Origin of the sequence: Streptomyces sp. NPDC052043 (genome assembly GCF_044548235.1) — a bacterium.
Taxonomy (GTDB): domain Bacteria; phylum Actinomycetota; class Actinomycetes; order Streptomycetales; family Streptomycetaceae; genus Streptomyces.
On record NZ_JBIUBT010000006.1, the window covers coordinates 393594 to 448499 of the forward strand.

General features: G+C 71.6%; 54 protein-coding genes, 5 tRNA genes, 1 other RNA gene and 2 pseudogenes (1 of these 62 cut by a window edge). 33 read left to right on the plus strand and 29 right to left on the minus strand.

Going from position 1 to position 54906, the window contains the following annotated elements; translation table 11 throughout:
• The 3 genes and pseudogenes from ACIHCX_RS18660 to ACIHCX_RS18670 form a co-directional block, all read left to right on the plus strand.
• Positions 1-282, plus strand: a pseudogene (locus ACIHCX_RS18660) (hypothetical protein); the annotation flags it as partial.
• A 72-nt stretch (positions 283-354) separates the two neighbouring features.
• Complete coding sequence (locus ACIHCX_RS18665; protein WP_400030638.1) at positions 355-885, plus strand: STM3941 family protein; 531 nt, start codon at positions 355-357, stop codon at positions 883-885.
• A 206-nt stretch (positions 886-1091) separates the two neighbouring features.
• On the plus strand, positions 1092-1391 hold the full coding sequence (locus ACIHCX_RS18670) for a hypothetical protein (RefSeq protein ID WP_400030641.1): 300 nt from the start codon (positions 1092-1094) through the stop codon (positions 1389-1391).
• 54 nt (positions 1392-1445) lie between these two features.
• On the opposite strand, the gene ACIHCX_RS18675 is transcribed toward ACIHCX_RS18670, so the two are convergent.
• Positions 1446-1763: a hypothetical protein gene (locus ACIHCX_RS18675; protein WP_400030643.1), complete on the minus strand. Its 318-nt coding sequence runs from the start codon at positions 1761-1763 to the stop codon at positions 1446-1448.
• A gap of 299 nt (positions 1764-2062) precedes the next feature.
• Here ACIHCX_RS18675 and ACIHCX_RS18680 point away from each other — a divergent pair, with 299 nt between their 5' ends.
• The 3 genes from ACIHCX_RS18680 to ACIHCX_RS18690 all read left to right on the plus strand — a co-directional run bounded on the left by ACIHCX_RS18680 (position 2063) and on the right by ACIHCX_RS18690 (position 3991).
• The gene (locus tag ACIHCX_RS18680) at positions 2063-2749 is read left to right on the plus strand and encodes a TNT domain-containing protein (protein WP_400030645.1); all 687 of its coding nucleotides are present in this window, start codon (positions 2063-2065) and stop codon (positions 2747-2749) included.
• Positions 2750-2768: 19 nt separating this feature from the next.
• Positions 2769-3122 (plus strand): hypothetical protein, encoded by a 354-nt coding sequence (locus ACIHCX_RS18685; RefSeq protein ID WP_400030647.1) that lies wholly within the window; start codon positions 2769-2771, stop codon positions 3120-3122.
• A 191-nt stretch (positions 3123-3313) separates the two neighbouring features.
• Positions 3314-3991 carry a hypothetical protein gene (locus ACIHCX_RS18690; RefSeq protein ID WP_400030649.1) on the plus strand — a complete coding sequence of 226 codons (678 nt, stop codon included), beginning with the start codon at positions 3314-3316 and terminating at the stop codon, positions 3989-3991.
• A 137-nt stretch (positions 3992-4128) separates the two neighbouring features.
• On the opposite strand, the gene ACIHCX_RS18695 is transcribed toward ACIHCX_RS18690, so the two are convergent.
• Entirely contained in the window at positions 4129-5439 is a 1311-nt protein-coding gene (locus tag ACIHCX_RS18695; protein ID WP_400030651.1) for an LAETG motif-containing sortase-dependent surface protein, read from the minus strand.
• A 396-nt stretch (positions 5440-5835) separates the two neighbouring features.
• On the opposite strand from ACIHCX_RS18695, the gene ACIHCX_RS18700 reads away from it, so the two are divergent.
• The 4 genes from ACIHCX_RS18700 to ACIHCX_RS18715 all read left to right on the plus strand — a co-directional run bounded on the left by ACIHCX_RS18700 (position 5836) and on the right by ACIHCX_RS18715 (position 10131).
• On the plus strand, positions 5836-6720 hold the full coding sequence (locus ACIHCX_RS18700; protein WP_400030653.1) for a DUF2797 domain-containing protein: 885 nt from the start codon (positions 5836-5838) through the stop codon (positions 6718-6720).
• A gap of 159 nt (positions 6721-6879) precedes the next feature.
• Positions 6880-7617 (plus strand): response regulator transcription factor, encoded by a 738-nt coding sequence (locus tag ACIHCX_RS18705; protein ID WP_400030655.1) that lies wholly within the window; start codon positions 6880-6882, stop codon positions 7615-7617.
• Positions 7618-7735: 118 nt separating this feature from the next.
• Positions 7736-9226 carry an MFS transporter gene (locus ACIHCX_RS18710; RefSeq protein ID WP_400030657.1) on the plus strand — a complete coding sequence of 497 codons (1491 nt, stop codon included), beginning with the start codon at positions 7736-7738 and terminating at the stop codon, positions 9224-9226.
• A 140-nt stretch (positions 9227-9366) separates the two neighbouring features.
• The gene (locus ACIHCX_RS18715; protein ID WP_400030659.1) at positions 9367-10131 is read left to right on the plus strand and encodes a TetR/AcrR family transcriptional regulator; all 765 of its coding nucleotides are present in this window, start codon (positions 9367-9369) and stop codon (positions 10129-10131) included.
• Here the strand turns inward: ACIHCX_RS18715 and ACIHCX_RS18720 are convergent, their stop codons facing one another.
• From ACIHCX_RS18720 to ACIHCX_RS18735, 4 genes are all read right to left on the minus strand, one after another.
• A complete protein-coding gene (locus ACIHCX_RS18720; protein WP_400030661.1) occupies positions 10132-10605 on the minus strand; it encodes a PPOX class F420-dependent oxidoreductase in 474 nt (157 codons plus the stop codon).
• A 59-nt stretch (positions 10606-10664) separates the two neighbouring features.
• Positions 10665-11486 carry a YceI family protein gene (locus ACIHCX_RS18725; protein WP_400030663.1) on the minus strand — a complete coding sequence of 274 codons (822 nt, stop codon included), beginning with the start codon at positions 11484-11486 and terminating at the stop codon, positions 10665-10667.
• Between the two features lie 145 nt (positions 11487-11631).
• On the minus strand, positions 11632-14196 hold the full coding sequence (locus ACIHCX_RS18730) for an MFS transporter (RefSeq protein ID WP_400030665.1): 2565 nt from the start codon (positions 14194-14196) through the stop codon (positions 11632-11634).
• A 14-nt stretch (positions 14197-14210) separates the two neighbouring features.
• Complete coding sequence (locus ACIHCX_RS18735; protein ID WP_400030668.1) at positions 14211-14705, minus strand: MarR family winged helix-turn-helix transcriptional regulator; 495 nt, start codon at positions 14703-14705, stop codon at positions 14211-14213.
• Between the two features lie 283 nt (positions 14706-14988).
• Between ACIHCX_RS18735 and ACIHCX_RS18740 the strand changes: the two genes are divergently transcribed.
• Positions 14989-15183, plus strand: coding sequence for a hypothetical protein (locus ACIHCX_RS18740; RefSeq protein WP_400030670.1), 195 nt, complete (start codon positions 14989-14991; stop codon positions 15181-15183).
• Positions 15184-15481: 298 nt separating this feature from the next.
• Here the strand turns inward: ACIHCX_RS18740 and ACIHCX_RS18745 are convergent, their stop codons facing one another.
• The 8 genes from ACIHCX_RS18745 to ACIHCX_RS18780 form a co-directional block, all read right to left on the minus strand.
• Positions 15482-16393: an RNA polymerase sigma factor SigF gene (locus tag ACIHCX_RS18745; RefSeq protein WP_400030672.1), complete on the minus strand. Its 912-nt coding sequence runs from the start codon at positions 16391-16393 to the stop codon at positions 15482-15484.
• A gap of 246 nt (positions 16394-16639) precedes the next feature.
• On the minus strand, positions 16640-17584 hold the full coding sequence (locus tag ACIHCX_RS18750) for an RNA polymerase sigma factor SigF (RefSeq protein ID WP_400030674.1): 945 nt from the start codon (positions 17582-17584) through the stop codon (positions 16640-16642).
• 201 nt (positions 17585-17785) lie between these two features.
• Positions 17786-18079, minus strand: coding sequence for a Dabb family protein (locus ACIHCX_RS18755; protein ID WP_400030831.1), 294 nt, complete (start codon positions 18077-18079; stop codon positions 17786-17788).
• Positions 18079-18249 carry a hypothetical protein gene (locus tag ACIHCX_RS18760; protein WP_400030845.1) on the minus strand — a complete coding sequence of 57 codons (171 nt, stop codon included), beginning with the start codon at positions 18247-18249 and terminating at the stop codon, positions 18079-18081. The genes ACIHCX_RS18755 and ACIHCX_RS18760 overlap by 1 nt, the downstream gene beginning before the upstream one ends.
• A gap of 129 nt (positions 18250-18378) precedes the next feature.
• A tRNA-Ser gene (locus ACIHCX_RS18765) sits at positions 18379-18463 on the minus strand.
• Positions 18464-18531: 68 nt separating this feature from the next.
• The gene (tadA, locus tag ACIHCX_RS18770) at positions 18532-18963 is read right to left on the minus strand and encodes a tRNA adenosine(34) deaminase TadA (RefSeq protein ID WP_400030676.1); all 432 of its coding nucleotides are present in this window, start codon (positions 18961-18963) and stop codon (positions 18532-18534) included.
• A gap of 83 nt (positions 18964-19046) precedes the next feature.
• Complete coding sequence (locus ACIHCX_RS18775) at positions 19047-19580, minus strand: hypothetical protein (RefSeq protein ID WP_400030833.1); 534 nt, start codon at positions 19578-19580, stop codon at positions 19047-19049.
• 280 nt (positions 19581-19860) lie between these two features.
• The gene (locus ACIHCX_RS18780; protein ID WP_400030678.1) at positions 19861-20097 is read right to left on the minus strand and encodes a hypothetical protein; all 237 of its coding nucleotides are present in this window, start codon (positions 20095-20097) and stop codon (positions 19861-19863) included.
• A gap of 150 nt (positions 20098-20247) precedes the next feature.
• Here ACIHCX_RS18780 and upp point away from each other — a divergent pair, with 150 nt between their 5' ends.
• Positions 20248-20883 carry a uracil phosphoribosyltransferase gene (gene upp, locus ACIHCX_RS18785; RefSeq protein ID WP_400030680.1) on the plus strand — a complete coding sequence of 212 codons (636 nt, stop codon included), beginning with the start codon at positions 20248-20250 and terminating at the stop codon, positions 20881-20883.
• Between the two features lie 66 nt (positions 20884-20949).
• On the opposite strand, the gene ACIHCX_RS18790 is transcribed toward upp, so the two are convergent.
• The 3 genes from ACIHCX_RS18790 to ACIHCX_RS18800 form a co-directional block, all read right to left on the minus strand.
• A complete protein-coding gene (locus ACIHCX_RS18790) occupies positions 20950-21573 on the minus strand; it encodes a LytR C-terminal domain-containing protein (RefSeq protein WP_400030835.1) in 624 nt (207 codons plus the stop codon).
• Between the two features lie 235 nt (positions 21574-21808).
• Positions 21809-22105, minus strand: a complete 297-nt coding sequence (locus ACIHCX_RS18795) for a type II toxin-antitoxin system VapB family antitoxin (protein WP_004943146.1) — start codon at positions 22103-22105, stop codon at positions 21809-21811.
• 206 nt (positions 22106-22311) lie between these two features.
• Positions 22312-22995 carry an HdeD family acid-resistance protein gene (locus ACIHCX_RS18800; protein ID WP_400030682.1) on the minus strand — a complete coding sequence of 228 codons (684 nt, stop codon included), beginning with the start codon at positions 22993-22995 and terminating at the stop codon, positions 22312-22314.
• Positions 22996-23269: 274 nt separating this feature from the next.
• On the opposite strand from ACIHCX_RS18800, the gene ACIHCX_RS18805 reads away from it, so the two are divergent.
• The 6 genes from ACIHCX_RS18805 (at position 23270) to ACIHCX_RS18830 (ending at position 29272) form a co-directional block, all read left to right on the plus strand.
• Entirely contained in the window at positions 23270-25180 is a 1911-nt protein-coding gene (locus tag ACIHCX_RS18805) for a copper resistance protein CopC (protein ID WP_400030684.1), read from the plus strand.
• A 140-nt stretch (positions 25181-25320) separates the two neighbouring features.
• Complete coding sequence (locus ACIHCX_RS18810; protein WP_400030686.1) at positions 25321-25611, plus strand: hypothetical protein; 291 nt, start codon at positions 25321-25323, stop codon at positions 25609-25611.
• An 11-nt stretch (positions 25612-25622) separates the two neighbouring features.
• On the plus strand, positions 25623-26507 hold the full coding sequence (locus ACIHCX_RS18815) for a DUF2637 domain-containing protein (protein ID WP_400030688.1): 885 nt from the start codon (positions 25623-25625) through the stop codon (positions 26505-26507).
• Positions 26508-26597: 90 nt separating this feature from the next.
• Positions 26598-26972: an STAS domain-containing protein gene (locus ACIHCX_RS18820; RefSeq protein ID WP_400030690.1), complete on the plus strand. Its 375-nt coding sequence runs from the start codon at positions 26598-26600 to the stop codon at positions 26970-26972.
• 148 nt (positions 26973-27120) lie between these two features.
• Positions 27121-28539 carry an MFS transporter gene (locus ACIHCX_RS18825; RefSeq protein ID WP_400030837.1) on the plus strand — a complete coding sequence of 473 codons (1419 nt, stop codon included), beginning with the start codon at positions 27121-27123 and terminating at the stop codon, positions 28537-28539.
• 226 nt (positions 28540-28765) lie between these two features.
• Positions 28766-29272: a MarR family winged helix-turn-helix transcriptional regulator gene (locus ACIHCX_RS18830; protein ID WP_400030692.1), complete on the plus strand. Its 507-nt coding sequence runs from the start codon at positions 28766-28768 to the stop codon at positions 29270-29272.
• Between the two features lie 82 nt (positions 29273-29354).
• Here the strand turns inward: ACIHCX_RS18830 and ACIHCX_RS18835 are convergent, their stop codons facing one another.
• The gene (locus ACIHCX_RS18835; RefSeq protein ID WP_400030694.1) at positions 29355-29774 is read right to left on the minus strand and encodes a CBS domain-containing protein; all 420 of its coding nucleotides are present in this window, start codon (positions 29772-29774) and stop codon (positions 29355-29357) included.
• 238 nt (positions 29775-30012) lie between these two features.
• Here ACIHCX_RS18835 and ACIHCX_RS18840 point away from each other — a divergent pair, with 238 nt between their 5' ends.
• The 5 genes from ACIHCX_RS18840 (at position 30013) to ACIHCX_RS18860 (ending at position 35781) form a co-directional block, all read left to right on the plus strand.
• Complete coding sequence (locus ACIHCX_RS18840) at positions 30013-31377, plus strand: magnesium transporter MgtE N-terminal domain-containing protein (RefSeq protein ID WP_400030696.1); 1365 nt, start codon at positions 30013-30015, stop codon at positions 31375-31377.
• A complete protein-coding gene (locus ACIHCX_RS18845; RefSeq protein ID WP_400030698.1) occupies positions 31374-33356 on the plus strand; it encodes an NRAMP family divalent metal transporter in 1983 nt (660 codons plus the stop codon). The genes ACIHCX_RS18840 and ACIHCX_RS18845 overlap by 4 nt, the downstream gene beginning before the upstream one ends.
• Before the next feature lie 80 nt (positions 33357-33436).
• On the plus strand, positions 33437-33904 hold the full coding sequence (locus tag ACIHCX_RS18850) for a hypothetical protein (RefSeq protein ID WP_400030701.1): 468 nt from the start codon (positions 33437-33439) through the stop codon (positions 33902-33904).
• 253 nt (positions 33905-34157) lie between these two features.
• Complete coding sequence (locus ACIHCX_RS18855; protein WP_400030703.1) at positions 34158-35270, plus strand: LAETG motif-containing sortase-dependent surface protein; 1113 nt, start codon at positions 34158-34160, stop codon at positions 35268-35270.
• A 163-nt stretch (positions 35271-35433) separates the two neighbouring features.
• Positions 35434-35781: a hypothetical protein gene (locus ACIHCX_RS18860; RefSeq protein ID WP_400030705.1), complete on the plus strand. Its 348-nt coding sequence runs from the start codon at positions 35434-35436 to the stop codon at positions 35779-35781.
• Positions 35782-35854: 73 nt separating this feature from the next.
• Here the strand turns inward: ACIHCX_RS18860 and ACIHCX_RS18865 are convergent, their stop codons facing one another.
• The gene (locus ACIHCX_RS18865) at positions 35855-36763 is read right to left on the minus strand and encodes a class I SAM-dependent methyltransferase (RefSeq protein WP_400030707.1); all 909 of its coding nucleotides are present in this window, start codon (positions 36761-36763) and stop codon (positions 35855-35857) included.
• Positions 36764-36834: 71 nt separating this feature from the next.
• On the opposite strand from ACIHCX_RS18865, the pseudogene ACIHCX_RS18870 reads away from it, so the two are divergent.
• Positions 36835-36936, plus strand: a pseudogene (locus ACIHCX_RS18870) (integrase); the annotation flags it as partial.
• A 67-nt stretch (positions 36937-37003) separates the two neighbouring features.
• On the opposite strand, the gene ACIHCX_RS18875 reads toward ACIHCX_RS18870, so the two are convergent.
• A tRNA-Ser gene (locus ACIHCX_RS18875) sits at positions 37004-37091 on the minus strand.
• A gap of 72 nt (positions 37092-37163) precedes the next feature.
• On the opposite strand from ACIHCX_RS18875, the gene ffs reads away from it, so the two are divergent.
• The 6 genes from ffs to ACIHCX_RS18905 all read left to right on the plus strand — a co-directional run bounded on the left by ffs (position 37164) and on the right by ACIHCX_RS18905 (position 46013).
• An RNA gene (gene ffs / locus ACIHCX_RS18880) (signal recognition particle sRNA small type) lies at positions 37164-37262 on the plus strand.
• 46 nt (positions 37263-37308) lie between these two features.
• On the plus strand, positions 37309-39621 hold the full coding sequence (locus ACIHCX_RS18885) for a DNA polymerase III subunit gamma and tau (protein WP_400030709.1): 2313 nt from the start codon (positions 37309-37311) through the stop codon (positions 39619-39621).
• A 215-nt stretch (positions 39622-39836) separates the two neighbouring features.
• The gene (gene purD, locus ACIHCX_RS18890; protein WP_400030711.1) at positions 39837-41090 is read left to right on the plus strand and encodes a phosphoribosylamine--glycine ligase; all 1254 of its coding nucleotides are present in this window, start codon (positions 39837-39839) and stop codon (positions 41088-41090) included.
• Positions 41091-41382: 292 nt separating this feature from the next.
• Positions 41383-43305 (plus strand): hypothetical protein, encoded by a 1923-nt coding sequence (locus ACIHCX_RS18895; RefSeq protein ID WP_400030839.1) that lies wholly within the window; start codon positions 41383-41385, stop codon positions 43303-43305.
• Positions 43306-43550: 245 nt separating this feature from the next.
• Positions 43551-45044 (plus strand): N,N-dimethylformamidase beta subunit family domain-containing protein, encoded by a 1494-nt coding sequence (locus ACIHCX_RS18900; protein ID WP_400030713.1) that lies wholly within the window; start codon positions 43551-43553, stop codon positions 45042-45044.
• 69 nt (positions 45045-45113) lie between these two features.
• A complete protein-coding gene (locus ACIHCX_RS18905; protein ID WP_400030715.1) occupies positions 45114-46013 on the plus strand; it encodes a phosphoribosylaminoimidazolesuccinocarboxamide synthase in 900 nt (299 codons plus the stop codon).
• Positions 46014-46071: 58 nt separating this feature from the next.
• On the opposite strand, the gene ACIHCX_RS18910 is transcribed toward ACIHCX_RS18905, so the two are convergent.
• The 8 genes from ACIHCX_RS18910 to ACIHCX_RS18945 all read right to left on the minus strand — a co-directional run bounded on the left by ACIHCX_RS18910 (position 46072) and on the right by ACIHCX_RS18945 (position 50664).
• A tRNA-Gly gene (locus ACIHCX_RS18910) sits at positions 46072-46144 on the minus strand.
• A gap of 23 nt (positions 46145-46167) precedes the next feature.
• Positions 46168-46791, minus strand: coding sequence for a response regulator (locus tag ACIHCX_RS18915; RefSeq protein ID WP_400030717.1), 624 nt, complete (start codon positions 46789-46791; stop codon positions 46168-46170).
• Positions 46788-48038, minus strand: coding sequence for a sensor histidine kinase (locus tag ACIHCX_RS18920; RefSeq protein ID WP_400030719.1), 1251 nt, complete (start codon positions 48036-48038; stop codon positions 46788-46790). The genes ACIHCX_RS18915 and ACIHCX_RS18920 overlap by 4 nt, the downstream gene beginning before the upstream one ends.
• Positions 48039-48065: 27 nt before the next feature.
• The gene (locus ACIHCX_RS18925; RefSeq protein ID WP_400030721.1) at positions 48066-48842 is read right to left on the minus strand and encodes an ABC transporter permease; all 777 of its coding nucleotides are present in this window, start codon (positions 48840-48842) and stop codon (positions 48066-48068) included.
• The gene (locus tag ACIHCX_RS18930) at positions 48839-49789 is read right to left on the minus strand and encodes an ABC transporter ATP-binding protein (RefSeq protein ID WP_400030723.1); all 951 of its coding nucleotides are present in this window, start codon (positions 49787-49789) and stop codon (positions 48839-48841) included. The genes ACIHCX_RS18925 and ACIHCX_RS18930 overlap by 4 nt, the downstream gene beginning before the upstream one ends.
• 183 nt (positions 49790-49972) lie before the next feature.
• A tRNA-Gly gene (locus tag ACIHCX_RS18935) sits at positions 49973-50045 on the minus strand.
• Between the two features lie 81 nt (positions 50046-50126).
• Positions 50127-50198: transfer RNA gene (locus ACIHCX_RS18940), tRNA-Gly, on the minus strand.
• Between the two features lie 148 nt (positions 50199-50346).
• A complete protein-coding gene (locus ACIHCX_RS18945) occupies positions 50347-50664 on the minus strand; it encodes an Lsr2 family protein (RefSeq protein ID WP_100570386.1) in 318 nt (105 codons plus the stop codon).
• 363 nt (positions 50665-51027) lie between these two features.
• Here ACIHCX_RS18945 and purS point away from each other — a divergent pair, with 363 nt between their 5' ends.
• The 3 genes from purS to purL are packed head-to-tail and all read left to right on the plus strand — an operon-like array spanning position 51028 to position 54232.
• Positions 51028-51300, plus strand: coding sequence for a phosphoribosylformylglycinamidine synthase subunit PurS (gene purS, locus ACIHCX_RS18950; protein ID WP_356938180.1), 273 nt, complete (start codon positions 51028-51030; stop codon positions 51298-51300).
• Complete coding sequence (gene purQ, locus ACIHCX_RS18955) at positions 51297-51977, plus strand: phosphoribosylformylglycinamidine synthase subunit PurQ (protein ID WP_400030726.1); 681 nt, start codon at positions 51297-51299, stop codon at positions 51975-51977. Before purS ends, purQ begins: the two co-directional genes overlap by 4 nt.
• Positions 51974-54232, plus strand: coding sequence for a phosphoribosylformylglycinamidine synthase subunit PurL (gene purL, locus ACIHCX_RS18960; protein WP_400030728.1), 2259 nt, complete (start codon positions 51974-51976; stop codon positions 54230-54232). Before purQ ends, purL begins: the two co-directional genes overlap by 4 nt.
• Positions 54233-54329: 97 nt before the next feature.
• Here the strand turns inward: purL and ACIHCX_RS18965 are convergent, their stop codons facing one another.
• Positions 54330-54906, minus strand: partial view of an MFS transporter gene (locus tag ACIHCX_RS18965; RefSeq protein WP_400030730.1) — the 3' portion only. 905 nt of this gene lie beyond the right edge of the window; the window shows 577 of its 1482 coding nt (coding positions 906-1482); its start codon lies beyond the right edge, outside the window — the gene reads right to left on this strand; it ends in the stop codon at positions 54330-54332.

The following is a 54906-nucleotide window of genomic DNA, read 5'->3' on the forward strand; positions in this document are numbered from 1 at the left end:
CGGACAGCCCCTTGCTCCCGATTCCTCACCCACGTACGCACCATCACCGCAGGCGGACGGGACAGCCTGGCACTGGGCAAGGACGACACCGCCCTCACCTGGGGAGACAACACTTTCGGCCAGCTGGGTGACGGCACCACCACCAATCGGAACACGCCGGTGCGGGTGTGCGCGCCCGGCCAGGCAGCCCCTTGCTCCCGATTCCTCACCCACGTACGCAGCATCGCCGCAGGCGGACAGCACAGCCTGGCCCTGGTCGACGATCAGCGAGCCCGCCACTAGTCAGACCACGGCACCAGACGGTCCGCGAAAAGGCTTCCGCTGACGATGGCTCTGGTCCTATCGTCTGAGCCCGTGATCAGAAACGGCGATCCACTGCCCCCGACGGTCTACCCTCTCGCCAAGGGACGCGTGTGGGCCATGCTGGCCGGCTCTCTGGTCTTCGTCGCTCTGGGCATTGTTTTCCTGGTCGTCCACAGCACCGTGGCGATGATGGTGGCAGGGGGGCTGAGCGTGCCCTTCTTCGGGCTCTGCGCGGTGTTCATCATCCAGCGCCTGCTCCACCAAGGCCGACCGGAGTTGGTGCTGGACGACGCGGGAGTGGACCACGCGAGGCTGGGCCGGTTCGGCTGGGACGAGATAGCCGCCGTCCGGATACGAGAGCAGCCGGTAGGTAAAACCTCGCAGTTGTTCCTTGAGCTGGTACTGCACGATCCGGACGCCTATCTGGCTCGAGCACCCAAGCTCGTCCGCAGCACTGCGTCCATGAACGCACGACTCGGCTTTGGTCCGGCCAGCGTGTCCACAAACACCTTGCCGGTGCCGCCTGAGGAGGTTCTGGACGCGATGCGACGTCACTGTCCCGGACTCGCAATACAACAATGAGCGCGCCCGTTGGCCGACCCTAGCCGCCCGTCAACACCCACCATGAGGGAGACCGGGCCGGGCGGGATGGGGGCCGCCCTTGGCGTTGCTGGGGCTGTCCGGCCGATCAGGAGGGGCGTGGGCTACGGAAGCGCGTGGACGCGGTGTGCGGCGGGTGCCATGATCACGGCGGCGTCCGGCGTGGGTCCGGCGTGCGGGGAGGGATCATGGAGCGCTATCTCGTCCTACCTCTTGTTCTGCTGGCGTTGCTGTTTGCCGCCTCGGGTATAGCGACGATCACCCGTGGCTGGGTGCTCCCCATGAATCGGCATCGGGTTTACCGCGTTCGCCTCTACGGCTGGGGTCAGTTGGTGGCCGGCTTCGCCCTGTGCTGGCAGGTGGTCTTCGGGCTGGTGCTCAGCGACATCGGCATCCGGCAGTGGGGGACCCTGTTCGGCAGCGCGCTTTTGCTGACCGGCATCATCCTGATGGGGGTGAGCCAGCGCGCGGGCGGTCATCGGCGATGAGAGGCCCCGGGTGATCCGGGGCCTCTCGCGTTTCAGAGGTCCCGGTCCTGCCCCTCACGGGTGCAGCGGAGGCAACTTTCGGCGTTTTCGGCCGCCGCGGCTGTTTCGGAAGAGATCGCGGTCGCGGTTGCGCAGCACCAGGATGTAGCCGGTAGTGCTGAATGCCGTAAAGCAGGCAGCCAGGGCAAAGCCGAGTGGCTGGCGGCTTCCGGCCAGGAAGCCGGCTGCGCGAAACAACAGCCCCACTCCGATCGCCATGGCGCCCCAGCCCGCACGGGTGCCCGCGTGCCGACGGTGCTGCCGCCCGACGAACCAGACGCCGAACGCCATGCAGATGACACCCAACGCGCCCAGGAACGCCACAGTGAACATCCGCACCTCCGCGGGAAGCGTACCGGTCGCGGGGTGACGAGGATCCGATGAGATGACGGCGGTGTCGACGGCCTCAGGAGTCCCTCGAGGACCGGGCGATCCGATGGTCCCCAGGGGTCGGCCATCCGAGGGCTTGTGCTCATCGGTTCGGGTGACTATCTGCGCGGCCTTCGCCCGGGGAGGCACAGGCCGCGCATGAAATGAGTCCCGTACCACGACGAAGCCCGCGGCCGGTCACCGAAACCGGCCGCCTGCTCTCACGCGGCGCCTGGTCGGTGCCGGAAGAGAAGGGACACCGCATGCGCGTACTGCGTGCTTTCGTGGGGAGCGCCCTCGCAACGCTCCTCCTGCTGATCGGCATCTCCCCGGCCACCGCCCAGGCCGACCAGCTCCGTGCGAGGGACGCAGCGCACTGTCCGACCACGCATCGCAGCCGCGGGTCCAACACTGCCCCGCAAACGGAATACCAGCGCTACTACCTCAACGACTGGCGCCTGGGACCGAGGTATCTCCCCCAAAGAGGGGCCCTCGGAAAGATGCTGAAGGGGTATCAACGCACGGACCACACCTCGGCGTACTGGCTCCTCGGGTGCTACTGGCAGACGGATCCCCAGACGGGGAAGTCGGGTTGGTGGTATCCCGACAACAACGGTTTCGTGTTGAAGAACGGCAAGCCGGTCGAGCGTCCGGTGACCCTTCGCAGGGGCCAGCTCGTCGACCTCTTCGGCAGCGGTTTCGGCAACTTCCTCGCACCCGCGGGCACGCCGTTCGCCAAGCGCGCGATTCCGCCGAGCAATCTCGACGCCTACGTCAAGGACTTTCCGTACAGTTACCACCTCTACCGGGTCCTCAAGCCGTTCACCGTCGAGGCCGGCCCGATCAGGCCCTGGTTCGGCCAGCCCGGCCGCGGACTCCAGTACCTGACGAAGTCGTCGGTCTCCGATCTCGTCAACGCGAAGTACCTGGGCGCGTTGTCGGTGACCTGACCCCCCACGGCCCGGGTCGATGGACAGCGCAGAACTCGTCGAAAGACTCCGCGAAGCGGACGTGCCCGAGGCGTTCTACGACATCGCAGGCGTCCACGACGTCCCCGTCCAGCCGGACGCCTACTACTTCCTGCGCCGTGAGGCGGATGCCTGGACCGTCGGCTTGCGTCAACGGTCCCAGGACGGCGTCCTGCGGCGTTTCGGCACCGAGGCCGAAGCCTGCGAGTACCTCTACGACACGCTCACGCGGATGCCCCCTCCCCCTTCAGGGGCCGCGGAACCCCTGGAGCAGCTCCTCGCGAACGCCGAGGAGATCCAGCGGCAGGCGTGGGAGGACTTCCACGGCCGCTGTGGGGAGGTCGACGATGGTTGACCACGGACGGTTCGTCGCGACACCTGCGCATCACCTGAGCTGTCCGTGATCATGTCACTGGTCTGTGACAGCGCCGTCCTGGAACGAAGGCATCGGTATCCCTTCGGCCCGCGGCCCCCTCATAGTGATCAGGCGACCACCGGGAGCCGACGCGGCTTCGGCCGCAACCACTGATCACCAAGGGGGATTTCATGTCCGGCAACCGTCTCAGGGCCTTCCTCGTCTCCGCAGCCGTCGTGGGTGGCGCCATGCTGATGACTGCGTGTCAGGACGCGAACGCGGACGCGGACAGCGGCGCCGCGCAGGGTTCCTCGTCCGCCACGCCCGCCGGCGACGCGGCCGCGCCGTCCGGCTCGTCGGCCGCGGGCAGCGGCCAGGGCGCGGGCAAGGACTCCGACGCGACGGGCGGAGGAACCGAGGACGCGGCCGGCTCCGGCGCCGACACCGGCGACGGCAAGCGGGAGCAGGTCGAGCAGAGCTGCGGCGCCAACGACATCTCCTGGAGCACCAGGTCCGAGACCCAGGCCGGCGGATACGTCCTGATCATGGCCAAGGCGAAGCCGGGGATCACCTGCTACCTGCCCGCCGCGCTTCCGACCGTGGCGTTCGGATCCGACGGCACCCAGGCGGGTCCCGCGGAGCAGAGCGTCGGCAAGCAGATCAAGCTGAGCGGGAGCACCACCGCCTACGCCGGGGTGAACCCGAAGACCACCAACGGAAACGGTGGCAAGGAACTGGACTTCATCATCGTCGGCGTCGGTGACGACGACCCCAACCCGGTTTCCCTGCCGGTCGGCACCATCACGGTCGAAGACCCGATCGTCACCAACTGGCACACCGCCCCGGCGGACGCCGTTCCCTTCAGCTGAACGAACCCGGGTCGGGCAACAGAGCCGGGCAACAGAGCAGAGGCCCTGTGGAGCACTCCACAGGGCCTCTGTCCTTCCTCCCGGCAGCAGCCGTCCCACCGGGCGCCCGACCGCCAAGGGGCCGGGCGCCCCCGCGGTCAGACGTTGCCCGCGGCCTTGCGGCGGCGGGCGACGAGAACCGCTCCGGCGCCGAGTGCGACGGTGACCGCGCTCGCGAGAGCGAGCGGTGCGGTCGCGGAGGACGCACCGGTCGCGGCGAGGTTGCCGTCGGGGTCGGTTTCGGTGGGCACGGTCTGCGGCGCCTGCTTGGACACGCCGCCCTGCGCCGAGGGGCCCGTACCCGTACCACCGGGCTTCACAGCGCCGGGCCGCTTGTCGTCGTTCTCGCCGGGCCGGCCGGGCTCGGCGTCGTCGGCCGGGCCGGTCTTGCTGCCGGCGGGCAGAAGCTCGAAGTCGTAGCGCTTCATCGGGCCGAGGACGCAGGGGTTGTACGTGTCGGAGGCGTCACTGGCGAACAGGGCCAGGGCGTCGGCGGCCTGGGCCCCGGAGTCGACCTTCATCCGCAGCTTCACATCGTTCTGCTCGCCCGGCTTCAGGACGTCGATGTGCGCGATGTGCTCGGGCTCGTTGCCGTTGAGGGCCTGCCAGCCCGAGCCGTTGGACCACTCCACCTCCAGGTGGCTCTTCTCACGGGCCGGTTCGCCGTTCACGTGGAAGAACGTCAGGGGGTCCACTGTCAGCGTGCGCTCGGTTCCGTTGGTCACGCGCAGGGTGAAATCGACGGTGGTCCCGGCAACGACCTCGGCCGGAAGGCCCACCGCGAGCGAGGTCAGCCCGTCCTCGCGGACGCACTCCTTGGCGGTGGCGAGTGCTGCGTCGGCGGCCTTCTTGGCCTCCAGGGCCTTCTGGGGGCCGTCCTGGACCAGGCTGTACTCGCGGAGGGCCGCCACCCTGGCGTCGTCCAGCGCGGTGTGGGCCTCCGCGGCCGCGGCGTCGGCCTTCTGCTTGGCCTCGGCCGCCGTCGCCAGATCGGTCTCGGCGGCTTCGAGGGCCTGTCGCGCCTCGGCCTTCTCGGTGTCACTCTGGGCCGCTTCCAGCGTGGCCTTGGCGTCCGCAACGGCCTTCTCGGCCGCGTCCTTGGCGCCGGCCGCCTCCTTGGCCGACTTGTCCGCGGCGATCGTGGCCGCCTTGAGCGGGTGCGTGTCGGAGTCCAGGGCGTCCAGGGTGGCCTTGACCTTCTTCTGCCCTTCCTCCTTGGCGATGACGGCTTCCTCGTACGCCTTCTGCGCGTCGGCGGCAGTCTTGACCAGCTCCGCGTACGTCGGCTGATCCTGCACCTGTGCCGCGGACGTCCCGGCGGCGAGTGCCGGTGCGGAGGCGGTGAACAGCACGACGGGCGTGGTCACCGCGACGGCGGCGGCCACAGCGAGAGGACGGGGAAATTTCATGGGCGACCTTTCCTGATCGAAGGCAAAGGAGAACGGTCACTGATAAACGCATGGGGGGCAGCTTGGACGCCGGCGAGTGTATAGCCCAAGTAAAGAATGTGCTGATGGTTCTCCGGCCCTGCGTTTCCCTCCGTGGAAATTCGCTGAGATGAAAAAGGGCGGATCGGGATGGTTGTTCAGGATGCCTATATTTCTCTGTGATGTATGTCACTTGATCCCCGGAGGGAGGCCTCGTGGGCAGGTCGGGAGGCTTGGCTCTCCTGGAACAGGCTTTTTCCAAGGAATTTCCACGGCTGTCACTCGGAGGACTTCCGCGTGCGGCGCGCGGCTCTTCACCCCGCGACGAGTCGCACCGCCGTATATCCATGTCAGTGGTGACCCGTACTCTCGCAAGGGATGACGCGCGTGTGGAAGTGCTCAGGGCTGCGGTGGTCGCCGGACGGTCCCGTGCTGGTGTGGGACGGCGGGCGGTCGAGCGCGCTGCCGTGGGGAAAGCGGGTGGCCTTCGAGATCGCGGAAGGGGAAGCGCGGACCTGCGTGGGAGCGCGGGGGCACGCGTGCCCGCTGCGGGCGGTGGTGCCGGGGCGGAGCGCGGGGGCGCGGTGCGAGGAGTGCGCGCGGCTGGAGCGGGCGCACTCCGTGGCCGCGGACACGATCGCGGACGACCCGCGGCCCTACCACGTGTATCTGGCCTGGTTCGGGCCCGGCATGCTCAAGGTCGGGATCACCGCCGTGGAGCGGGGCTCCGCGCGGCTGCTTGAGCAGGGTGCCGTCTGCTTCAGCTGGCTGGGCGCGGGCCCGCTCATGGCGGCGCGCCGCACCGAGGAGTTGCTGCGCGCCGCGCTCGGGGTCCCGGACCGGATTCCGTACGCCGAGAAGCGGGCCGTACGGTCCGCGCTTCCGGCGACCGAGCAAGAGCGGGCCGCCGAGGTCGAAGAGTTGCACGCGCGGGCGAGCGCGCTCGGCGGCTGGCCGGAGTCGCTGGAGCGGAAGCCGTTCCGGCCCGTCGATCACGCCGGGATCTTCGGGCTGGCCGGTCTGCCGACCGCCGTGGGCGAGGTGACCGAACTCGTCGCGGGCGGGGTGCTGAGCGGTGAGCTGGTCGCGGCCGCCGGGCCCGATCTGCACCTGGCGGCCGGTGGCGGGGTCGTCGTGCTGGACACGCGGCTGATGGCGGGCTGGGGGCTGCGGCCTCCCCGAAGCGTGGGATTCACCGTGCCGGTACGGGAGTTGCGGGATCCGGCGGGCGTACGGGAGGGACAGCAGGACGGGTTGTTCTGAAGCCTGCCGGACGTCGGGTGAAGTCCCGGACCGCAGGCCGCGGGTGGGGACTCGGACCGCAGGGGGAGTCCGTTTCCTGAGAGTCGCCTGTGGGGTTTCTCAGTGAAATCACAGACAGGTGAAAGCCTGCTCTCAGAGGCCCCCTGAAGGGTGTCCCCCATGACCACGACCTCGCCCCAGGGGCGCACCGAACTGCTGAGGCCGGACGGGAACCCCGTCCGGGTACTCGTGGTGGACGACGAGCCGCCGATCACCGATCTGCTGTCCATGGCCCTGCGCTACGAGGGCTGGCAGATCCGCAGCGCGCAGGACGGGCAGGGAGCCGTACGGACCGCGCGCGAGTTCCGGCCCGACGCCGTCGTCCTGGACATGCTGCTGCCCGACATGGACGGACTCGCCGTCCTGGGCCGGCTGCGCTGCGAACTGCCCGGGGTGCCCGTCCTCTTCCTGACCGCCAAGGACGCCGCGGAGGACCGTGTCGCCGGGCTGACCGCGGGCGGGGACGACTGCGTCACCAAGCCGTTCGGCGTGGAGGAGGTCGTGGCGCGGCTGCGGGGGCTGATCCGGCGCTCCGGTGCCACCGACCGGCGTTCCGAATCCGTGCTCGTGGTCGGCGACCTCCGCCTGGACGAGGACAGCCACGAGGTGTCGCGGGGAGGGCAGGACATCCACCTCACCGCCACCGAGTTCGAGTTGCTGCGCTTCCTGATGCGCAACCCGCGGCGCGTGCTCAGCAAGGCGCAGATCCTCGACCGCGTCTGGTCGTACGACTTCGGCGGGCAGGCCAACGTCGTCGAGCTGTACATCTCCTACCTGCGGCGGAAGATCGACGCCGGCCGGGAACCGATGATCCATACCCGGCGGGGCGCCGGTTATCTGATCAAGCCCGTCGTGTGAGGCGGAGGCGGCGCCCTCCGCGCCGTCCGCGCCCGGTCGCCACCCTCCGCGCTGCCGCGCCCAGCCGCCACCGCCTGTGCCGCCGTGCGCCGTACGGCACTCCTATACGGTGTATAGCATGTCGACGACCTCGCCGGAGCAGACCTCCTCCCAGGCCGCCCAGGGGCACCCCCGGCGCTGGCTGATCCTCGGCGTGATCTGCCTCGCCCAGCTCACCGTGCTGCTGGACAACACCGTTCTGAACGTCGCGATCCCGTCCCTCACCCGTGAACTGCGCGCGGCCACCTCCGACATCCAGTGGATGATCAACGCGTACTCGCTCGTGCAGTCCGGGCTGCTGCTGACCGCGGGCAGCGCCGCCGACCGGTACGGCCGCAAGAAGATGCTGGTGGCCGGGCTGGCCCTGTTCGGCATCGGTTCGCTGGTCGCCGCACTCGCCGACTCCACCGGGCAGTTGATCGCCGCCCGCGCGGGCATGGGCGTCGGCGGCGCGCTGCTGCTGACCACCACGCTCGCCGTGGCGATGCAGATCTTCGCCCCGGCCGAGCACCCCAAGGCCATCGGGATCTGGAGCGCCGTCAACGCCCTGGGCTTCGCGATCGGCCCGCTGATCGGCGGCTTCATGCTGAACCACTTCTGGTGGGGCGCGATCTTCCTGATCAACCTGCCGGTCGCCGTGCTGGGCCTGGTCGCGGTCCTCGCCCTCGTCCCGGAGTCCAAGAACCCCCGAGGGGACCGGCCCGACCTGCTCGGCGCGCTGCTGTCCACGATCGGGATGACCTCGCTGGTGTACGCGATCATCTCGGGCCCCGCGCACGGCTGGACGTCGCCGCGGGTGCTGGTCACGGCGACGGCGGCGGTGGTGGTACTGGCCCTCTTCGCGTTCTACGAGAGCCGGATCCCGTACCCCATGCTCGACATGCACTTCTTCCGCGACCGCCGCTTCACGGGCGCGGTCGCCGGCGCGGTGCTGATCACCTTCGGCATGGGCGGCGCGCTGTTCCTGCTCACCCAGCACCTTCAGTTCGTCCTCGGCTACGGCCCCCTGGAGGCCGGACTGCGCACCGCGCCGCTCGCCCTGTCGGTGGTGGCGCTGAACTTCACCGGACTCGCGGCCCGCTGGACGACGCGGCTGGGCACCCCGGCGGCGATCGGGCTGGGCATGGTGTTGATGTCCGGCGGGCTGGTGGCGATCGCCACGCTCGCCTCCGGCGGGTACGGCGGCACGCTCCTTGGCCTGCTGCTCATCGGGGCCGGCTGCGCGATCGCCAACCCGGCCATGGCCCACGCCATCATGAGCGCGATCCCGCCGGCCAAGGCGGGCGTCGGGGCGGGCATCAACGGGACGCTGGCGGAGTTCGGCAACGGACTGGGGGTGGCCGTCCTGGGGGCGGTGCTCACCTCCCGGTTCGCGGCGGTGTCCCTGCCGGTGGCCCTGGCCGCGGCGGGGTCGGCCGCGGAGAAGAAGCAGGTGACCGACGCGTTCTCCGCCGGGCTCGAGACCAGTCAGCTGGTGGGAGCGGTGGCCGTGCTGCTCGGTGGCCTGCTGCCCGCCGCGTTGCTCCGCAGGGCGGAGCGGGCAGACTCGGGGATGGTGGTGACCCACTAGCTCGGGCGGTACGGCCGTTGTGCGGCCGCGCGCTCGTCGTGGCCGGTCGCGCGCTGCGGCGGGGCGCCTGCCGGGCACCGCCCCGCGCGCCTTCGGGCGCCCGGTACGACCGGCGGTTCAGGAGTCGAGGAAGGTGCGCCATGGTGAAGGCAGCCCAAGGGGCCAAGGGCGCGGCACGGACCAGCGTCTGGCTGGAGGGCAAGGCGCGCCGCGGCGGGCGCGGCGGGCAGCCGTCCGGTCTCGACCGGGAGCGGATCACCGAGGTCACCGTGCGGCTGCTGGACGCGGAGGGGCTCGCGAAGTTCTCCATGCGCCGGCTCGCCGCCGAGCTGAACGTGACGGCGATGTCCCTGTACTGGTACGTCGACACCAAGGACGACCTGCTCGAACTCGCCCTCGACGCCGCCTTCGGCGAGCTGCGGCTGCCCGAACCGGACGTGGCGACGGACTGGCGCGAGCAGTTGCGCCGGCTCGCCACCGAGTACCGGGCGCTGCTGGTGCGCCACCCCTGGCTGTCGCCGCTCGCCGGGACGTTCCTCAACATCGGCCCGAACTCGCTCGCCTTCTCGGGCACGGTGCAGCGGGTCATCCGCCGTACCGGGCTGTCCGAGCAGCGGCTGACCGGGGCGATCTCCGCCGTCTTCCAGTTCGTGTACGGCTACGGCACGATCGAGGGCCACTTCGTGGCGCGCTGCGCCGAGGCGGGCATGGCCCCGGACGACTACTTCCGGCACGCGATGAGCGCGGCCACCCGGGCCCCGGACGCCACCGAGGTGCTCCGGGAGTCCGCGACCCTCATGGCGGCCCGCGGCGGTGACACGGTCGCGGAAATGCTGGACCGCGACTTCGCCTTCGCCCTGGACCTGCTGGTCGCCGGCATCGAGGCGATGGTCGCCCGCGGCTGACTACGCGTCGTGCGGCGCGAGCCGTGCGGGGAACCCGCCGGTCGCCACCGGTCCCCAGCGCCGCGGAGTGATCCGGATGATCGACTTGCCCTGCCTGACCATGGCCTCCCGGTACTCGTCCCAGTCCGGGTGCTCGCCCGCGATGGTGCGGTAGTACTCCACCAAGGGCTCCACGGAGTCCGGCGCGTCGATCACCTCGGCCGTGCCGTCGATCTGCACCCACGGCCCGTTCCAGTCGTCGCTCAGCACGACGATGCCGACCCGTTCGTCCCTCTTGGCGTTGCGGGTCTTGGCCCGCTCCGGGTAGGTGGAGACCACGATCCGCCCGGAGTCGTCGACTCCGCAGGTCAGCGGCGAGGCCTGCGGGCTGCCGTCGCTCCTGCGGGTCAGCAGCAGGGCGCGGTGGCGGGGCCGTACGAAGTCGAGCAGCTCGTCCAGCGAGACGCGGGTGTTGGTCGCGATGTTCGGGGCCATGCCCGCCAGCCTAGGGTCTGTTCCGGTCGGGCGCCCGCATGTGGCGCGGGTCCGGTGGACTACGCCGTCGGGAGCACGGTGCCCTGGACCGCCTGGATGTCCAGTTCGACCCTCAGCGTGGTGCCGATGGCCGCGATGCCGGCCTGGAGGACCTGGTTGTAGTTCATGGCGAAGTCCTCGCGGCGCAGTTCGGTCGTCGCGCGGAAGGCGGCGCGGGTGCCGCCCCACGGGTCGGCGCCGGTGCCGAGGTAGGCCAGGTCGAGGTCGACCGGGCGGACCACGCCGCGCATGCCCAGCTCGCCGTGGACGGTCCAGCGGTCGGGGCCGGCGGCGGTCACCCCGGTGGAGCGGTAGGTGATCCGCGGGTGCCGCTCGACGTCCAGGAAGTCCGCGGACTTCAGGTGGCCGTCGCGCATGCCGTTGCCGGTGTCGATGGAGTCGGCGCGGATGACCGCCTCCACACGGGACTTGGTGACGTCGTCGGGGGCGATCTCGACGGTGCCGGCGAAGTCCGTGAACCGGCCGTGCACGCTGGAGATCCCCAGGTGTTGGGCGACCGCGGCGACCGAGGAGTGCGCCGGGTCGATGGTCCACGGCCCCGGCGGGGGCAGCTCGGCGCCGCCCTGCCGGGTCAGCGTCACCGTGCCGATCTCGGCCCGGCCGCTCGCGGTGACGATCGCGCTGGAGGCGGTGGGCGCGTACCCGACCGCCGTGACGATCACCGTGTACGCACCCGGTGCCAGCGCCGCGGTGTCCCGTACGGCGCCCTCCGCGTCGGCCTCGGCCCGCAGCACCTGCGCGCCCGTCATGTCGGTCATCGTGACGACCGCGTGCGACACGGCCCATCCGTCCCGGGTGCGGATCCTCGCAGTCAGTCCCATCCCGTTTTCTCCCTGCACAGCCTTGCAAAATGGTCGGAAAGCGACCGGCCCGTGGCGCGGCGCGGCTCCCTCGGAGCGCGCCCCGCCACGGGCCGGACCGTGACCCGGGATGCCGCCCGGGCCTCATGGGCACCCTGGCCCGGGGTTACTCGCCGGGGTGGGCGAGCTCGATGTCGTGGCCGTCGACACCGGGGCCCGTGACCGTCAGGGCGGTCGCCATGGGCGGGTAGCCGGTCGCGATGACGGTGTAGTCACCGCCGCTCAGGTCGGTGAAGGCGTACGCCCCGTCCGCGCCGGTGGTGGACGTGCCGACCACGTTGCCCGCCGCGTCGACCAGGGTCACCCTGGCGTCCGCGAGGGGACCGTGCGGGGCGCGGACGACGCCCTGGAGCCGCGCTCCGGCCTCCAGGTCGATCTCGACCCCGGTCACCCCGGTGCCGCCCACCTCGACCGGCAGCGCCCGCGGCCGGAACCCGGCGGCGTTCACCGCGACGGTCACCGCGCCCGGCACCAGCTCCACGAAGGAGAACTCGCCGCTCTCCCCGGTGGTCCCGGTGGCCAGCAGGTCGCCGCGCACATCGGTGACGATCACCATCGCGTCCTTCACCGGCAGCCCGGACCCGGCGGCCCGGACCACACCGCCCAGCCCGCTGGTGCCGCTGAGCAGGATGTCGTACGCGACCGGTTCGCCGCCCACGACCACGGTGGACGCCTGCGGCTGGAAGCCGTCGGCGGAGGCGATCAGGACGTACGAGCCCGCGCCCGGCGCGTCCACGGTGTAGGAGCCGTCGGCCTGCGCGACCGACCGGCCCAGCTGGCGGCCCGCCAGCGAGATCAGCGTGACCGCGGCCTGCGGCACCGGCGCGCTCTCGGCGCCCCGGACGAAGCCGTGCACCGGGATCCCGCCGCCGGCACCGGCGCCCGGCCCACCGGGCGCCACCGTGGCGACCGCGGTCGGCCGCAGCGTGCCCTCGGTACCGTTCCCGGCGCCCTCGGCGGGAGAGGCGGCCGTCGCCCAGCTCGGCACCCGCTCCCCGGCGGAGCCGGCCGCGGCCTCGGGAGACCGGGACTCGGCGACGACGGGGGCGGCGGCCGGGTCCACCGGCGCGGACTCGGCCTCGCCGGCCTGCGCCAGCGCGCCCTTGGTCCGCAGCGGGACCTCCTTGATGAACAGCGTGATCAGGAAGGCCACCGCCGCCAGCGCGGCGGCGATCAGGAAGATGTCGGCGATACCGTGCCCGTAGGCGCTCTCCATGACCGTGCGCAGCGGCTTGGGCAGCGCGTTCATGTCCGGGATGGAGTCGCTCGCGCCGGAGGAGGACAGGGCAGCCGCGTACTTCGGGCTGAGGTCGGACAGGCCGTCCTTGACGTAGTCGGTGATCCGGTGGGCCATCACCGCGCCGAGCGCGGAGACGCCGACCGCACCGCCGAGGGAGCGGAAGAAGGTGACCGTGGAGCTGGCCGAGCCGAGGTCGGCCGGTGACACCTGGTTCTGCGTGCACAGCACCAGGTTCTGCATCATCATGCCGATGCCGAGACCCAGCAGGGCCATGAAGACGGCCGTCTTCCAGTACTCCGTGTCGTAGCGGATGGTGCCGAGCAGGCCGAGACCCGCGGTCACCAGGACGCCACCGCTGACCAGCCAGCCCTTCCACCGTCCTGTCCGGGTGATGAACTGCCCGGAGACGGTGGAGGAGACGAACAGACCGCCGATCATCGGGATGGTCATGACGCCCGACATCGTCGGGGACTTGTCCCGGGCCAGCTGGAAGTACTGGCTGAAGAACACGGTGCCGCTGAACATCGCGATACCGACGAACAGGGACGCCAGCGACGCCAGCGTGATGGTGCGGTTGCGGAACAGCCGCAACGGGATGATCGGCTGGCTCGCCCTGGACTCGACGAGCACGAAGAGCAGGCCGAGGACGATCGCACCGGCGACCATCGCGTACGTCTGCCAGGACACCCAGTCGTACTTGTCACCGGCGAAGGTGACCCAGATCAGCAGCAGCGACACGGCGGCGGAGATCAGGAACGCGCCGCCCCAGTCGACCTTGACCTCCCGCTTCACCACGGGCAGGTGCAGGGTCTTCTGGAGGACGATCAGCGCGATGACCGCGAAGGGCACGCCGACGTAGAAGCACCAGCGCCAGCCCAGCCAGGAGGTGTCGGTGATGACACCGCCGAGCAGCGGGCCGCCGACGGTGGCCACGGCGAAGGTGGCGCCGAGGTAGCCGGAGTAACGGCCGCGCTCGCGGGGCGAGATCATCGCGGCCATGACGATCTGGGCGAGGGCGGACAGACCGCCGGTGCCTATGCCCTGCACCACACGGCAGGCGATCAGCATGGCCGGGTTCTGCGACAGCCCCGCGCAGGCCGAGGCCAGGACGAAGATGACGAGCGCTATCTGGACGAGCGCCTTCTTGCTGTAGAGGTCGGCGAGCTTGCCCCACAGGGGAGTGGCCGCGGTCATCGACAGCAGGGCGGCCGTGACCACCCAGGTGTAGGCGGACTGGCCGCCGCCGAGGTCACCGATGATGTGCGGCAGCGCGTTGGAGACGATCGTGGACGACAGGATCGCCACGAACATGCCGAGCAGCAGCCCGGAGAGCGCCTCCATGATCTGCCGGTGCGTCATCGGAGTGCTGCCGGGGGAGCCTCCTCCATGCTTGGCGTGGGCCCGCACACCGGCTGGTGTGGTCGTTGCCATGGGCTTCCTTTTTCTTACGTGCTTGCGGGTGTACGGGTGGTCTTGGGTGCAACGGGCGCGGGGATCCGGGCCGGAGCGGAACGGCAGTCGCCGAAGCTGGCGCGCAGGCGGGTCATCAGCCGGATCAGCTGGCCGACCTCGTCGTCGGTCCAGTCGCTCAGCCGCTCGCTGAGCAGGCGGGTGCTCCGCCGGGTCAGCTCGTCGAGCTCGTCCAGCCCGGCCGGTGTCAGGCGCAGGATGCGCGAACGCTTGTCCCCGGGGTCCTGGAGCCGCTCGATCCAGCCGCGCGCGGCGATGTGCGCGACGTGCCGGCTGGTCACCGACAGGTCCACGGCGAGCAGCTCGGCGAGCTTGCTCATGCGCATGTCCCCGTGGCGGCCGAGCAGGGTCAGCACGGCGGCCGAGCCGGCCGGGCAGTCGGGCGGCAGGATCCGCCCCATGTCCCGCTTCACAGCTCCGACGGCACTGAGCTGGCGCGCAAGCTCTTCGTACTGCGCCTGCTCGGCCATCGCACCTCCCGAATTCGTTGCTCTGGGCAACCGTAAAGGTCGTTGGTTGCCACAGGCAAACAAATCGGCCGACGAGGGCGCAAAAACTTGGCAAAGGCAAGTATTGGCGAATGTAAACCCGCAGGTGAGGTGCTGTCTGCCGGAGCGCCACGGCCGATGCGAGCCGACCGGCGTTCAGCCGCCCGTCGAGGTTCCCGCCGGGCGAGGTGCAAAGTGAGGTGCCAAGTGGGCTGCGGGGCCCCGAGCTTGGGCGGTGGCAGCGTTTTCGCTAGGGTCTCGGGCCATGGCTAACACCCAGGGCCCGCAGGGCAACCACGACCCCGCCGGCAGCACTCAGATGTTCCGCGCGTTCGTTGACGACGCGCCTCCCCAGAGCGCGCAGCAGCAGACCTCCTCCGGCCCGCGCATCGGCCTGATCGTCGGTGTCGTCGTCCTGGTGGCGGTCGTCGCGGCCGTCGCCTGGCTCGCGCTCAAGTAGGCGAACCACTCCTCAGCAAGGCGATCGGCAGGGCGCTCCGCTCTTTCCGGCCCCTTCCCTCTTTTCCGGTCCCTCCGGCTGTCCCGTCTCCGTCCACCGGCGCCCGCGCCCCCTCCTCCCCGTCGGCCTCCTTCTTCGCCGGCCCCGACGCCCCCGCGCGTGGCCGGGAAACGGCCCCCAGACAGACGACGGCCGCCGACGCGCCCGAACGGCGCCTCGGCGGCCGGAGCCGACGTCACCACGGCAGCGCGCCGTGGTGTCCGGCGCCCCGTCGTACGGAAGGCGCCGGACCCTGCGATCAGTCGTTGATGAGCCCCTCGCGCAGCTGTGACAGCGTCCGGGTGAGCAGCCGGGAGACGTGCATCTGCGAGATGCCGACCTCCTCGCCGATCTGCGACTGGGTCATGTTGGCGAAGAAGCGCAGCATGATGATCCGCCGCTCCCGGGGCGGCAGCTTGGCCAGCAGCGGCTTGAGCGACTCGCGGTACTCCACGCCCTCCAGCGCCGTGTCCTCGTAGCCGAGGCGGTCGGCCAGGGAGCCCTCGCCGCCGTCGTCCTCGGGAGTCGGGGAGTCCAGCGAGGAGGCGGTGTAGGCGTTGCCGACCGCGAGGCCGTCGACCACGTCCTCCTCCGACACGCCCAGCACGGTGGCCAGTTCCGTGACGGTCGGGGAGCGGTCGAGCTTCTGGGACAGCTCGTCGCTGGCCTTGGTGAGGGCCAGGCGTAGCTCCTGGAGGCGCCTGGGCACCCGCACCGACCACGAGGTGTCGCGGAAGAAGCGCTTGATCTCGCCCACGACCGTCGGCATCGCGAAGGTCGGGAACTCCACGCCCCGCTCGCAGTCGAAGCGGTCGATCGCCTTGATCAGGCCGATGGTGCCGACCTGGACGATGTCCTCCATCGGCTCGTTGCGCGAGCGGAAGCGGGCCGCGGCGTAACGGACCAGCGGGAGGTTGAGCTCGATCAGGGTGTCCCGGACGTAGACACGCTCGGGGCTGTCCTCGTCGAGTGCGGCGAGCCGCAGGAACAGGGAGCGGGACAGGGTGCGGGTGTCGATGGTCTCCGAGGCCGACGCGGCCGGAACAGCCGGGGCGGGAGCGGCCTCGAGGGCCGCCACGTCGTCGAGGGCGTCGAGCGGCTCGAGCGCCGGGGAGGGCGTCTCGCTCTTCGTGAGCGTCAGCACCTTGGAGCTGCCCTGGTCTGCGGACATGCCACCCCCTCTGGGTCGCGGGACGGTCGCGGCCACATTCTCTGACGAGGAGAACGCAGCCCTCACCTGAATACCGGAGCCGGAGCCACGGCAAACGCGCTTCCCGCAGAATGTCACATGTCGGCAACGCGCTGTAGGGACTTGTCGACAAGTCAGAACCGAATCGACCCTGGAAAGAAGGGGTCTGACGGCTTTTCAGCCCGAAGGTGTCGGGAACAGCCCTGGTGGGCGGTTCGCTCGTTCCGGTTATGCGTCGATCCTGTTTGCGGATCGCAATCGCTGGAAGCTACGCGCGAGTAGCCGGGACACGTGCATCTGGGAGACGCCGAGTTCCGCACTGATCTGCGACTGGGTCAGATTGCTGTAGTAGCGCAGCAGCAGGATCCGCTGTTCCCGTTCGGGAAGCTGGACGAGGAGGTGGCGGACCAGGTCGCGGTGCTCGACGCCGTCCAGGGCCGGGTCCTCGTAGCCGAGCCGGTCGAGGAGTCCGGGCAGCCCGTCGCCCTCCTGGGCCGCCTCCAGGGAGGTCGCGTGGTACGAGCGGCCGGCCTCGATGCAGGACAGCACCTCCTCCTCGGTGATGCGCAGCCGCTCGGCGATCTCGGCGGTCGTGGGGGAGCGGCCGAAGGCGGTCGTCAGGTCCTCGGTCGCGCTGTTGACCTGCACCCACAACTCGTGCAGCCGGCGCGGGACGTGGACCGTGCGGACGTTGTCGCGGAAGTAGCGCTTGATCTCGCCGACGACCGTCGGCATGGCGAAGGTCGGGAACTGCACGCCCCGGTCCGGGTCGAAGCGGTCGATGGCGTTGATGAGCCCGATGGTGCCGACCTGGACGACGTCCTCCATCGGCTCGTTGCGGGAGCGGAAGCGGGCGGCCGCGTAGCGCACGAGCGGCAGGTTCGCCTCGATGAGTGCCCCGCGCACGCGGGCGTGCTCGGACGTGCCGGGTTCAAGCTCCTTCAACTGGGTGAACAGCACCGCCGTGAGGGCCCGGGTGTCGGCACCGCGCCGCTTCTCCGGGGCCGGCGCCGGGGCCGGGGTCGTGGCCGGGTCTGTGGTCGCGTCTGTGGTCGGGGTCGGGGTCGGGGCCGTGGTTGTGGCCGGGGCGGCCGAAGTCGGGGCCGTGCCCGTGGTTGTGGCCGGGGCCGGAGCCGAGACGGGATCCTGGGGCGGCGCAGTCCTGGCCGACACGGTCAACGCCACCTCTTCGTCGATCAACTCATCCGTCAAAAGCGGTCATAGCATCACAAGACAGGTGCATCGTGTTCAAGCACCGCATATGCACGTGTTGAGGGATGAATTAGGGCATAAGAGACGGAAAAGCCCCGCACCGTTCCGATGCGGGGCTGAGCATGCAGCCGTACGGCCGTACGGCTGAGAGGTGACCGGCCGTCAGAACTCGTAGTCGGCGATCACCCAGGTGGCGAACTCGCGCCACCGGGCCACGCCCGCCTGGTGGGCCGGGTGCTCCAGGTACCGGCGCAGCGCGTCGGCGTCCTCGACGGCCGAGTTGATCGCGAAGTCGTAGGCGATGGGCCGGTCGCTTACGTTCCAGCCGCACTCCCAGAAGCGCAGGTCCTCGATCTGCCCGCCGAGGGCGCGGAAGGCCTCGGCTCCGGCGGTGACGCGCGGGTCGTCCCGCTCGACGCCTTCGTTCAGCTTGAAGAGGACCAGGTGGCGGATCATCATTCTCCTCCGTTGGCGGCCCACGTCATGAAGTCGCCTATCGCCTTGGCGGCGTCCGAGATGCCCTCGAACCCTATCTGGACGTAGCTCGCCGCCTTGGCGGGATCCGTGATGATCACATACAGCACGAAGACCACGAGTACATAGACGGCGATCTTCTTGGCGTTCATCGCCAACGCGGCCTCCCCCTGTAGGTGATGTCCCTGTCGCTGAGTTGCCTGTAGTCGGTACCGTCCGGGCCGAGCGTTGTCGATGATCGCACGAAGGGCCCCGTCCTGACGGACGGGGCCCTTCTCGAGCGGTAGCGGAGGGATTTGAACCCTCGGTGACTTGCGCCACACTCGCTTTCGAGGCGAGCTCCTTCGGCCGCTCGGACACGCTACCGAGGGAGACCTTACAGCAACCGGGCCGTGGTCCGAAATCCGTTTCCGTCCCGCCCCGGCGGCCGGGGCTCAGCGGCCGCGGAAGAAGTCGGTCAGCAGCGCGGCGCACTCCGTCGCGAGCACGCCCTCGATCACCTCGGGCCGGTGGTTGAGCCGCCGGTCCCGTACGACGTCCCACAGGGAGCCGGCGGCGCCCGCCTTCTCGTCGCGGGCCCCGTAGACCACCCGGTCCACCCGGGACAGCACGATCGCTCCGGCGCACATCGTGCACGGCTCCAGCGTGACCACCAGCGTGCAGCCCGACAGCCGCCACTGCCCGGTCCTCGCGGCGGCCCGCCGGATGGCGAGCACCTCCGCGTGGGCGGTCGGGTCGCCGGTGGCCTCCCGCTCGTTGTGGCCGACGCCGAGCACGGTCGTACCGTCGCCGGACAGCACGACCGCGCCGACGGGCACGTCCCCGCCCGGCAGGGCCTGCCCGGCCTCGTCCAGGGCGAGTCGCATGGCGGCCCGCCAGCGGTCGCGCACCGGGTCCGGGACGCCGGCCGGGTCCGGCGTCCCACCCGGGTCGGGCGCGTTCGGCCCGGTCAGCGGACGGTCTCCAGCACCTCCGAGGCGCCCAGGGCCTCGGCGATGGAGTTCAGCGCGTCCTCCGGGTCCAGGGTGCGCAGCTCCTTAGCGTCGACCCCGAGGTCGTCGAGGATCTCGCCGTCGCCCAGCGGGCTGTGCGTGATGGCTTCGGCGGACGACGACTCCTCGTCGTCGTCGGTGGACTCCGGTTCACCGTCCTCCGTGCCGTCGAGGTCGAGGGAGTCCAGGTCGGGGCCGTCGTCGCCGGGCTCCCGGCCGAGCAGTTCGTCGGTGAGCAGGATCTCGCCGTACGAACTACGGGCGGCGGCGGCCGCGTCGGAGACGTAGATACGAGGGTCGTCCTCGCCGTCCAGGCGGACCACGCCGAACCACGCGCCCTCCTGCTCGATCAGGACAAGCACCGTGTCGTCGTCGGTCGAGGCCTCCCGGGCCAGGTCGGCCAGGTCGGCCAGCGTCTCCACATCGTCGAGCTCTGTGTCGCTCGCTTCCCACCCGTCTTCGGTGCGCGCGAGCAGTGCGGCGAAGTACACCGTGACTCTCCCACTGGTCATAGGCGTGCCGGTTGGGGGTCCCCCCGGCGGAGGTTCTGGGCGGGGGAGCTGGGCTCCGAGCCCCACCCACTCGGAATCGTGGCAGAAACAAGGCCGTCAGGGGACGTCTTCGGCACCCTGTGTCCGGCGGTTTTGGTCGCACACCGGTAAAGGACTCACCAGCGCGCACGTTGCCGCCACCAGCGGATCGTACGCGGCTTTACCCCGGCGGCCACGTACACCCACCGGCTGTGGCGTCCGTGCGGGTGGAGGTGGCGTCCTACCAGCGGAACGTGCGCATGCGCATGGCGTGCCGCAGTCGGGCGGTCCTGGCGCGGCGGGGCTGGACGCGGTCGCGCAGGGCCCGGGCCTCGGCGAGGTCGCGCAGGAACCGGGCCCGGCGGCGGCGCCGCTCGGCGTCGGCATCCGCCGCGCCGGCCGTCTCGGGAAGGTCTGCCGTCTCGCGCCGCGCGCGCGGCGACGGGTCCTGGTCGGGTTCCCGTTCGCGATCAGGCATCGACTCACCACCCCGGTCCGTCCTTCCCACTTTCCCCCCGACGGCGGGTTTGACGCCACAGCAGCGCACGGTGGCGGGGGCGCGGCCCGGTCCGTCGGCCAGAGGGCGGCGGGCGGGCGGGCCGGATCGGGGCCCGATTACTCTTGGCCCATGCGTCTCCACGTCGTCGACCACCCGCTGGTCGCTCACAAGCTCACCACGCTGCGCGACCGCCGCACCGACTCCCCGACCTTCCGGCGGCTCGCCGACGAACTGGTCACCCTGCTCGCCTACGAGGCGACCCGCGACGTGCGCACCGAACAGGTCGACATCAACACGCCGGTCGCCCGGACCACCGGCGTCAAGCTCTCCCACCCGCGGCCCCTGGTGGTGCCGATCCTGCGGGCCGGGCTCGGCATGCTGGACGGCATGGTGCGGCTGCTGCCGACCGCCGAAGTGGGCTTCCTCGGCATGATCCGCAACGAGGAGACGCTTCAGGCCTCGACCTACGCCACGCGCATGCCGGAGGACCTCTCCGGCCGTCAGGTCTACGTCCTGGACCCGATGCTGGCCACCGGCGGCACGCTGGTCGCGGCCATCCAGGAGCTGATCAAGCGCGGCGCCGACGACGTGACCGCGGTCGTCCTGCTGGCCGCCCCCGAGGGCGTGGCCGTCATGGAACGCGACCTGGCGGGCACCCCGGTGACCGTGGTGACGGCCTCGGTCGACGAACGCCTCAACGAGCACGGCTACATCGTTCCGGGCCTCGGAGACGCGGGCGACCGGATGTACGGCGCCGCCGAGTAACCCGGTCCGTCGTCCGGCCCTCCGGCCGCCCCGCGGGACCACCCGCCACTGACCGGCCGCGGAACCTCAGCAGCCCTTCTTCGGGGCGGTCGCCGAGGGCTGCGGGGCGGTCAGGGCGGTCAGCGCCTCGGTGGCGGCCGCCTGCTGGGTCAGCGCCGTGAAGCCGGTGCCGATGATCAGGTCCACGTCGGTGCCCTTGCGGGTGTCCGTGCGACGCTCCGCCCCGGCGAGCTGGGTGCCGAGGACAGGCAGCGAGGTGTTCAGCGAGGAGGCCGGGCCGAGGAGCAGTCCGGCGCCCTTGATCTTCTTGTCGAACTCCTTGGTCGCGTTGCCCACCTGACCGATGCGGAAGCCGCGCTTCTTCAGTTCGTCCGCGGTCTGCTTGGCCAGGCCGCCGCGGGGCGTGGCGTTCAGGACGTTCACCGTGATCCGGCCCGGCTCGGGCAGCGCCCGGGCCGGGCTCGTCGCCGACGGGCTCGCCGCGGGCGACGCCTTGGCCGGGCAGTCTCCCCCGCCGGCCGCCGAGGCGGTCCCGCCGCCGGTGAAGACGTCGATGAGCTGCCACGTGCCCCAGCCGATCACGCCCAGCACCGCGACGGAGGCGACGGCGAGGAACACGAGCCTGCCGCGCCGCCGGGGCTTGCGCATCCGCGGGTATCTGTTCCCCGTGATCCGGTACTTCCCGCCCATGCCGGGGGGAGTCAGCATGCTCATGAGCGCAGCGTAGTGCGCGTGAGCGGTGATTCCTACTAGATGATCATTGGAGCGGCCCAGCAGAACCCGAAAGGTCCAAGCCGTTACCGATCGGGGGTCCGCACCGTGCACCGGACGGCGCACATCCGGGCGTGGATCCGGGCGCACGCGCCGGCTCAGGGGATCGGTTCACGGTCCCGGTTCACAGGCGTGGGCCTCGGCGCCCGGATGCTCAGTCCAGTTCCAGCACGCGCGCGTGCAGCACCTGGCGCTGCTGGAGCGCCGCGCGCACCGCGCGGTGGAGGCCGTCCTCCAGATACAGGTCGCCCTGCCACTTCACGACGTGCGCGAAGAGGTCGCCGTAGAACGTCGAGTCCTCCGCGAGGAGGGTCTCCAGGTCGAGCTGCTGCTTGGTGGTCACGAGCTGATCGAGGCGGACCGGGCGCGGCGCGACGTCCGCCCACTGCCGGGTGCTCTCCCGGCCGTGGTCGGGGTACGGCCGGCCGTTTCCGATGCGCTTGAAGATCACACGGAGAGCCTACCGGCCCAGACCTTGCGGGCGCAGCCCGGCCGCCGGAGTGCGGCGCTGGACATGCTGCAGCAAAACCGGGCGAACCGGGAACGGGGGGTGGAGGCGGCGGGGGCTTGAGGTGACGGGCGGTGGAACCGCACCCGGGCCGCGTGGCGCGGGAGTTCCCGCCGCCGGATGGTTGTGCACAGGCTGTGGACAGCGGGTCACACGGTACGGGGGACGCGTCGGGCGTGCTCGCGGACGCGGAAGGCGGTGACGATCTCGAAGATGCCGACCACCACCAGCCACCAGCCGCCGAGCACGATGAGCACCGCGGCCGACCGGAGCGGAGAGTCGATCAGCACGATCCCGGCGATGAAGGTGAGCACGCCGAGGAAGATCTGCCAGCCGCGCGCCGGCACGGTGCGGTCGTGGACGGCGGCGATCGTCAGGGTGATGCCGCGGATCAGCCAGCCGATGCCGATCCACAGCGCGAGCAGCAGGATCGACTGCGTGGCGCCGCGGAAGCACAGCAGGCCCAGCAGGATCGACAGGGCGCCGCTGACGAAGGCCAGCACGCGCAACGAGGTCGTCTTGTGGGTGCCGAACGCGGAGACCAACTGGAGCACGCCGCTGACCAGCAGGTAGATCCCGAAGAGGACTCCGGCGGCCAGCAGGGAGGCGCCCGGCCAGAGCAGTACCAGGATGCCGAGGACCAGGGCGGCCACACCGGTGGCGAGGACCGCCTGCCAGGCGGCGTGGGACAGGAAGTGCAGGGGCCCTTCCAGCGCCGGTTCGTGCTGTGGGGGCTGCGCTGCCCGCGGGTCCCGTGGGTCACGCGTGGCGTGGACGCGACGATCGTCGTATCCCGGGCCTTCGAGGCCGCTGGTCGGTGGTGGCTCGCTCATGGTCCATGCTGAAACCGGGCGTCCACGTACCGCCACCCGGGACCGGCCACTCGGCTGACGTGTTCGGATGGTCGCCCGCCGGTCGCCGGCTCCTCGCTCCGTGCCCGCCCCGCCCCCCGCCCCCGCGCCCAACTGGCCTTTTCTGCCGCGGAGGACGGCCTTCCCGCGGGATCCTCGGTGAGCAAAGCGCCGTCTTCGTCCGTACCCATCCAGAAGCCGGCGAGTTCCGTGGTTCCGAGGCAGTTCCAAGACAGTTCCAAGACGGGGAAGTGACGTGACCGGACGGCGACGATTTGGGGAGTTGGCGCTGCTCGGCGCGGTGCTGGTCCTGTTCCTCCTCGGCGGCGCCGGACCCGCCTCGGCCCACGCCGTCCTGCGGGGCGCGGACCCTGCCGACGGAACCGTGCTCAGGACGGCGCCCGGCACGATCACGCTGGCGTTCACCGAGTCCGTCAGCCTGCTCGACGACTCCTTCCGCCTGTTCGACCCCGAGGGGCGGCGGGTGCGCACGGGCGAGCCGCAGCACGCGCCGGGACGCCCGGACACGGCCCGGGTGGCGTTCCCGAACGGGCTGGGCGAAGGCACGTTCACCGTGGCGTGGCGGGTGGTGTCGGCGGACAGCCACCCCGTCTCGGGCGCCTTCACCTTCTCGGTGGGAAAGCCCTCCCCGACGACGGCCGCGATCAACACCGGCCCGGCCGAGAACCCCACGACCCGCGGCCTCCACGACCTCGCGCGCTACACCGCCTACGGCGCCGCGGCCCTGCTCGTCGGTACGGCGGCCTTCGTGCTGCTGTGCCGCCCGCCGGACGCGGGCCCGCTGCGCAAGCCGCTGGTGGCGGGCTGGTGGGCCCTGCTGGTCTCCACGCTGGCCCTACTGGTGCTGCGGGCGCCCTACGAGACCGGGACCGGTCCGGCGTCGGCCTTCGACCCCGCGGCTCTCTTCCGCACCCTGACCGGCCGCCCCGGTCTGGTGCTGCTGGCCCGCCTGGCCCTGCTCGCACCGGCGGCCGCCCTCCTGGTACGGCTGTTCCGGCGCCGGCCGTGGGAGAGGCCTTCGCACGCGACCCTGGCGGCGGGCGCCGCGCTGGCCCTCGCCCTGGCGCTGACGTGGGCGGGGTCCGAGCACGCCTCGGCCGGCATCCAGGTTCCGGTGGCGATGGCGTCGTCGGTGCTCCATCTGCTGGCGATGGCGGTCTGGCTGGGCGGCCTGACGGCCCTCCTGACCACGCTTCAGCACGCCACGACGGACGAGCCGGAGGCTCCACGCGGCGCGCCGGCGGCCCCGGACGGTGCCGGGGGGCTCGGTTCGTCGGACGGTGCTGGGGGCCCTGGTCCCGCTGTCGCCGACGCGGCCGCGACCGCCCAGGTCGATGGCCCGCGTCCCGCGGCGGCTGGTGTGGCGGCCGGGACGGCGGCCGGAGCCACGGCGCCATCCGCCGACGGTGCCGCGCTGACCGCGGCGGTGGCGCGCTTCTCCCGGATCGCCTTCGGCGCCGTCACCGTCCTCGTGGTCACCGGCGTCTACCAGTCCTGGCGCGGCCTCGGCTCCTGGACCGCCCTCACCGGCACGGCGTACGGCAGGCTGCTGCTGGTCAAACTCGTGCTGGTGGCACTGCTGCTGGCCGTGGCGGCCCGTTCCCGGCGCTGGACGGCACGGCTGGTGACGGCGGACGCGGAGCCGGCCGCACCCGAGGCCTGCCGCCGCGCTCTGCGCCGCTCGGTGCTGGCCGAAGTCGCCGTGGGCATCGCGGTCCTGGTCTTCACCACGGTGCTGACCGGCACCCTGCCCGGTCGCGCGGCCGCCGAGGCGGCCGAGGCCACGCCCGAGGGCGGGGTTCCGGGCGCCTCCGTCACGGTCATCCCGTTCGACGTCGGCACCCCGGGCGGCCACGGCAAGGTGCAGATCACCCTGGAACCGGGCCGCGTCGGCCAGAACGCGGTGGAGGCCGTGGTCTACGGCCCGGACGGCGGCCTGGCCGTCGTCCCCGAACTGCGCCTGTCCCTGTCCCTGCCCGCACAGAGGATCGGCCCCATCGACGCCGGGCTCACCAAAAGGGGCGGCTACTGGGGCACCGACTCCCTCAACCTCCCGATCCCCGGCACCTGGACCATGAAGGCGACGGTACGGGTGTCGGAAATCGACCAGGTGAGCGAGGAGCGGAAGGTCCAGATTCTGCGCTAGTGCCCACGGGACGCCCACCGGCGCGTCGTGTCTCTTCATTTGTACGGATGAGACATCCGATCGCACATATAGAGCTAATCAGGGAATTCCTTCACCCGTTTGCCGCGCATCCGGGGAAGTCGGACGGCGTTAGTCGGGATATGACTAAGGCAGCCAGGGAAGGATACTGGGGTCTGTTCGGGGGTCAGGAGCGAGAGGACCCGGTCGCCGCGCACGCGGTCGCACTGGGACCCTACACCTACCTTCCCGCCCCGGTGCATTCGTCGACCACCGTCAACGGCACCCTGACCAGGGGCGGTTTTCCGGTCGCACTCAAGGTGACGGAGCCCCTGCTGCGGGATTTCCTGGACGCGATGAGCACACTGGAAGCCGACCTCGCCCGCCGCTGGCTCGGTGCGGAGGGCCGGTCCCGTTTCTCCGCGGCGAAATAGCCGGCCGCGTAATGTACGACGAGCGTATCGATCATCTTTCCGGCCGTTCGGCTGACTATTCGAGTTATCCCGGTTACCCGACCCATCCTGACGGATACGAGGGGGCCGGCACCGGCCGGCACCGGGGTCCGGCGGAGTTCTTCACGTCTCCCCTGGAACCGCCGGACGCGGCGTGGGATCCCGCCGAGGAACTGGCCTTCATGCTCCAGGACGCGATGGAGGCGCACCGGGCGGACACGCCTCTCGCCCAGGACGAGGAACCGGTCCCCGAGCCCGCTCCGAACACGCCCCTGGAGAACCTCCAGGCGATCACGGCGGAACTGCCCCCCTTGAAGGAGGTCGCCCGAAGCCATCGAAAGGTCCGGGAACGCAAGCGTCCGAACGTCCTGCGGACCACCAGTCACCTCATCGCCGCGCTGGCCGCGGTGATCGCTTCTTCGGTGAGTTTCTTCGGCGGAATGGTTGCCTACGATCCCCTCCACGTCGTGGCCGTGGCCCGGATGCAGGACGGCATCGCGTCCTGGTGGCCGCTGCTGGTCTACGGTCCCTGGCTGGTGGCCTCGCTGTCCGTGCTGCGGGCCGCGCTGCACCAGCGCCGCGCCGTCCACTCCTGGAGCGTGGTGCTGATCTTCTCGTCCATCGCGATGCTCCTGTGCGTGTTGCAGGCACCGAGGACGATCGCGGACATCGCCGCGGCGGCCCTGCCGGCGCTGGCCTCCCTGGCCTGCTTCCAGCAGTTCGTACGCCAGATCACCCTGACCCGGCCGCCCCGGCGCACCACGCCCCGCCACCGCCATCCCCGCACCGAGACCCCGCCCATGTCCACCGCCCGCGACACCCGCCGCATCACGACGGCGGCGCGACCGGCCGGAGGCGTGGCACGCAAGAGGATCTGAGCCGATCGGCGCCCGGACCGGGCCCCACGGACGTGGTGCCGGGGTCACCATGGAGGTGGACGGAGTGTGGCGGACGCGAAGGAGGCCGCCATGGCAGCCGCGCACCTACCGGTGTCGCCCCTTGTGGTCAGGGCGACCGACGGCCGACGGGCCGAGCTGATACTCACCGGGGACATCGGGGCGAAAGCCCTGCGGCCACTGGAGGAAGGGCTCGCGGCCCCGCCGCTGAACGAGGCCGACGAGTGGGTCGTCGACGTGAGCGGGGCCACCCATCTCGACCTCGCGTGCGCCTACGCCCTGCTGCGGGTCGTCACGCGGTGGCCGGCGGCCGCGCTCACCATTCGCGGAGCCCGGGGCACCGTGCACCGGACCCTGCACCACGCCGGGCTCGACAGGGCCGCGGTGATGGAGGACTTAGGGGCGGCAGAAGGCTCAGGTGACTCAGGGGGGTCAGGGGCGATGTAGGGCTCCGGGGCCACGGGGCCAGGAGGGTTTCGTTCGCCGGCGGCGGGACCCCTGATCGGACGGATCCCGAATAGTTCGGTGACCGATGTAATCTGGGGGCATGGCTCCGGATACGACGCACACCCCGTCCCGCCCGCGCTGGCCCGCCGTGCTCACCGTGGAGCGGGCCCGCCCGGAGGGGATCCGGTCGCGGCCGAACGCCTGGCGGCTGGCCGTGGCCACGGTGTGCTTCGGGGCCTTCATGGGTCAGCTGGACGCGAGCATCGTGACGCTGACCTACGGCAGTCTGCGCACGGAGTTCGACGCCTCGCTCGCCGCGGTGGAATGGGTGTCGCTGGCGTATCTGCTGGCCCTGGTGGCGCTGCTGGTGCCGGCCGGGCGGCTCGCGGACGCCCACGGCCGCAAGCTGCTGTACCTGTACGGGTTCGCCGTCTTCACGCTGGCGTCCGCCGCCTGCGGACTGGCGCCCTCCCTGGCCGCGCTGGTGGGTTTCCGGGTGGCGCAGGCGGCCGGGGCGGCGCTGATGCAGGCCAACAGCGTCGCGCTGGTGACCACCAGCGCACCCCGCGGGCGGATGCGCAGCGCGCTCGGGGTGCAGGCCGCCGCACAGGCGCTGGGACTCGCCCTGGGACCGACGGTGGGTGGCGCGCTGGTGTCCACCATGGGCTGGCGCTGGGTGTTCTGGGTGAACGTGCCGGTCGGGGTGATCGCGCTGGTGAGCGGCCACTATCTGCTGCCGCGCACCAGGGCCCGTACGAAGGTCGTCCGCTTCGACTGGGCCGGGCTGGTACTGCTGGCCGTGGCGACGACGTGCGCGCTGCTCGGCGTGTCCGCGGCCTCCGGTCTGCCGGTGCCCGGCTGGAGCGTGGTCCTGCTGTTCGGCGTGGCGGCGTCGGCCGGCTGGGGCTTCGTCCGCCGTCAGCGGCGTACCGCCACGCCGCTGCTCGATCTCGCTCTGCTGCGGGTGCGCGCGGTCGCGTGGGGGCTGGTCGGAGCGCTCAGTGGTTACCTGGTGCTGTTCGGCCCGCTGGTGCTGGTGCCGGTCGTGCTGACCGCGCGGGGGGTCTCGGAGCTGACCGCGGGAGTGGTGCTGACCGCCCTGCCCGCCGGGTTCGCCCTCGGCGCCACCGGCGGTGACCGGCTGCTGCCACGCTCCTTCAGCGACCGTGGGCGGTGCCTGACCGGAACCGGCGTGTTCCTCCTCGCCACGGGCGGGCTCCTGGCCGTTCCCCTGACCATCGCCTGGCTGGTGCCGCTGCTGGCCCTGGTCGGCGTGGGGCTGGGGATGTTCACCCCGGCCAACAACGCCCTGATCATGGGCGCGATCCCGGCCCGTTCCTCCGGCACCGGGGGCGGCCTGGTCAACATGACCCGCGGTCTGGGCACCGCCCTGGGAGTGGCCCTGGTGACCCTTGCCCTGCATCTGGCGGCCGGCGGCGGGATCGAGGCCGGTGCCCGGTGGTCCGCGGCGATTCTGGTGGCGATGTCGGTCGTCGCCGTCGTCTCGGCCTGGCTGGGGCCGGACCGGGGCGAGTCCCGGCCGACCCGCCCTGGACTCGGGGCGTGAAACGGTGCGCCAGCCGACGGACAACCCGCGTGAGCCGGTGAACGGCCCGGAGGCCGAACCGACTGGAGGGCGTGGACGGGTGGAAGGGCGTGCGCGGTTGGGCGGGCGCGTACGGGCGGAAGGGCGTGCGCGGTCCGGAGGGCGCGTAGGGGCAGAAGGGCGGGCACGGTCAGGCGGGCGCGCATCGGCAGAAGGGTGGGTGCGGGGACCCGGCTACCCTTGCCGCATGTCCGAGCAGCCCCGTTCCGAGTTCCCCCTGCCCGGCCCCGCCGCCGAGGCGCCGGACGCCCGACTGCTCACCGAGGCTGTCACCCGCCTGCGCCGCGCCCTGCGGGCCTCGATCCGTACCGACTATCCGTGGGAGAAGCTGCCCATGGCCCAGGTCGAGCTGCTCCAGGTGCTCGGTGAGCACTCGCCCGCCCGGATCAGCGATCTCGCCGCCCGCCAGCGGCTCGCGCCGAGCACCGTCAGCGGACTGATCGGCCAGATGATCACCACGGGCCTGGTCGCGCGCGAGGTCGACTCCGCCGACCGCCGCGCCTCCGTCGTCACCCTCACCGACGCCGGACGCGACCAGCTCGCCGCGTGGACCGCCGCGCACGAACGCCGGATGGACGCCGCACTGGCCTCCCTGGGCGACTCCGATCGGGCCGCCATCGCCACAGCTCTGCCAGCCCTTTTCCAACTCGCCGAACAACTCGGTCAGTTGGAAGACGGCACGGCTGCGGGCTGACACGGCGAGGGCTCCCACCGGAATCCGGTCGGAGCCCCCTCATCGTGCTGGGTGCTCTTTCGTCCCGCCGGGTGCTTCGGTGTCAGGCGGTCGCGCAGACGGTCTCGATGAAGTGGCCCACCTGCGTCTCCGGCAGGCTGCGTGAGAGGTCCGACTCGCTGATCATGCCGACCAGGCGGTGGTTCTCGATGACGGGCAGCCTGCGGATCCGGTGTTCCTCCATGGTCCGCAGGACAGTGCCGCTGTCGGCGTTCGCGTCGATCGTGATCGGCTTGCCCTGCTCCAGCTCACCCGCGGTCATGGTCCGGGGGTCCTTCCGCATGGCGAGGCACTGCACCACGATGTCGCGGTCCGTGATGATCCCGTGGAGGCGGTCGTCGGGCCCGCAGATCGGCAGGGCTCCGACGTCCAGCTCCTTCATCCGGCGCGCCGCGTCCTCCAGCGTCTCGCTCTCCTGGACGCATGTGGCACCGGTGTGCATGATCTCCCGTGCAGTGGTCATGGCCGTCTCCTTCGAGCTTCGATGGCCGGCACGGAGAGAGCCAAGAGCCTGGCCCGCCCCGGCCAGTTCGGCATACCACCAGTGTCGGTTCTCCGGGTGCCCGCCGCATGCCGTGGAGTCCCGGCTGCCGCCTGAGACAGCACCTCACTCCAGGTGAGGAGTTTGCGCGTGTTTGTGGTAGTTCAATACCGTTGGTCGCGAGGTCAACCGACGTTTCGGGCAGGGCAGAGCGATGACCGTGAGTCCGTCTTCGCCACGGCCGGCCGCGCACCGGGCGCGGTCGCCCGTCCATCTGTCGTCGCTGGTGAAGCGCCCTGTGGTGGACCCGGGCGACCGGTCGCTCGGCCGGCTCTCCGACGTGATCGTCCGGTTGCGCGGGGCCGACTATCCGGTGGTGACCGGGCTCGTGGTCGGCGTGGGTGGCCGTGAGCTGTTCGTCCCGGTCGAGCAGGTGGCCGCTCTCGACGCCGAGGGCCTGGTGGAGCTCGAGAGCGCACGGCTGGACCTGCGGTCGTTCGAGCGGCGTGAGGGCGAGGTGCTGCTGCGGGCGGACGTGCTGGGCCACCGGCTGATCGATGTCGGCGAGGCACGCCTGGTGCGCGCGCAGGACGTGGAACTGGCCGAACGGGAAGGCCAGTGGCTGCTGTCGGGCGTGGACACGCACCGCCCGCACCGGCTGCTGGGGATCTTCGGGGACCGCTCGACGGGGCACGCGTGCCGCGACTGGAAGGCGTTCGAGCCGCTGATCGGCCACAGCCGCAGCGCGCTGGTCCGACGTCCCACGACCCGGATCCGGCGCCTTCGCCCGGCGGAGATCGCCGACCTGCTCGAGGACGCCTCCCGGGACGAGGAACGCGAGATCCTCGGCGACGTCCGGCAGGACCCGGAACTGGAGGCGGACGTCTTCGAGGAGTTGGAGGAGGACCGGGCCTCCCGCCTGCTCAACGCCCGCACCGACGAGGAGGTCGCCGCCGTCCTGGCGCGGATGCGGGCGGACGACGCGGCCGACGCCATCGACGATCTGCGGCAGGGCCGTCGCCGTACCGTGCTGGAGCTGCTGCCCGCCGGACAGCGCGCCAAGGTGCTGACCCTGATGGGGTTCAACCCCGACAGCGCCGGCGGTCTGATGGGGATGGACTTTCTGGCCCTGCCTCCGGACACCCCGGTGAGTGAGGCCGAGGCGGCGGTCAGGCGGGCGAGCCGGCTCCAACCGGAGGCGCTGACCAGCGTCTACACCGCCGACGAGGACGGACGGCTGCTCGGCTGGGTCCGGCTGGTCACCATTCTGCAGAGCGATCCAGGACTCCTGCTGGCCGAGGTGAGCGAGGCCGATCCCGTGCGCGTCGGCCCGGACACGGACCTGGTGGACGTCGCTCTGCTGATGACGGACTACAACCTCATCACCCTGCCGGTCGTGGACGACGAAGGCGTCCTGCTCGGCGTGATCACGGTCGACGACGTGCTGGAGGCGACGCTGCCGGAGGACTGGCGGCGCCGGGACGTGGCTCCGCCCCCCGACGCCCACCGCACCACCGAGGTCGGCAGCGCCGTGGTGGCCGGCGGTGCCACGGACCTGGACGAGCCCGAGGAGCCCTCACCATGAGGGAGCCCCGTCCCGAGCGTCGCCCACCGCAGCAGCCGCGGCCCGGCTCCCGCCCGGAGGACCGTCCGCCCGGGGGCGGTGGTCCTCCGGACGGTGGTCGGTCCGGGACCGGTGGTCCTCCGGAAGGCGGCCGGTCCGGATCCGGTGCCCGCCCCTCGGATCACCCCGGTGCGTCCGGTCCGCTCCCGGACGGGGCCCGGCCCGCGCCCGGCCCGCGCCCACAGGCGCAGGGCGGTGCGCACCCCGCAGCCCCGGGCGGGCCACCGGGCGTCGGCCCCGGCACCCCGGAACGCGCCACGACGCCTGAGCGTGCCACGCCGCCGGAACGCGACGGCGCCCCCCGGCCTTACGCCCGCCCCCGACCTCACCCCCGCCCTACAGCGGTACTGGACGAGGCCCACCTCGGCGACATCGAGGGAGCCCTGGGGCGTATCCGGCTGGAGGAGGCGGACTCCAGCCGGAGCCTGAAGCGGCGGCTGCTGACGTTCCTGGCGATCGTCGGCCCCGGCCTGATCGTGATGGTCGGCGACAACGACGCCGGCGGGATCTCCACGTACGCCCAGGCGGGCCAGAACTACGGCTACAGCCTGCTGTGGGTGCTCCTGCTCCTCATCCCCGTCCTCATCGTCAACCAGGAGATGGTGGTCCGGCTCGGCGCCGTCACCGGTGTCGGGCACGCCCGGCTGATCAACGAGCGCTTCGGCAGGTTCTGGGGCTGGTTCAGCGTCGGCGACCTGTTCGTGCTGAACTTCCTGACGATCGTCACCGAGTTCATCGGAGTCTCGCTCGCCCTGAGCTACCTCGGCGTCGACAAGTACATCGCCGTGCCCGTCGCCGCCCTCGCCCTGGTCGCGATCACCGCCACGGGCAGCTTCCGGCGCTGGGAACGCGCGATGCTCGCCTTCATCGCCGTCAGCCTGCTGCTGGTGCCGCTGGCGCTGATGAGCCACCCGCGCTACGGGGCGGCCGTCCACCACCTGGTCGTCCCCGGTGTGCAGGGCGGGGTCACCTCGGAGGCGGTCCTGCTGATCATCGCGATCGTCGGGACGACCGTCGCCCCCTGGCAGCTGTTCTTCCAGCAGTCCAACATCATCGACAAACGCATCACACCGCGGTTCGTCGGCCATGAGCGCGCGGACACCGTGCTGGGCTCCCTCGTCGTGATCGCAGGCGCCGTCGCCGTCGTCGTCGTGGCCGACTACGCGGTGAGCGGCACGAGCGCGGCCGGGCACTTCACCGACGCGCTGGGCGTCGCCGAGGCCCTGGGCGGGCACAGCCGCGTGCTGGGGGTGATGTTCGCCGTCGTGCTCCTGGACGCGTCGATCATCGGAGCCGCGGCGGTGACCCTGGCCACCAGCTACGCCTTCGGCGACGTCTTCCACCTGCGCCACTCCCTGCACCGCAGCTTCCGCGAGGCCAAGGCGTTCTACGGGACCTACGCCGGGATGGTCCTGGTCGCGGCCGCCGTCGTGCTGATCCCCGACGCGCCCCTCGGGCTGATCACGACCGCCGTCCAGGCCCTGGCGGGACTGCTGCTCCCCTCCGCGTCGGTCTTCCTGCTGCTGCTCTGCAACGACCGGTCGGTCCTCGGCCCCTGGGTCAATCCGCCCTGGCTCAACATGGTCGCGTCGACGATCATCGCGGTGCTCCTGACGCTGTCCGGAATCCTCGTCGCGACGACCCTGTTCCCGTCGCTGGACACCACCCGGGTCGCGCTGTGGCTCTCCGGTGTGCTGGTCGTGGGGCTGCTGAGCGCGGCCGTGGGGCTGCGCGTCGTCCGTGCCCGCCGAGGCCCGGCGGCCCTGGCCCCGCCCCCGAAGACCTCCCGTGCCGAACGCGAGAGCTGGCGCATGCCTCCGCTGGCCCTGCTGGAGCCGGTCGTCTGGTCCCCCGGGCTCAGACTCGGAATGTGCCTGCTGCGCGGGTACCTGGTGATCGCCGCGCTGCTGCTGGTGGTCAAGGCCGTCCAGATCGGCTGAGCCGGGTCGGGGTTCCCGGTCGGGGAGGTGGCCGGGGCCCGGACGCGGAGTGAGGATGGAGGGGTGAGGAAGGCCCTGCTGTGATCCTCTCCTACCCGCACCACGGCGATCGTGTGGTGGCCTATCTGCTGCCGGTGTGGACGAGGTTCCCCGCCGCCGACCGCGCGGGCGTGGCCGCTGCCGTGCTGGCCGTGGCGCTCGTCACCCTGATCGTCGGCACGAGGGTGCGGCGAGGGCGGGTTCGGCCCCGTCCGTCCGAACGCCCACGAGCCCGGACCGCCGAGCCGGTCGACACGTCGTGGTTCACGGCCCACGCCCTGGAAGGCTTCCCCGAGGAGGCGATCCGCGCCACTCTGAGGGCCCCGGCCGCGCCCTCCCGCGAACGCCTCTACGCCGCCTGGGTCCTCGCCACCCACACCCAGGGCACGGACGCCGTATGGCTGGAAAGGCACCTCGCCCTCCCCGCCGAAGCGGCCCACCTCATCGTGGCGGCCGCCGAATCCAGACGCGGTGGATCCCCGCCCCTGGAGGACAAGACCCCTGAATGAGCCGGCCCCAGCAAAAGCGAAGGCTCCGGCCGCGACGCGGCCGGAGCCTTCGTCGTCGCGGTGTCGCGCTCGAAACCCTGTCTGACCTGGCCGAAGACACTTTGGCTGAGAATCGGCCCGGGCATACAACCGTTGTCGCTTCCACGCTCGTGATGCACCTCACACCCTGACGTGCAAAACGTTGCGCAACCCTTTGAGTCTCCCAGCGATCTCCTGTGCGAATACGTTGATCACACCCGGTTCTGAGGTTCGCATGAAGCTTCGCCGCTACCTGGCTCTCGCTGCCGCTACGGCCGCCATCACGCCTGCTGTCCTTCTTGCGGCCCCGGCCGCTTTCGCGACAGAGGGCACCCCCGGCTCCTCCTCCAGCACCCCCGCCCCTGCCGACAGCGAGTCGGCTGCGTCGAGCGGGTCCGAGGACGGGTCCGACACCAAGACCGACGACGGGTCCGACACCAAGACCGACGACGGATCGGACACCAAGACCGACGACGGGTCCGACACCAAGACCGACGACGGATCGGACACCAAGACCGACGACGGGTCCGACACCAAGACCGACGACGGGTCCGGCTCGAAGGACGACGAGGGCACCACGCCCACCGACAAGGAGCCGGCCACTCCCAGCCCCAGCGCCTCGCCGTCCGAGACGCCGGGCCCGCAGATGTGCAACGACACCGACGACTACAAGCAGGACAAGAACCTGCGCACCAGCCTGTCCGGCCTGCCCTCGAAGATCGTCGCGGGCAGCGGATTCCACAACTTCAAGCTGAACGTCAAGAACTCCGGCAACAACACCTACAAGCGCGTCGACATGGGTGTGTTCGCGGCCCTGATCGACGACAAGAAGTACACGGACGAGTCGCGCTTCCTCACCCTGCAGTACCAGGACCCGACCACCGGCACGTGGCAGAACATCTCGGTGGACGTGAACGACGAGACCAGCGGCTACCTCGGTTACACCGATGTCCAGGCCAAGGAGTCCTTCTCCATCGACCTGCGGCTGAGCGTGGACAAGAAGGCCCCGGCCGGCCTGGGCTTCGCCATCTCCATCGGCATGTACGCCGATGACAAGGGCAACTGCGTCTTCGCCAGTGACGACGACTTCTACCAGTTCGACGTCCTCGCCGCCGGCGCGAACGCGGGCACCCCGGGCGACGCCAAGCCGCAGGGCGGCCGGAAGCCGCTGCCGGCCAAGCCCGCCGGGGACAACGAGATCGTCCCGCAGGGCCACCTCGCCGAGACCGGCTCCAGCTCGGTGCTGCCGGCGATCGCCCTGGCGGGCGGCGCCGCGGTCGCCGTCGGCGCGGGCGCCGTGTTCGTCGTGCGTCGCCGCAAGGCCGACACCGGCGCTGCCACGGCCTGATTCGCGTCCCTGACGCACTGAATCACGAGGGCCGCACCCGCACACGCGGGCGCGGCCCTTCGCCATCTGATCCGTAGGCGGGTGCAGCGGGAAGTGGTGATCTACCGGACCGTGAATTGGGCCGGGACCATGCGGTTGGCTGGTTGACGAGTGGGGGCGGACGATGAAGTTCTGGAGCAGCAAGAAGAAGCTGCCGACACCGACCGAGGATGCTGCCACGGCGGCTCGGCACGTTGAGCGCTGGTTTCGCAGCATGGATCCCGGCGCGGCGGCGGATCTCAGCCGTCGATGGCAACAGTCAGGGCGACTCGAGCCCGACGATGCTCGACGTTTCTCGGCCTGGTACTGGGAGCATGTCCGCCTCTACATGCTCAAGGTAACGACTGGCGAGGGGCCATCGACACGGCCCAGGCCGACTGGCGATCTCGAAGGCGTCAGGGGCGAGATTTCGTCGGTGGTTGAGGACAGCGGTGCATTGAGGCGTTGGTTGAAGGCTGAGGGATACGAGTGAAGGAGTGGTTTCCCCGGCAGGAACCAGACGGCCCGGGCGGTGATGGTTGCTGTGGTTCCGTGCGGGACGGTGCTCAGCTCTTCCCAGTGCCTTCGAGTTGGAAGTGCCAGATGACCGCGACCGGGGACTCGTCCAGGGCCGCGGCCGAAGCTTCCGGGCACCAGTGCATGAGGTCCCAGGACATATGTGTAGGGAGCGGGTCCGGCGCGGTGTCGGGGGCGAGGGAGCGACGCGGGCGGCGGGGTTCCTCGCAGTGCCGGACCTGGAACCCGAGTGGGAGGGCTGCGGCGAGGTAGGCGCTGAGCGGGCGGTGGTACTCGGTGAGGAGGGACGGGCGGCCGTCCGAGCCGGGATGGCGGGCCAGCGTCGGCCTGAGGTAGGACACCAGCAGGTGGGCGTCAGAGATCACGAGGTGACCGCCGGGACGCAGGACACGCGCGAACTCAGCCAGCACGGGGGCCAGGTCGGAGACGTGGGTCAGGGCGAGCGCGCAGACGACGGTGTCGACCGCGTTGTCGGGAACCGGCAGCCGGTGCAGGTCAGCCTCGTGGAAGTCGACATCCGGCAGGCGCTCGCGGGCCTGGGCAAGCATCTCCGGTGAAGCGTCCACGCCGATCACGTGGTGGCCGAGCTGGTGCAGGTAGCTGGTGTGACGGCCGGTGCCGCAGGCGGCGTCCAGGGCTGTGCCGACGGGCAGGCCGTCAAGGATGCGCCGGACAACAGGCTGTTCGAGGTCGATCATCTGGTTGCCGGGGGCGTCGTAGTGCGGCGCCCAAGACCGGTAGACGTCGGCCGCGCTGATCGTGCCCTCACTCGCCGTCACGCCCTCGGTATGTGCAAGGGCGGGCGTGTCCAGCAGCGTCCGGATCTCGGCGAGTCGGGCCTCGACAAACGCCCGGTCGGCGCTTCCCTCCCGGAAGCCGCGCAGCAGAGCGGCGCCCTCGATGCCCAGCAGATATCCCAGGGGACTCAGATAGGTCACCCCAGGAACGGTACGGACACATGCTCCGCCGGCTCCACCGGTTTTCCGGCGCGTACCTCAGCCGTCGTCGGATCATGGGGTGGGAGCCCGGGGGAGCGGCCCGGATGCGCGCCCGGTACACGCATGTGACGGGGGTCATGCTCCGCAAGGTCGCTCAGCAGGTCGGCGACGCGCACGGACAACGTCGAAGGGCCCCACCGCGAACGGTGGGGCCCTTCGACATCGTGCCCGGTGAGGCACTGGCGGAGGATACGAGATTCGAACTCGTGAGGGGTTGCCCCCAACACGCTTTCCAAGCGTGCGCCCTAGGCCTCTAGGCGAATCCTCCGCCGGAAACATTACATGACTCGGAGGAGTGCTCGCGAACTCGTTGCAGGCCCCCGGGATCGGGTACTCTTTGCGGAGCCCCTCACGCGGCGCTATCTGACTGAACTCCCCCAGGGCCGGAAGGCAGCAAGGGTAGGTCGGCTCTGGCGGGTGCGTGGGGGGCGCTTGCGTTCGCGGGGCCGGACACGTTGTCGGTGGACGCCTATAACCTCGTATGCGTGTCGTCTCTCGCGCTGTACCGCCGCTATCGCCCGGAGTCGTTCGCCGAGGTCATCGGGCAGGAGCATGTCACCGACCCGTTGCAGCAGGCGCTGCGGAACAACCGGGTCAATCACGCGTACCTGTTCAGCGGTCCGCGCGGGTGCGGCAAGACGACCAGCGCGCGGATCCTCGCCCGGTGCCTGAACTGCGAGAAGGGGCCGACGCCGACCCCCTGCGGGGAGTGCGACTCGTGCCGTGACCTGGCCAGGAACGGGCCGGGATCCATCGACGTCATCGAGATCGACGCCGCTTCGCACGGTGGTGTGGACGACGCCCGTGACCTGCGCGAGAAGGCCTTCTTCGGGCCCGCCCGCAGCCGGTACAAGATCTACATCATCGACGAGGCCCACATGGTCACGCCGGCCGGTTTCAACGCGCTGCTCAAGGTGGTCGAGGAGCCGCCGGAGCACCTGAAGTTCGTCTTCGCCACGACCGAGCCCGAGAAGGTCATCGGGACCATCCGGTCGCGCACCCATCACTACCCCTTCCGCCTGGTGCCGCCGGGCACCCTGAGGGACTACCTCGGCGAGGTCTGCCAGAAGGAGGACATCCCCGTCGAGGACGGCGTCCTGCCCCTCGTCGTGCGGGCCGGCGCCGGGTCCGTGCGTGACTCCATGTCCGTCATGGACCAGCTGCTCGCCGGTGCGGGGGAGGAGGGTGTGACGTATGCCATGGCCACCTCACTCCTCGGGTACACCGACGGCTCGCTGCTCGACTCCGTCGTCGAGGCCTTCGCCTCCGGGGAGGGCTCCGGCGCCTTCGAGGTCGTCGACCGTGTGATCGAGGGGGGCAACGATCCCCGCCGGTTCGTGGCCGACCTGCTGGAGCGGCTGCGGGACCTGGTGATCCTCGCCGCGGTCCCGGACGCCGCCGAGAAGGGGCTCATCGACGCCCCGGTCGACGTCGTCGAGCGGATGCAGGCCCAGGCCCGGTCCTTCGGCGCCGCCGAACTGAGCCGTGCCGCCGACCTCGTCAACGAGGGGCTGACCGAGATGCGCGGTGCCACCTCGCCCCGCCTCCAGCTCGAGCTGATCTGCGCCCGCGTACTGCTGCCCGCCGCCTACGGCGACGAGCGGTCCGTGATGGCCCGCCTCGACCGGATCGAGCGCGGCGTCAGCTTCTCCGCGGGCGGGGGTGCGCCCGCGATGGGGTACGTGCCCGGACCCGACGTGCACGGGGGAATGCCGACCGCGGCGGGGGGCGGCGCGGGTGCGGCGCCGGTCCCTCCGGCTCCTCCGGCTCCGTCTGTGCCGCCTGTTCCACCGGGCGGCGGGGCCGCCGCGGCTCGGGCGGCAGTACGGGGTTCGGGAGCCCCGGACGTGCCCGCCGGGCCCGCCGTCCCCTCCGCACCCCCTGGTCCGACCGCGGGCGACCGTCCCCAGGAGGCGGCTGCACCCCCCGCGCCGGCCCCTCCCGCACCTGCTCCCACGGCCGCACCGCCGACCCCCGCACCCTCCGCGCCCGGTGCCTGGCCCACCGCGGCGGCCGCGGGCGGTGGCCGGCGGCCGGGCGGCTGGCCCACCGCGGCGGCCCCGGGCGGCGGGCAGGCGCCGAGCGCGTCCAGTGCCCCGGCCCCGGCGCGGCAGGCACCCGCGGCGAGGCCTGCCGCAGCCTCGGTGCCCCCCACCCCGCCGGCCCCGGCGGGCGGCGGGCTCGACCCGCGCACCCTCTGGCCGAACATCCTCGAAGCGGTGAAGAACCGCCGGCGCTTCACCTGGATCCTGCTCAGCCAGAACGCCCAGGTCTCCGGATTCGACGGCACCACCCTCCAGATCGGCTTCGTCAACGCCGGTGCCCGCGACAACTTCGCGAGCAGCGGCAGCGAGGACGTGCTGCATCAGGCGCTGGCCGAGCAGTTCAACGTCCAGTGGAAGATCGAGGCCGTCGTCGACCCGACGGGCGGCGGCTCCGTACCCCCGTCCCCGGGCGGCGGCTTCGGCGCAGGCCCCGGAGGCGGCGGCTACGGCGGCGGTGGTGGCGGCTACGGCGCCGGTGGCGGCGCGGCGGCGCAGCGTACGCCGGCGGGTCCCCAGTCCGCGGCTCCGGCGGCGCCCGCTCCCGCCGCGGCCCCGAACAGGCCGCCGTCCGCGACGGCACCCGCGTCCGCTCCGGCATCCCGGCCCTCCGCCTTCGAACCGGCTCCCGTCGCCCCCGAGGACGACATCCCCGAGGACGACGACCCGGATCTCGACGAGTCGGCCCTGTCCGGTCACGAACTGATCGTCCGGGAACTGGGCGCGACGGTGGTCGAGGAGTATTCGACGGAGTGACGGAGTGACGGAGTGACGGAGTGACGGACTGACGGAGTGACCGGGTGCGGAATCAGGGAGTGACGGAGTAGCGGAGTCACGGGCAGAGGCCGAAGGCCTCCCCGCCCCGCCCCGGCCCACCTCGGCTTTGCTCAGAGGAACATACGAACGTCCCGCCGCTCTCCCCTCGGCGGCCCGCACAAAGCGCTCCGCGCCGTTGCCGTTAGGCTGACCTCGTGAAGGTCCTCGTCATCGGCAGCGGCGCCCGCGAGCACGCCCTGTGCCGTTCTCTGTCCCTCGACCCCGCCGTCACCGCGTTGCACTGCGCGCCCGGCAACGCCGGCATCGCCGAGGTCGCCGAGCTGCACCAGGTCGACGCCCTCGACGGCGCGGCCGTGTCCGCGCTGGCCGCCGAACTGGGCGCCGACCTCGTGGTCGTCGGCCCCGAGGCCCCGCTGGTCGCCGGCGTCGCCGACGCCCTGCGCACGGCGGGTGTCCCGGTGTTCGGCCCCTCCAAGGAGGCGGCGCGGCTGGAGGGCTCCAAGGCCTTCGCCAAGGACGTGATGGCCGCGGCAGGCGTACCCACGGCGCGTTCGTACGTGTGCACGACGCCTGAGGAGGTCGGTGCGGCCCTCGACGCCTTCGGCGCCCCCTACGTCGTCAAGGACGACGGGCTCGCCGCCGGCAAGGGCGTCGTCGTCACCGACGACGTCGAGGCGGCCGAGGCGCACTCGGCGGCGTGTGGCCGCGTGGTGATCGAGGAGTACCTCGACGGACCCGAGGTCTCCCTCTTCGCCGTCACCGACGGCGAGACGGTCGTGCCGCTCCAGCCCGCCCAGGACTTCAAGCGGGCGCTCGACGGCGACGAGGGCCCGAACACCGGCGGCATGGGCGCGTACTCGCCGCTGCCCTGGGCCGACCCCAAGCTCGTGGACGAGGTCCTGCACAGCGTGCTCCAGCCCACCGTCGACGAGATGCGCCGCCGCGGCACGCCGTTCTCCGGCCTGCTCTACGCGGGGCTCGCCCTCACCAGCCGCGGCATCCGCGTGATCGAGTTCAACGCCCGTTTCGGCGACCCCGAGACCCAGGTGGTCCTCGCCCGCCTCCAGACCCCGCTGGCGGGAGTCCTGATGGCCGCCGCCACCGGCGATCTCGCCCACCTGGAGCCCCTGCGCTGGACCGACGAGGCGGCCGTCACCGTGGTCGTCGCCTCGCACAACTACCCCGGCACCCCGCGCACCGGCGATCCGATCACCGGTCTCGACGAGGTGGCCGCGCAGGACGCCCCGCACACCTACGTGCTGCACGCCGGTACCCGGCGCGAGGGCGACACCGTCCTGAGCGCGGGCGGCCGCGTGCTGTCCGTGACGGCGACCGGCAAGGACCTGACCGAGGCCCGCGACCGCGCGTACACCGCCGTGGCCCGCGTCCGCCTCGACGGCTCCCAGCACCGTTCGGACATCGCGGCGAGGGCCGCGGCGGACGCCTGACGCGGCAGCTCCCCCCTTCCTCCCCCTCGTACCGTTCTTCTCTTCACCAGCAGGCCCCGGCTCCTGAGCCGGGGCCTGATCATTGCGCTGTGTCGCCCGGCTCTGACCAAAGCCATTCCATCGAGTGACCAATGCTCTATCCGGCTGACGCGGGCCGGGGGCCCAACTAGGGTGCGCGCAGGCATTCCGGCACTTGGCCCACCGGCATTGCGATGTCAGTCATGGGTGCCACAGTGGGGGAATGAGCAACGTCAGGACAGTCGGGAGGGGGTGACGGGCGGCCGTGACCGGTATGGGTGTGGAGGTCGGTGTGCGGGCCGCGCGCTCCAGGGCACTGGCCGTGCTGCGCGTGCGCAGCCGGGCACTGGCCGTCGCCCTGCTGCCCGCCGCCCTCGCCGTGATCCTGCTCGCCGGCGGATCGACCGGGCACCTCGTGGGCCGGGGCTGGGACCTCGCCCGCTGGGTGGTCGGCGCCGTCGCGGTCGTCGTCCTGCTCCTGGCCGCGGGCGTCGGGCTGGTCGTGGCCCGTGCCCGCCCCGCGACGACCCCGACCGTACCGATAGCCGAGAAGTCGGCCCCGGACCTGTACCGCCTGGTGCGCGATCTGGCCGACCGCCTCGGTGTCCCCGCCCCGTCGGCCATAGAGCTCACCCCGGACTGCGACAGCTGGCTGGAGGACCGTACGCACCCGGCCCACGGCCCTCCCCCGGCAGCCGATCACCTCCAGGTCGAGCCGGACGCGCTGCGCGGCCCGTCCTCGGCCCGCCCGGGACGTACGGCGGCGGCGCCCGTCCTCGTCATCGGCTCCCCGTTCCTGTGGTGGATGCGCGTCGGCGAGCTGCGGGCCGTGCTCGCCCCGGTCGTCGCCGGTACGGGACCCTCGGCGCACCCGGACATAGCCGCGGCCCGGCGTTTCGTCCGCGGTCTGGACGCGGCGGTGGCCGTCGCCTCGGCACCCGGCCGCCGCCCCCTGGTCCGCTCGGCGTGCGCCGGTCTTGGCTGGGTGGCCCGGCTGCTCCTGCGCGGCTGCCGGGAGCATGCGGCCCTGATGGAGCGCGGTGTGGCGGCCGCGGCCGCGGAGCGCGCACAGGCGGTGGACTACGGGCTCAGGATCGTCGCCCAGGAGCAGGTGGGCCTGGCGTACGCGGGCTGGGACCGGCTGCTGACCCGGGTCGCGCTGCCCGCCTGGCGCATGGGCCGCTGGCCCTCCCGGCTGGACGCCGGTGTCGTCGCGGCCCTCACCGAACTGTCCCGCCGCGACCGCCTGGCCGAGGGCTTCGCCTCCCGGCTCGGCGAGCGCCCGGCCTGCGACCTGCTGGAGGAGCCCGGCGCCATCGACGAGGCCGCCTCGCTGCTGGCCGCGCGCCTCTTCCACGGCGGCCCGGCCGAGCGCGGCGGGGACTGGTGCCCGGTGGACTGGCAGGAGTACCCGGACGAGGTCGTCGACCGGAAGTGGCGCACCGACGCCGCCCGCCTCCACCGCGTCCTGAACGCCCTGGGCGTCCGGCGCTCCCCCGGCTCCGCCGCCGATCCGTACGGACCGACCCTGGCCCGGGTCCTGGAGCACCTGTCCACCGCGTCCCCCTCCGGCAAGTCCGGCAAGTCCGGTAAGTCCGGCGGGTCCGGCGGGTCCGGCGAGCGCTCCGAGCGGACGGGACGCCCGGCCGACGACGCCCAGCCGACTCGTGACGACGGCGCGTGCGGCGCGTACCCCCCGTACGGCGAGCCCGGCGGACACGGCGGGCACGCCGCCCCCGAAGACCCCGCCACGCCGGACGACGATCCCGGCCTCGGCAGCGAGCGCGGCGCCGCACTCGCGGCCGGCATCAGCGCCGAGCTGGCCCGCGAGGAGGCGTCGGCGCCACCGGCGCGTACGGCGTCGACGGGGGGCGACCAGCACGGCGGCGCCCTCCTGCGGAACGAGGACTCGGTGCCGCTCTTCCCCCTGGAATTCCCCCTCGAACCACCGCGCACCGGCCGCGAACTCCTCGCCGACCACATCACCGCGATGGTGTGCTGCGCCGCGATGGACACCGCCGACGCCGCCCCGGGCCTCGACTGGCTCGACGGCCCCGCCCTCCTGATCAACGGCGAGCGGGCCGCCGACCTCGGCCCCAAGGTCCTCGCCCTGGTGGAGGACGGCGATCCCGTCCCGCTGCGGACCTGGCTGGTCGACTCGGGCATACGTCCGGAGAAGCCGGTACGGCTGGTCTGACCTGGGCCGCCACCGACCCGGCGGCCGCGCTACCGGATCCCCGAATTCCACTTTCGGCCAATTCGCGATGAATAGTGACAGCATGCGCGCGTTATGTGATGTGCTGGGACCGATAGCGCACATGGCAAGCGCGTGCGACATACGACAGCCACACCCGGACATGCCGACAGGTCGGCCACCGCGGCCACCACCGGCCCCGCACCGCCGCACGACCGACCACGGGGGCACGAGGGAGGGGATCGGGCATGGGATCGGAGCGGATTCGCCGCTGGGAGTCGGGAGCTCTCGCGCACGCCGTGTCGGACCCCTTCGGCCTGGGCCCCGTCCCCTGGCTGCGCGGCAGCGAGACGTACTTCGACGACACCGGCCACGTCGTCCCCTGGTACGTCGACCCGTCCCCGCAGACGACGTCCGGCGGCCCGCGCATCCCCGCCCCCCGCACCTCCGGCGGCGGCCCCCGCTCGGCCGACGACGTCCACCGGCAGATCAAGGGCTTCGTCTCCACCGGCGCCGTCTCACCCGGCGAGGCGATCGACTTCCACATCACCGTCGACCCGCCCCAGCAGTTCGGCGTGGACGTCTACCGCATCGGGCACTACGGCGGCGACGGTGCCGCCAAGATCACCACCAGCCCGCGCCTGTCCGGCATCGTCCAGCCCCCGCCGCTGACCGCCGACCGCACGGTCTCCTGCCACCACTGGTGGCTGTCCTGGCGGTTGCAGGTCCCGTCCCACTGGAGCGTCGGCGCGTACGTGGCCGTGCTCACCACCGCCGACGGCTACCGCTCGCACATCCCGTTCACCGTTCGCGACAACCACCCGGCGGACCTGCTGCTGCTCCTGCCCGACATCACCTGGCAGGCCTACAACCTCTACCCGGAGGACGGCCACACCGGCGCGAGCCTCTACCACGCCTGGGACGAGCACGGCCGGCTGCTCGGCGAGGCCGACGCCGCGACCACGGTCTCCTTCGACCGCCCCTACGCGGGCGCGGGCCTGCCCCTGCACGTCGGCCACGCCTACGACGTGATCCGCTGGGCCGAGCGCTACGGCTACGACCTCGCCTACGCCGACGCCCGTGACCTGCACGCCGGCCGAGTCGACCCCACCCGCTACCGCGGCCTGCTCTTCCCCGGCCACGACGAGTACTGGTCGGCCGGCATGCGCCGGACCGTCGAACTCGCTCGTGACCACGGCACGTCCCTGGTCTTCCTCTCGGCCAACACCATGTACTGGCAGGTCGAACTGGGCCCCTCCCCGTCCGGCGTCCCCAACCGCCTGCTGACCTGCCGCAAGCGCAAGGGCCCCGGCCGGCCGGTGCTGTGGCGGGAGATCGACCGGCCCGAGCAGCAACTGGTCGGCATCCAGTACGCCGGCCGCGTCCCCGAGCCGCACCCGCTGATCGTCCGCAACGCCGACCACTGGCTGTGGGAGGCGACCGGGGCCGAGGAGGGCGAGGAGATCGCGGGCCTGGTCGCGGGCGAGGCCGACCGCTACTTCCCGCGCACCCAGCTCCCCGAGTACCAGGACCGCATCCTGCTCGCCCACTCCCCGTACACGGACGGCGAGGGCACCACGCGCCACCAGGAGACGTCCCTGTACCGGGCGCCCTCCGGCGCCCTGGTCTTCGCCTCCGGGACGTTCGCCTGGTCTCCGGCCCTGGACCGCCCCGGCCACGTCGACGCCCGTGTCCAGCGCGCCACGGCCAACCTGCTGGACCGTATCTGCAAGCGGGACTGACCCCCTGTCCCCGGCTCGTGTCCGATACGGGAGAATCGAGCCAGTTGGACAGAACCACGGGGAGGAACCGTGTCCGGATTCGTCGAAAAGCCCGAGCCGATCCAGGTTCCGGGCCTGGTGCATCTGCACACCGGCAAGGTGCGCGACCTGTACCAGAACGAGGCGGGCGACCTCGTCATGGTCGCCAGTGACCGCATGTCCGCCTACGACTGGGTGCTGCCGACCGAGATCCCGGACAAGGGCCGCATCCTCACGCAGCTGTCCCTGTGGTGGTTCGACCGGCTCGCGGACCTCGCCCCGAACCACGTCCTGTCCGCCGACGTGCCCGAGGGCGCCCCCGCCGACTGGACGGGCCGCACCCTGGTCTGCAAGTCCCTGCGGATGGTCCCCGTGGAGTGCGTGGCCCGCGGCTACCTCACCGGTTCGGGCCTCGCCGAGTACGAGCAGACCCGCACGGTCTGCGGCCTCGCCCTGCCCGAGGGCCTGGTGGACGGCTCCGAACTGCCCGCCCCGATCTTCACCCCGGCCACCAAGGCCGAGGTCGGCGAGCACGACGAGAACGTCTCCTACGAGGAGGCGGCCCGCCAGGTCGGCGCCCAGACGGCCGCGCAGCTGCGCCAGGCGACGCTCGCCGTCTACGGCCGGGCCCGGGACATCGCCCGCGACCGCGGCATCATCCTCGCCGACACCAAGTTCGAGTTCGGCTTCGACGGGGACACGCTCGTCCTCGCCGACGAGGTCCTCACCCCGGACTCCTCCCGCTTCTGGCCGGCCGACCAGTGGCAGCCGGGCCGCGCGCAGCCCTCGTACGACAAGCAGTTCGTCCGTGACTGGCTGACGTCCGCCGAGTCCGGCTGGGACCGTGGGAGCGAGCTGCCCCCGCCGCCGCTGCCGGAGCCGGTCGTGGAGGCCACCCGGGCCAAGTACGTGGAGGCGTACGAGCGGCTGACGGGAACGCGCTGGTCGTAGCCGGCGCGCCGGAGCAGACGAAAAGACCCCGGTCCGATGGACCGGGGTCTGATTCCCGAGCGGACGACGAGGCTCGAACTCGCGACCTCAACCTTGGCAAGGTTGCGCTCTACCAACTGAGCTACGTCCGCACTGCGCCGTGGCGCGAGGCCAACTATACCCAACCTCGCTCCCGCGCGAGTCGTACTGCCGCATGTCGGTTCTCCGCGCCCAGTTTGGTCGCGGCCGACGACAGGTAGTTCCGTACGGTCCCCGGCGACAGCGCGGCCCGCTCGGCGATCTCCGCGACCGGTGCCCCGTCGGCGGCGAACTCCAGCACCTCGGCCTCCCGCGCGGTCAGCGGGGAGTCGCCCGCGGAGATCGCGTCGGCGGCCAACTCCGGGTCGACGTAGCGGTTTCCGGCATGCACGGTGCGGATGATCTCGGCGAGCCGCTGGGCGCTGACGGTCTTCGGTACGAAACCGCGCACACCCGCGGCAAGCGCCCGTTTCAGATGTCCGGGCCGTCCGTGGCTGGTCACGATCAGCACCCGGCAGTCCGGCAGTTCGGCCCGCAGGGATGTGGCGACCCTCACACCGTCCGCGCCCGGCATCTGCAGATCCAGCACGGCCACGTCGGGTACGTGCGCCCGCGCCATGGCCAGCGCCTCCGGTCCGCTCGCCGCCTCCGCGACGACCAGCAGGTCGTCCTCCAGCGAGAGCAGGGCGGCGAGCGCGCCGCGGATCAGGTGCTCGTCGTCGGCCAGCAGCAGCCGGACGGGTACGGAGGACGTCGTCATCGGGTGGCCTCGCTCATCGGACGGGCGGTCTCGGGATCGGCGGCGGGCGGCGGCAGCGGCACCTCGGCGGTCAGCTTGAACCGGCTGCGCCCCGCGGGACCCGCCCGCAGGGTGCCGTCGAGCTCCGACAGCCGTTCCCGCAGACCGGCGAGTCCGGTGCCCGGCCGGTCACCGGCGGGGGACTCGGGCACCCCGTCGTTCTCGACGGTCAGCTCGGCCCGGCCGTCGGCGACGCGCAGGGACACGGTGCAGCTCCGGGCGTCTCCGTGCCGGAGCACGTTGGTGGCGGCCTCCCGGACGACCCAGCCGAGCGCGGACTGCACCGGCGTGGGCAGACGGTCCGGCGAGCCGGTGACCGCGCAGTCGATGCCGGCCGCCGCCAGGACGCCCTGGGCGCCGGCGAGTTCCGCGGCGAGGTCGGCCTCCCGGTAGCCGCGGACCACGGCACGGACCTCGCGCTGCGAGTCCTGGGCCAGCCGCTGTACCTCGATCATCTGCTCCACCGCCTCCGGCCGACCGCGCCGGCCCAGCTGCACGGCCAGCTCCGCCTTCAGCGCGATCACCGCGAGGTTGCGCCCCAGCACGTCGTGCAGGTCCCGTCCGAACCGCAGCCGCTCCTCGGCGACGGCGAGCCGGGCCCGGGTCTCCCGGGCCTCGTCGAGCGCGTAGACGGCGTTCAGCAGCCAGACGGAGAAGACGGAGGTGAAGGCGAGGAACGCGCCCCCGACCAGCACCATGACCGTGTTGGCCAGAGCGGTGGGGCCCGGGATCCCCAGCGGGAAGGCGACGACGCCGGAACCGGTCGCGAAGCCCGTCACCACCGCGGCCACCCGGCGCCGGTTGCGCACCCCGAGGGCGATGGTGCCGGCGCCGAAGATCAGCACGCAGGCGAAGACCATGCCCGCCGCGGTGTCCACGTTCTCGCCCCGGCCGTGCGCGTGCACGCCGAGCGTGAGGACCGCGAGGGCCGCGGTGACCGCGCCGAGCGTCCACAGCAGTCGCAGCGGCTGCTCCCTCCGGCCGCGGGTCCAGTCGAGCGCCCGGGACGCGGTCACCGCGCAGACGGCGGCGTGCCCGATGACCGCCGCCGCCAGCCAGGCCGCCGGGTGGGGACCCACCTGGCCCAGCACCAGCAGCCCGCCCAGGACGGCCTCGATCAGCGCGAAGGAGTGGAACGACCACCGTGTGTACGTCTCGACCTTCGCCGGCGTGGTCTTGCCGCGCCACCAGCCCACGGGCCCGCGCATGGTCTCCCCCCACCTCTCACGCACCTCTCAGCGCCTCGGCTCCCAGCGGAACCGGCGCCGTACAGCAAACACCGCGACCGCGATCCAGGCCAGCGCGACGGCCACGGCCCGCAGGGTGCCGTAGGCGCTCAGGTCTCCGGTCCAGCCGCCGCGCACCAGTGTGACCACCGGGGTCAGCGGCAGCAGCTCGCAGCACCGGGCCAGCCGCTCGGGCAGCAGCTCCAGCGGCACGGTCAGCCCGGAGCCCACCATCGAGACCAGCAGCAACGGAAACGAGGTGACCTGCGCGCTCTCGGTGGTCCGGGTGAAGCCCGCGGTGACGGCCGCCAGCAGCACACTCAGCAGCAGGCCCAGCAGCAGCCCGGCGACGGCGAGATGGGGCGCGCGCGGGGCCGGGACGTGGAGCAGCGCGGTGCACGCGCCGGTCAGCAGCAGGCACTGGACGAGGCCGGTGGCGACGGCCGGCAGCGCGGCCCCGGCGAGGATCTCCGTGTCCCGCAGCTCGCCCGTGCGCAGTCGCTTGAGGACCAGTTGCTCGCGCCGGGCGACGAACACGCTGACCAGGGTGGAGTACACGGCGAACAGCAGCGAGAAGCCGATCGCGGAGGGCAGGATGACCAGCCCGATCGTCAGGCCGGCGTCCTCCAGGTTCATGCGTGCGGTCGCCGACCGCACGCTGAAGGGCAGTACCAGCGGCAGGAGCACGCCCGCCACCAGAGCGCTCCGGCTACGGGCCAGCAGGACCAGCTCGGCACGTGCGAGCGCGGCCATCCGGCCGGCGGGGGTGGTGACGGCGGCACTCATGCGGCGTACTCCTTCGTCCGCGGCGCGGCGGCGTCCCGCGCGATGCCGAGGAACGCCTCCTCCAGCGAGGCCGACCGCACGTCGAGCCGGTCCAGTTCGACCCCGGACCGCCGGGCCCACAGCAGCAGTTCCGTGGCGGTCCGCTGGAGTTCGCGGGTGCGCAGCCGTACGGCGCGGCCGTCCACCTCGTGATCGCACACGCCCAGTTCGGCGAGCGGGGGCAGGTCGCCCAGGAAGAATCCCGTCGGCAGGTCGAAGGAGATCCGGGACGGCTGCGCGGCGGTCACCTCGGCCGGGGTCCCGGCGGCGGCGATGCGCCCCTCGTGCAGGATCGCGATCCGGTCGGCGAGCCCTTCGGCCTCCTCCAGGTAGTGCGTGGTGAGCAGCACGGTCGTCCCGCCGTCCCGCAGTGCCCGCACCAACTCCCAGGTTTTCTGGCGTGCTTCGGCGTCCAGTCCGGTGGTCGGCTCGTCCAGGAACAGCACCTCGGGCTCGCCGAGCAGCGCGAGCGCCAGGTCCAGGCGGCGCCGTTCACCGCCGGACAGCTGCTTGACCCGCACGTCCGTGCGCCGCTCGAGACCGACCAGCGCCAGCGCCTCGCGGGGCGGGCGGGCCCCGCTGACACAGCCCGCCCACATCCGAGCGGTCTCGGCGACGGTCAGCTCGGAGGGGAAGCCGCCCTCCTGGAGCATCACCCCGGTACGCGGCCGTACCAGCCCGCGCTCGTCGTACGGGTCGTGCCCGAGCACCCGTACGCGCCCCGAGGTCGGGGGCGCCAGGCCTTCCAGGAGTTCGACCGTCGAGGTCTTGCCGGCGCCGTTGGTGCCGAGCAGCGCGAAGATCTCCCCGCGGGCCACGTGGAAGGAGATACCGCGCACCGCCTCGAATCCGCCCTCGTAGACCCGCTGGAGGCCGGTCACCTCAATCACATGCTCGTCCGTGTCCATGGATCCAGCGTCCCGGCGGCCGAGGCGCGTCGGCAGTGCGCGGTGTCATCACCCGGCATGACAAATGTCAGAGGGGGAAGAACGCGGAGCCATGCGGACAACGCGGCCGGACGGATACCGCGGCCGGACGGATACCGTGACAACGAAAAGACCCCGGTCCGATGGACCGGGGTCTCATTCCCGAGCGGACGACGAGGTTCGAACTCGCGACCTCAACCTTGGCAAGGTTGCGCTCTACCAACTGAGCTACGTCCGCACTGCCTCCGACCGGCTCCCACCGATCGGCGCGAGCACCAGCCTACCTGATCCACAGGAGTGGTCGGGACCGGCGGTGCAGAGCGGGTGACAGGAATTGCACACTGCGCCTTCCCCCTGGAAGGGGGATGTTCTACTACTGAACTACACCCGCATGGACTCCGTGGGTCTCGGCCTTCCGGCTTCGCCCCTCGGCGTGCTCCAGACATTAGCTGATCAACAGGGGGGGTGCGCAAGTCGGTTGCCCCCAGGGCCCGCTGGCGGACCCTGGGCCATGGCCGGGCGCGTGGGGAGCGCGGCCGTCACTGGGCCGCGCTGAACGCCTCGTAGACCTTCTTGGGGATGCGTCCGCGGGCCGGCACGTCCATTTTGTGGGCCTGCGCCCAGGCGCGGACGGCGGCGGGGTCGGGGGCGACCTCCGTCTGCCGGTACGTCTTGCCCGACTTCGACCGCTTGCGGCCGGCCTCCACGTACGGCGCGAGTGCCTTCCGCAGTTTCTTGGCATTGGCTTGGTTCAGGTCGATCTCGTAGAACCTGCCGTCCAGTCCGAAGGCGATCGTCTCCGCCGCTTCCGAGCCGTCGATGTCGTCAAAGAGAGTGACCACGACACGCTGCGCCACGAATATCGGTCCCTTCGTGCGGCACCTCTGCGGCCCATCTGCTCCGCCATGCCGTCATGACGTGCGGAGATGTTGGGAGATGCCACTGTCTGCCTGTTATCGGGAAAAGTATCGGCTGCCGCCAATTCATTTGTACAGTGCCGGGCATTGCAAGGGGAAGCCCGACTAAATCTGTCCGCGTGTCCCGGCGCAATACCGGATCGGGCACCGAACGCCGAACTTTCCCGGAACTTTTCACGAAGGCCACCCGCACGCGTGGGGGCCGTGACGGGCGTCACGTAGATTCCTACGAGTCTACTCGCGTAGAAATTTTGTGCGGGTAGTCTGAAGGGACCTGCTCAGCACCACACACCGGGAGTGCCAGTGGCACGCGTCGTAGTCGACGTCATGCTCAAGCCGGAGATCCTCGACCCCCAGGGCCAGGCGGTGCAGCGCGCACTGCCGCGGCTGGGTTTCGAAGGCATCTCCGACGTCCGTCAGGGAAAGCGATTCGAACTGGAAGTGGACGGGCCCGTCGACGAGGCCGCGCTCGCCCGCATTCACGATCTTGCCGAATCCTTCCTCGCGAACACCGTGATCGAGGACTTCACCGTCAAGGTCGAGGACGCGGCGGAAGTCGCGGAGGCCGCGAAGTGACCGCTCGTATTGGCGTCGTCACTTTCCCGGGCAGTCTCGACGACCGGGACACCCGGCGCGCGATCGGCCGCGCGGGCGCCGAAGCGGTGGCTCTCTGGCACCGGGACAAGGACCTCAAGCAGGTCGACGCGGTCGTCCTGCCCGGCGGTTTCTCCTACGGCGACTACCTGCGGGCCGGCGCCATCTCCCGCTTCTCGCCGGTGATGGAGACGGTCATCGAGCAGGCGAGGGCCGGACTGCCGGTGCTCGGCATCTGCAACGGCTTCCAGGTCCTCACCGAGGCCCACCTCCTCCCGGGGGCGATGCTCGGCAACGACCACCTCCACTTCGTCTGCCGCGACCAGAAGCTGCGGGTGGAGAACGCGTCGACCGCCTGGACCAGCGACTACACCGCCGGCCAGGAGATCCGCATCCCGCTGAAGAACATGGACGGCCGGTACGTGGCCGACGCCTACACGCTGGACCAGCTGGAGGCGGAGGGCCGCGTCGCCTTCCGGTACCTGGACGGCAACCCCAACGGCTCGCTCCGGGGCATCGCCGGCATCACCAACGAGGCGGGCAACGTCGTGGGCCTCATGCCGCACCCCGAGCACGCCACCGAGCCGCTGATCGGTACCGGGCGTACCGATGGCCTGCCCTTCTTCACCTCGATCCTCAAGAAGCTGGTCACCGCATGAGCAGGACGCCTCTGGACACGGTCGAGCACGCGGCCGAGACCCCCGACGTCGAGCTGCCCTGGGCCGAACTCGGTCTGAAGAAGGACGAGTACGAGCGGGTCGTGGAGATCCTGGGCCGCCGCCCGACCGGCGCCGAGCTCGCCATGTACTCCGTGATGTGGTCCGAGCACTGCTCGTACAAGTCCTCCAAGGTGCACCTGCGCCAGTTCGGCGAGAAGGCTCCCGAGAACGACGCCCTGCTCGTCGGCATCGGCGAGAACGCCGGTGTGGTGGACGTCGGCCAGGGCTACGCGGTCACCTTCAAGGTCGAGTCGCACAACCACCCCTCCTACGTCGAGCCCTACCAGGGCGCGGCCACCGGCGTCGGCGGCATCGTGCGCGACATCATCGCGATGGGTGCCCGTCCGGTCGCCGTCGTGGACCCGCTGCGCTTCGGCGCGGCCGACCACCCCGACACCAAGCGGGTGCTCCCCGGCGTAGTGGCGGGCATCGGCGGCTACGGCAACTGCCTGGGCCTGCCCAACATCGGCGGCGAGGTCGTCTTCGACGCCTGCTACCAGGGCAACCCGCTGGTCAACGCGGGCTGCGTCGGCGTGATGCGGCACGAGGACATCCACCTGGCCAAGGCCTCCGGCACGGGCAACAAGGTCGTCCTGTACGGCGCCCGCACGGGCGGCGACGGCATCGGCGGCGCGTCGATCCTGGCGAGTGAGACCTTCGACGACGCGAAGCCGAGCAAGCGCCCCGCCGTTCAGGTCGGCGACCCCTTCCAGGAGAAGCTGCTCATCGAGTGCACCCTGGAGGCCTTCGCCGAGAAGCTGGTCGTCGGCATCCAGGACCTCGGCGCGGCCGGCCTGTCCTGCGCGACGAGCGAACTGGCCTCCAACGGTTCCGGCGGCATGCGCGTCGTCCTGGACGACGTCCCGCTGCGCGACTCCACGCTCTCGCCCGAGGAGATCCTCATGAGCGAGTCGCAGGAGCGCATGTGCGCGGTCGTCGAACCGGAGAAGGTCGACCGCTTCCTGGAGATCTGCGAGAAGTGGGACGTCATCGCCACCGTCATCGGTGAGGTGACCGACGGCGACCGGCTGGAGATCTACTGGCACGGCGGCAAGATCGTCGACGTCGACCCGCGCACGGTCGCCCACGAGGGCCCGGTCTACGAGCGCCCGTACGCGCGCCCCTCGTGGCAGGACGCCCTCCAGGCCGACGACGCGAACAAGCTGCCGCGCCCGGGGACCGCCGAGGAGCTGAAGGCGCAGGTCCTGAAGCTCGTGGCGTCCCCGAACCAGGCGTCCAAGAAGTGGATCACCCAGCAGTACGACCACTTCGTGCAGGGCAACACCGTCCTGGCCATGCCCGAGGACTCCGGCATGATCCGGATCGACGAGGAGACCGGCCTCGGCGTCGCCCTCGCCACGGACGGAAACGGCCGCTACGCCAAGCTCGACCCGTACACGGGCGCGCAGCTCGCGCTGGCGGAGGCGTACCGCAACGTCGCCACCACGGGCGCGAAGCCGCTGGCGGTCTCCGACTGCCTGAACTTCGGCTCGCCCGAGGACCCGGCCGTGATGTGGCAGTTCGCGGAGGCCGTGCGCGGTCTTGCGGACGGCTGCAAGCAGCTGGGCACCCCGGTGACCGGCGGCAACGTCTCGCTCTACAACCAGACGGGCGAGGCCGCCATCCACCCGACCCCGGTGGTCGCCGTCCTCGGTGTGATCGACGACGTCGCCCGCCGCACCCCGGTCGCCTTCCAGGAGGAGGGCCAGCTGCTGTACCTCCTCGGCGACACCCGCGAGGAGTTCGGTGGCTCGGCCTGGTCGCAGGTGGTCCACGACCACCTCGGCGGCCTGCCCCCGAAGGTCGACCTGGAGCGTGAGCGGCTGCTGGCCGAGATCCTGATCTCCGCCTCCCGCGACGGCATGGTCGACTCCGCGCACGACCTGTCCGACGGCGGCCTGATCCAGGCGGTCGTGGAGTCCGCCCTCCTGGGCGGCAAGGGCGCGCGCCTGGTCGTACCCGACGGCCTGGACGCGTTCACCTTCCTCCTGTCGGAGTCGGCCGGCCGCGCGGTCGTCGCCGTGCCGCGCTCCGAGGAGGTCCGCTTCACCGACATGTGCGGCGCGCGGGGCCTGCCCGCCACCCGCATCGGTGTCGTGGACGGTGACACGGTCGAGGTCCAGGGCGCCTTCGAGCTGACCCTGGCCGAGCTGCGCGAGGCCCACGAGGGGACGATCCCGGCACTGCTGGCGTAGCGGCCGCTCGCATCCCACGCTGACCGAGGCCCCGCCGTACAGGCGGGGCCTCGGTGCTGCCGTGCTCCTGCTCACGGTCATCCGGGGTGGGGCGCCGTCAGGCCGGGACCGTCTCCTGCTGGGGCGGGGTCCTGGGGGCGGCCGGGCGGGTCCTGGGCAGACGGAGGGCGAGCAGCGAGGCCATCACCATCAGCGCGGCCCCGCCCCAGAACACCACCTGCGTGGCATCGACGAAGGCGCGCACGCCGTCCGCGTGGGCCGCGCCGGTCAGCCGGGCCAGGGCGCTGACGTCGCCGCCGGTGCCGTGGGCGGCGTACAGGCGGGCCAGGACGGCGCCGAAGACCGCCGTGCCCAGGGCGCTGCCGAGGGTCTGGAAGAAGCGGATGCCTGTGGTGGCGACACCGAGCTGGTCGCGCGGCGCGGCACCCTGGACCAGCAGGATCAGCTGGCCGACGAGTTGGCCGAACCCGGCGCCGGCCAGCAGGAGTTCGCCGCGGATCAGCCACAGCGAGGTGTCCGGCCCTGTCGTCGTGGCGAGCAGTGCGAAGGCGAGGGCGCTGGTGGCCGTGCCGCTGATGGTGAAGGTGCGCGCCGACCAGCCGCGAGCGCCGAGCGGTCCGGTCAGTGTGCCGGAGACCGCCAGGCCGACGGCCATCGGTACGAGGTAGAGACCG

Excerpts from the sequence above, each read along its gene's own strand:
- ACIHCX_RS18820 (WP_400030690.1), top strand. The coding sequence starts at position 26,598 with ATGGCAGCCGCGCACCTACCGGTGTCGCCCCTTGTGGTCAGGGCGACC.
- ACIHCX_RS18930 (WP_400030723.1), bottom strand. The coding sequence starts at position 49,789 with ATGGACACGGACGAGCATGTGATTGAGGTGACCGGCCTCCAGCGGGTC.
- ACIHCX_RS18735 (WP_400030668.1), bottom strand. The coding sequence starts at position 14,705 with ATGGCCGAGCAGGCGCAGTACGAAGAGCTTGCGCGCCAGCTCAGTGCC.
- ACIHCX_RS18855 (WP_400030703.1), top strand. The coding sequence starts at position 34,158 with ATGAAGCTTCGCCGCTACCTGGCTCTCGCTGCCGCTACGGCCGCCATC.
- ACIHCX_RS18790 (WP_400030835.1), bottom strand. The coding sequence starts at position 21,573 with ATGGGCGGGAAGTACCGGATCACGGGGAACAGATACCCGCGGATGCGC.
- upp (WP_400030680.1), top strand. The coding sequence starts at position 20,248 with ATGCGTCTCCACGTCGTCGACCACCCGCTGGTCGCTCACAAGCTCACC.
- purL (WP_400030728.1), top strand. The coding sequence starts at position 51,974 with ATGAGCAGGACGCCTCTGGACACGGTCGAGCACGCGGCCGAGACCCCC.
- ACIHCX_RS18695 (WP_400030651.1), bottom strand. The coding sequence starts at position 5,439 with ATGAAATTTCCCCGTCCTCTCGCTGTGGCCGCCGCCGTCGCGGTGACC.
- ACIHCX_RS18895 (WP_400030839.1), top strand. The coding sequence starts at position 41,383 with ATGGGTGTGGAGGTCGGTGTGCGGGCCGCGCGCTCCAGGGCACTGGCC.
- ACIHCX_RS18675 (WP_400030643.1), bottom strand. The coding sequence starts at position 1,763 with ATGTTCACTGTGGCGTTCCTGGGCGCGTTGGGTGTCATCTGCATGGCG.
- ACIHCX_RS18830 (WP_400030692.1), top strand. The coding sequence starts at position 28,766 with ATGTCCGAGCAGCCCCGTTCCGAGTTCCCCCTGCCCGGCCCCGCCGCC.
- ACIHCX_RS18740 (WP_400030670.1), top strand. The coding sequence starts at position 14,989 with ATGGCTAACACCCAGGGCCCGCAGGGCAACCACGACCCCGCCGGCAGC.
- ACIHCX_RS18920 (WP_400030719.1), bottom strand. The coding sequence starts at position 48,038 with ATGCGCGGGCCCGTGGGCTGGTGGCGCGGCAAGACCACGCCGGCGAAG.
- ACIHCX_RS18720 (WP_400030661.1), bottom strand. The coding sequence starts at position 10,605 with ATGGCCCCGAACATCGCGACCAACACCCGCGTCTCGCTGGACGAGCTG.
- ACIHCX_RS18705 (WP_400030655.1), top strand. The coding sequence starts at position 6,880 with ATGACCACGACCTCGCCCCAGGGGCGCACCGAACTGCTGAGGCCGGAC.
- ACIHCX_RS18670 (WP_400030641.1), top strand. The coding sequence starts at position 1,092 with ATGGAGCGCTATCTCGTCCTACCTCTTGTTCTGCTGGCGTTGCTGTTT.
- ACIHCX_RS18690 (WP_400030649.1), top strand. The coding sequence starts at position 3,314 with ATGTCCGGCAACCGTCTCAGGGCCTTCCTCGTCTCCGCAGCCGTCGTG.
- ACIHCX_RS18725 (WP_400030663.1), bottom strand. The coding sequence starts at position 11,486 with ATGGGACTGACTGCGAGGATCCGCACCCGGGACGGATGGGCCGTGTCG.
- ACIHCX_RS18710 (WP_400030657.1), top strand. The coding sequence starts at position 7,736 with ATGTCGACGACCTCGCCGGAGCAGACCTCCTCCCAGGCCGCCCAGGGG.
- ACIHCX_RS18715 (WP_400030659.1), top strand. The coding sequence starts at position 9,367 with ATGGTGAAGGCAGCCCAAGGGGCCAAGGGCGCGGCACGGACCAGCGTC.
- ACIHCX_RS18760 (WP_400030845.1), bottom strand. The coding sequence starts at position 18,249 with ATGAACGCCAAGAAGATCGCCGTCTATGTACTCGTGGTCTTCGTGCTG.
- ACIHCX_RS18745 (WP_400030672.1), bottom strand. The coding sequence starts at position 16,393 with ATGTCCGCAGACCAGGGCAGCTCCAAGGTGCTGACGCTCACGAAGAGC.
- ACIHCX_RS18815 (WP_400030688.1), top strand. The coding sequence starts at position 25,623 with ATGTACGACGAGCGTATCGATCATCTTTCCGGCCGTTCGGCTGACTAT.
- ACIHCX_RS18835 (WP_400030694.1), bottom strand. The coding sequence starts at position 29,774 with ATGACCACTGCACGGGAGATCATGCACACCGGTGCCACATGCGTCCAG.
- ACIHCX_RS18810 (WP_400030686.1), top strand. The coding sequence starts at position 25,321 with ATGACTAAGGCAGCCAGGGAAGGATACTGGGGTCTGTTCGGGGGTCAG.
- ACIHCX_RS18755 (WP_400030831.1), bottom strand. The coding sequence starts at position 18,079 with ATGATCCGCCACCTGGTCCTCTTCAAGCTGAACGAAGGCGTCGAGCGG.
- ACIHCX_RS18845 (WP_400030698.1), top strand. The coding sequence starts at position 31,374 with ATGAGGGAGCCCCGTCCCGAGCGTCGCCCACCGCAGCAGCCGCGGCCC.
- ACIHCX_RS18730 (WP_400030665.1), bottom strand. The coding sequence starts at position 14,196 with ATGGCAACGACCACACCAGCCGGTGTGCGGGCCCACGCCAAGCATGGA.
- ACIHCX_RS18925 (WP_400030721.1), bottom strand. The coding sequence starts at position 48,842 with ATGAGTGCCGCCGTCACCACCCCCGCCGGCCGGATGGCCGCGCTCGCA.
- ACIHCX_RS18685 (WP_400030647.1), top strand. The coding sequence starts at position 2,769 with ATGGACAGCGCAGAACTCGTCGAAAGACTCCGCGAAGCGGACGTGCCC.
- ACIHCX_RS18860 (WP_400030705.1), top strand. The coding sequence starts at position 35,434 with ATGAAGTTCTGGAGCAGCAAGAAGAAGCTGCCGACACCGACCGAGGAT.
- ACIHCX_RS18900 (WP_400030713.1), top strand. The coding sequence starts at position 43,551 with ATGGGATCGGAGCGGATTCGCCGCTGGGAGTCGGGAGCTCTCGCGCAC.
- ACIHCX_RS18780 (WP_400030678.1), bottom strand. The coding sequence starts at position 20,097 with ATGCCTGATCGCGAACGGGAACCCGACCAGGACCCGTCGCCGCGCGCG.
- ACIHCX_RS18680 (WP_400030645.1), top strand. The coding sequence starts at position 2,063 with ATGCGCGTACTGCGTGCTTTCGTGGGGAGCGCCCTCGCAACGCTCCTC.
- ACIHCX_RS18915 (WP_400030717.1), bottom strand. The coding sequence starts at position 46,791 with ATGACGACGTCCTCCGTACCCGTCCGGCTGCTGCTGGCCGACGACGAG.
- ACIHCX_RS18700 (WP_400030653.1), top strand. The coding sequence starts at position 5,836 with ATGACGCGCGTGTGGAAGTGCTCAGGGCTGCGGTGGTCGCCGGACGGT.
- ACIHCX_RS18800 (WP_400030682.1), bottom strand. The coding sequence starts at position 22,995 with ATGAGCGAGCCACCACCGACCAGCGGCCTCGAAGGCCCGGGATACGAC.
- tadA (WP_400030676.1), bottom strand. The coding sequence starts at position 18,963 with ATGCGACTCGCCCTGGACGAGGCCGGGCAGGCCCTGCCGGGCGGGGAC.